The sequence below is a fragment of the Kitasatospora azatica KCTC 9699 genome, from assembly GCF_000744785.1.
Taxonomy (GTDB): domain Bacteria; phylum Actinomycetota; class Actinomycetes; order Streptomycetales; family Streptomycetaceae; genus Kitasatospora; species Kitasatospora azatica.
The window spans coordinates 1030228-1085471 of record NZ_JQMO01000002.1 but is presented as its reverse complement, the minus strand read 5'-3'; the positions used below and the strand labels follow the sequence as shown (position 1 = coordinate 1085471).

Annotated in this window: 56 protein-coding genes, 3 pseudogenes and 1 riboswitch (2 of these 60 only partly in view); of the genes and pseudogenes, 34 read left to right on the top strand and 25 right to left on the bottom strand. The window is 73.0% G+C overall.

From position 1 onward, the window contains the following. A protein-coding gene (locus BR98_RS05095) for an elongation factor G-like protein EF-G2 (protein ID WP_035840519.1) crosses the window boundary here: on the bottom strand, positions 1–1281 show its 5' portion. It extends 831 nt beyond the left edge of the window; only the first 1281 of its 2112 coding nucleotides appear in the window; its start codon is at positions 1279–1281; its stop codon lies beyond the left edge, outside the window. Positions 1282–1406: 125 nt separating this feature from the next. Next, positions 1407–2912 carry an MFS transporter gene (locus BR98_RS05090; RefSeq protein WP_083976002.1) on the bottom strand — a complete coding sequence of 502 codons (1506 nt, stop codon included), beginning with the start codon at positions 2910–2912 and terminating at the stop codon, positions 1407–1409. Positions 2913–3243: 331 nt separating this feature from the next. Between BR98_RS05090 and pqqC the strand changes: the two genes are divergently transcribed. The 5 genes from pqqC to BR98_RS05065 all read left to right on the top strand — a co-directional run bounded on the left by pqqC (position 3244) and on the right by BR98_RS05065 (position 9495). Further along, positions 3244–3948, top strand: a complete 705-nt coding sequence (pqqC, locus tag BR98_RS05085) for a pyrroloquinoline-quinone synthase PqqC (protein WP_035840516.1) — start codon at positions 3244–3246, stop codon at positions 3946–3948. Next, complete coding sequence (pqqD, locus tag BR98_RS05080; protein ID WP_051969322.1) at positions 3941–4270, top strand: pyrroloquinoline quinone biosynthesis peptide chaperone PqqD; 330 nt, start codon at positions 3941–3943, stop codon at positions 4268–4270. Before pqqC ends, pqqD begins: the two co-directional genes overlap by 8 nt. Further along, entirely contained in the window at positions 4267–5394 is a 1128-nt protein-coding gene (pqqE, locus tag BR98_RS05075) for a pyrroloquinoline quinone biosynthesis protein PqqE (RefSeq protein ID WP_035840513.1), read from the top strand. Before pqqD ends, pqqE begins: the two co-directional genes overlap by 4 nt. 15 nt (positions 5395–5409) lie before the next feature. Continuing rightward, a complete protein-coding gene (gene pqqB, locus BR98_RS05070) occupies positions 5410–6306 on the top strand; it encodes a pyrroloquinoline quinone biosynthesis protein PqqB (protein ID WP_035840510.1) in 897 nt (298 codons plus the stop codon). Between the two features lie 129 nt (positions 6307–6435). Next, positions 6436–9495 carry a choice-of-anchor D domain-containing protein gene (locus tag BR98_RS05065; protein WP_051969321.1) on the top strand — a complete coding sequence of 1020 codons (3060 nt, stop codon included), beginning with the start codon at positions 6436–6438 and terminating at the stop codon, positions 9493–9495. Between the two features lie 48 nt (positions 9496–9543). On the opposite strand, the gene BR98_RS05060 is transcribed toward BR98_RS05065, so the two are convergent. After that, the gene (locus BR98_RS05060; RefSeq protein ID WP_035840507.1) at positions 9544–10011 is read right to left on the bottom strand and encodes a hypothetical protein; all 468 of its coding nucleotides are present in this window, start codon (positions 10009–10011) and stop codon (positions 9544–9546) included. 142 nt (positions 10012–10153) lie between these two features. On the opposite strand from BR98_RS05060, the gene BR98_RS05055 reads away from it, so the two are divergent. Genes BR98_RS05055 through BR98_RS05045 form a run of 3 tightly spaced genes read left to right on the top strand, consistent with a single transcriptional unit; the run spans position 10154 to position 12820 of the window. After that, positions 10154–11368 (top strand): FAD-dependent oxidoreductase, encoded by a 1215-nt coding sequence (locus BR98_RS05055; RefSeq protein WP_083975998.1) that lies wholly within the window; start codon positions 10154–10156, stop codon positions 11366–11368. After that, on the top strand, positions 11365–11901 hold the full coding sequence (locus tag BR98_RS05050) for an HAD domain-containing protein (RefSeq protein ID WP_035840504.1): 537 nt from the start codon (positions 11365–11367) through the stop codon (positions 11899–11901). The genes BR98_RS05055 and BR98_RS05050 overlap by 4 nt, the downstream gene beginning before the upstream one ends. A gap of 13 nt (positions 11902–11914) precedes the next feature. Next, positions 11915–12820 carry a serine hydrolase gene (locus tag BR98_RS05045; protein WP_035840501.1) on the top strand — a complete coding sequence of 302 codons (906 nt, stop codon included), beginning with the start codon at positions 11915–11917 and terminating at the stop codon, positions 12818–12820. A 139-nt stretch (positions 12821–12959) separates the two neighbouring features. Here BR98_RS05045 and BR98_RS05040 read toward each other — a convergent pair whose 3' ends face one another. Beyond that, complete coding sequence (locus tag BR98_RS05040) at positions 12960–14123, bottom strand: 4-hydroxybenzoate 3-monooxygenase (protein ID WP_035843027.1); 1164 nt, start codon at positions 14121–14123, stop codon at positions 12960–12962. Between BR98_RS05040 and BR98_RS42475 the strand changes: the two are divergent. Both BR98_RS42475 and BR98_RS40890 read left to right on the top strand, forming a co-directional pair. Next, positions 14025–14297, top strand: a pseudogene (locus tag BR98_RS42475) (pentapeptide repeat-containing protein); the annotation flags it as partial. The gene BR98_RS05040 and the pseudogene BR98_RS42475 sit on opposite strands and share 99 nt — an antisense overlap. Positions 14298–14416: 119 nt before the next feature. Continuing rightward, the gene (locus tag BR98_RS40890) at positions 14417–14881 is read left to right on the top strand and encodes a hypothetical protein (protein ID WP_051969320.1); all 465 of its coding nucleotides are present in this window, start codon (positions 14417–14419) and stop codon (positions 14879–14881) included. Here BR98_RS40890 and BR98_RS05030 read toward each other — a convergent pair. The 6 genes from BR98_RS05030 to BR98_RS40095 form a co-directional block, all read right to left on the bottom strand. Beyond that, a complete protein-coding gene (locus BR98_RS05030; protein WP_232247246.1) occupies positions 14854–15576 on the bottom strand; it encodes a hypothetical protein in 723 nt (240 codons plus the stop codon). The genes BR98_RS40890 and BR98_RS05030 overlap by 28 nt on opposite strands. A gap of 21 nt (positions 15577–15597) precedes the next feature. Continuing rightward, positions 15598–16446: an isocitrate lyase/PEP mutase family protein gene (locus BR98_RS05025; protein ID WP_051969319.1), complete on the bottom strand. Its 849-nt coding sequence runs from the start codon at positions 16444–16446 to the stop codon at positions 15598–15600. A 43-nt stretch (positions 16447–16489) separates the two neighbouring features. Beyond that, a complete protein-coding gene (locus BR98_RS05020; RefSeq protein ID WP_035840499.1) occupies positions 16490–17374 on the bottom strand; it encodes a DMT family transporter in 885 nt (294 codons plus the stop codon). A gap of 88 nt (positions 17375–17462) precedes the next feature. Continuing rightward, on the bottom strand, positions 17463–18089 hold the full coding sequence (locus tag BR98_RS05015) for an NUDIX domain-containing protein (RefSeq protein ID WP_051969318.1): 627 nt from the start codon (positions 18087–18089) through the stop codon (positions 17463–17465). Positions 18090–18114: 25 nt separating this feature from the next. Continuing rightward, a complete protein-coding gene (locus BR98_RS05010; protein ID WP_035840497.1) occupies positions 18115–18546 on the bottom strand; it encodes a YchJ family protein in 432 nt (143 codons plus the stop codon). 48 nt (positions 18547–18594) lie between these two features. Beyond that, a complete protein-coding gene (locus tag BR98_RS40095) occupies positions 18595–18795 on the bottom strand; it encodes a LysM peptidoglycan-binding domain-containing protein (RefSeq protein ID WP_051969317.1) in 201 nt (66 codons plus the stop codon). Positions 18796–18927: 132 nt separating this feature from the next. Here BR98_RS40095 and BR98_RS40090 point away from each other — a divergent pair, with 132 nt between their 5' ends. Beyond that, positions 18928–19299, top strand: coding sequence for a hypothetical protein (locus BR98_RS40090; protein WP_051969316.1), 372 nt, complete (start codon positions 18928–18930; stop codon positions 19297–19299). Here BR98_RS40090 and BR98_RS40085 read toward each other — a convergent pair. Next, a pseudogene (locus BR98_RS40085) lies at positions 19248–19538 on the bottom strand (transglycosylase family protein); the annotation flags it as partial. The gene BR98_RS40090 and the pseudogene BR98_RS40085 sit on opposite strands and share 52 nt — an antisense overlap. A 2-nt stretch (positions 19539–19540) precedes the next feature. Further along, a riboswitch (cyclic di-AMP (ydaO/yuaA leader) is annotated at positions 19541–19709 on the bottom strand. Positions 19710–20058: 349 nt separating this feature from the next. Between BR98_RS40085 and BR98_RS04995 the strand changes: the two are divergent. After that, positions 20059–21702 (top strand): APC family permease, encoded by a 1644-nt coding sequence (locus BR98_RS04995; protein ID WP_051969315.1) that lies wholly within the window; start codon positions 20059–20061, stop codon positions 21700–21702. 115 nt (positions 21703–21817) lie between these two features. After that, positions 21818–24256: a SpoIIE family protein phosphatase gene (locus BR98_RS04990; protein ID WP_051969314.1), complete on the top strand. Its 2439-nt coding sequence runs from the start codon at positions 21818–21820 to the stop codon at positions 24254–24256. 182 nt (positions 24257–24438) lie between these two features. On the opposite strand, the gene BR98_RS04985 is transcribed toward BR98_RS04990, so the two are convergent. Genes BR98_RS04985 through BR98_RS04975 form a run of 3 tightly spaced genes read right to left on the bottom strand, consistent with a single transcriptional unit; the run spans position 24439 to position 26674 of the window. Further along, positions 24439–25671: a glycosyltransferase gene (locus BR98_RS04985; protein ID WP_035840491.1), complete on the bottom strand. Its 1233-nt coding sequence runs from the start codon at positions 25669–25671 to the stop codon at positions 24439–24441. 27 nt (positions 25672–25698) lie between these two features. After that, positions 25699–26199 carry a pyridoxamine 5'-phosphate oxidase family protein gene (locus BR98_RS04980; protein WP_035840489.1) on the bottom strand — a complete coding sequence of 167 codons (501 nt, stop codon included), beginning with the start codon at positions 26197–26199 and terminating at the stop codon, positions 25699–25701. Between the two features lie 4 nt (positions 26200–26203). Then, positions 26204–26674, bottom strand: a complete 471-nt coding sequence (locus BR98_RS04975; protein ID WP_035840487.1) for a VOC family protein — start codon at positions 26672–26674, stop codon at positions 26204–26206. Positions 26675–26895: 221 nt separating this feature from the next. On the opposite strand from BR98_RS04975, the gene BR98_RS04970 reads away from it, so the two are divergent. Both BR98_RS04970 and BR98_RS04965 read left to right on the top strand, forming a co-directional pair. Further along, positions 26896–27129, top strand: coding sequence for a hypothetical protein (locus BR98_RS04970; protein ID WP_083975992.1), 234 nt, complete (start codon positions 26896–26898; stop codon positions 27127–27129). Positions 27130–27139: 10 nt separating this feature from the next. Next, entirely contained in the window at positions 27140–28387 is a 1248-nt protein-coding gene (locus tag BR98_RS04965; RefSeq protein ID WP_051969312.1) for an SPFH domain-containing protein, read from the top strand. A gap of 30 nt (positions 28388–28417) precedes the next feature. On the opposite strand, the gene BR98_RS04960 is transcribed toward BR98_RS04965, so the two are convergent. After that, positions 28418–29137, bottom strand: a complete 720-nt coding sequence (locus BR98_RS04960; RefSeq protein ID WP_035842998.1) for a Mut7-C RNAse domain-containing protein — start codon at positions 29135–29137, stop codon at positions 28418–28420. Positions 29138–29261: 124 nt separating this feature from the next. Between BR98_RS04960 and BR98_RS04955 the strand changes: the two genes are divergently transcribed. Then, positions 29262–29924, top strand: coding sequence for an NAD(P)H-binding protein (locus BR98_RS04955; RefSeq protein ID WP_035842996.1), 663 nt, complete (start codon positions 29262–29264; stop codon positions 29922–29924). Between the two features lie 42 nt (positions 29925–29966). Here the strand turns inward: BR98_RS04955 and BR98_RS04950 are convergent, their stop codons facing one another. The 3 genes from BR98_RS04950 to BR98_RS04940 form a co-directional block, all read right to left on the bottom strand. After that, on the bottom strand, positions 29967–30398 hold the full coding sequence (locus BR98_RS04950) for a VOC family protein (protein WP_035840485.1): 432 nt from the start codon (positions 30396–30398) through the stop codon (positions 29967–29969). A 67-nt stretch (positions 30399–30465) separates the two neighbouring features. Beyond that, entirely contained in the window at positions 30466–30906 is a 441-nt protein-coding gene (locus BR98_RS04945; RefSeq protein ID WP_035840481.1) for a helix-turn-helix transcriptional regulator, read from the bottom strand. A gap of 35 nt (positions 30907–30941) precedes the next feature. After that, positions 30942–32312, bottom strand: coding sequence for a cation:dicarboxylate symporter family transporter (locus tag BR98_RS04940; RefSeq protein WP_407639418.1), 1371 nt, complete (start codon positions 32310–32312; stop codon positions 30942–30944). A gap of 141 nt (positions 32313–32453) precedes the next feature. Between BR98_RS04940 and BR98_RS04935 the strand changes: the two genes are divergently transcribed. The 3 genes from BR98_RS04935 to BR98_RS04925 all read left to right on the top strand — a co-directional run bounded on the left by BR98_RS04935 (position 32454) and on the right by BR98_RS04925 (position 37161). Continuing rightward, positions 32454–34091, top strand: a complete 1638-nt coding sequence (locus tag BR98_RS04935; protein ID WP_407639417.1) for a sensor histidine kinase — start codon at positions 32454–32456, stop codon at positions 34089–34091. Beyond that, positions 34088–34789, top strand: coding sequence for a response regulator (locus BR98_RS04930; RefSeq protein WP_035840471.1), 702 nt, complete (start codon positions 34088–34090; stop codon positions 34787–34789). Before BR98_RS04935 ends, BR98_RS04930 begins: the two co-directional genes overlap by 4 nt. Before the next feature lie 152 nt (positions 34790–34941). Next, a complete protein-coding gene (locus BR98_RS04925) occupies positions 34942–37161 on the top strand; it encodes an MMPL family transporter (RefSeq protein WP_051969311.1) in 2220 nt (739 codons plus the stop codon). A gap of 83 nt (positions 37162–37244) precedes the next feature. On the opposite strand, the gene BR98_RS04920 is transcribed toward BR98_RS04925, so the two are convergent. Continuing rightward, the gene (locus BR98_RS04920) at positions 37245–37658 is read right to left on the bottom strand and encodes an organic hydroperoxide resistance protein (RefSeq protein WP_035840469.1); all 414 of its coding nucleotides are present in this window, start codon (positions 37656–37658) and stop codon (positions 37245–37247) included. A gap of 149 nt (positions 37659–37807) precedes the next feature. Here BR98_RS04920 and BR98_RS04915 point away from each other — a divergent pair, with 149 nt between their 5' ends. The 3 genes from BR98_RS04915 to BR98_RS04905 all read left to right on the top strand — a co-directional run bounded on the left by BR98_RS04915 (position 37808) and on the right by BR98_RS04905 (position 40520). Next, entirely contained in the window at positions 37808–38329 is a 522-nt protein-coding gene (locus BR98_RS04915; protein ID WP_083975990.1) for a MarR family winged helix-turn-helix transcriptional regulator, read from the top strand. Between the two features lie 207 nt (positions 38330–38536). Further along, entirely contained in the window at positions 38537–38989 is a 453-nt protein-coding gene (locus tag BR98_RS04910) for an SRPBCC family protein (protein ID WP_035840466.1), read from the top strand. A gap of 394 nt (positions 38990–39383) precedes the next feature. Continuing rightward, on the top strand, positions 39384–40520 hold the full coding sequence (locus BR98_RS04905; protein WP_407639416.1) for an AI-2E family transporter: 1137 nt from the start codon (positions 39384–39386) through the stop codon (positions 40518–40520). Between the two features lie 10 nt (positions 40521–40530). On the opposite strand, the gene BR98_RS04900 is transcribed toward BR98_RS04905, so the two are convergent. Further along, a complete protein-coding gene (locus tag BR98_RS04900; protein ID WP_035840461.1) occupies positions 40531–41547 on the bottom strand; it encodes an alkaline phosphatase family protein in 1017 nt (338 codons plus the stop codon). 284 nt (positions 41548–41831) lie between these two features. Here BR98_RS04900 and BR98_RS04895 point away from each other — a divergent pair, with 284 nt between their 5' ends. Continuing rightward, entirely contained in the window at positions 41832–42038 is a 207-nt protein-coding gene (locus BR98_RS04895; RefSeq protein WP_157537403.1) for a hypothetical protein, read from the top strand. Here the strand turns inward: BR98_RS04895 and BR98_RS42470 are convergent. The 5 genes and pseudogenes from BR98_RS42470 to BR98_RS04875 all read right to left on the bottom strand — a co-directional run. Continuing rightward, a pseudogene (locus BR98_RS42470) lies at positions 42005–42448 on the bottom strand (ricin-type beta-trefoil lectin domain protein); the annotation flags it as partial. The gene BR98_RS04895 and the pseudogene BR98_RS42470 overlap by 34 nt on opposite strands. Positions 42449–42703: 255 nt before the next feature. Beyond that, positions 42704–43363, bottom strand: a complete 660-nt coding sequence (locus tag BR98_RS04885) for an ATP-binding cassette domain-containing protein (RefSeq protein ID WP_035840454.1) — start codon at positions 43361–43363, stop codon at positions 42704–42706. Next, positions 43360–44064 carry an ATP-binding cassette domain-containing protein gene (locus BR98_RS42260; protein ID WP_051969310.1) on the bottom strand — a complete coding sequence of 235 codons (705 nt, stop codon included), beginning with the start codon at positions 44062–44064 and terminating at the stop codon, positions 43360–43362. Before BR98_RS42260 ends, BR98_RS04885 begins: the two co-directional genes overlap by 4 nt. Next, positions 44061–45965, bottom strand: a complete 1905-nt coding sequence (locus tag BR98_RS38985; protein ID WP_051969309.1) for an ABC transporter permease subunit — start codon at positions 45963–45965, stop codon at positions 44061–44063. The genes BR98_RS42260 and BR98_RS38985 overlap by 4 nt, the downstream gene beginning before the upstream one ends. After that, positions 45965–46504, bottom strand: coding sequence for a hypothetical protein (locus BR98_RS04875; RefSeq protein WP_232247245.1), 540 nt, complete (start codon positions 46502–46504; stop codon positions 45965–45967). Before BR98_RS04875 ends, BR98_RS38985 begins: the two co-directional genes overlap by 1 nt. Before the next feature lie 231 nt (positions 46505–46735). Between BR98_RS04875 and BR98_RS04870 the strand changes: the two genes are divergently transcribed. The 11 genes from BR98_RS04870 to BR98_RS04820 all read left to right on the top strand — a co-directional run. Then, positions 46736–47317, top strand: coding sequence for a hypothetical protein (locus BR98_RS04870; protein WP_063774754.1), 582 nt, complete (start codon positions 46736–46738; stop codon positions 47315–47317). Then, positions 47308–48696, top strand: coding sequence for an ABC transporter substrate-binding protein (locus BR98_RS04865; protein WP_051969307.1), 1389 nt, complete (start codon positions 47308–47310; stop codon positions 48694–48696). Before BR98_RS04870 ends, BR98_RS04865 begins: the two co-directional genes overlap by 10 nt. A gap of 107 nt (positions 48697–48803) precedes the next feature. After that, the gene (locus BR98_RS04860; protein WP_035842981.1) at positions 48804–49583 is read left to right on the top strand and encodes a ferritin-like domain-containing protein; all 780 of its coding nucleotides are present in this window, start codon (positions 48804–48806) and stop codon (positions 49581–49583) included. Then, entirely contained in the window at positions 49567–50043 is a 477-nt protein-coding gene (locus BR98_RS04855; protein ID WP_035840450.1) for an HIT family protein, read from the top strand. Before BR98_RS04860 ends, BR98_RS04855 begins: the two co-directional genes overlap by 17 nt. Positions 50044–50138: 95 nt before the next feature. Beyond that, complete coding sequence (locus BR98_RS04850; protein WP_035840448.1) at positions 50139–50981, top strand: metallophosphoesterase family protein; 843 nt, start codon at positions 50139–50141, stop codon at positions 50979–50981. A 362-nt stretch (positions 50982–51343) separates the two neighbouring features. Continuing rightward, complete coding sequence (locus tag BR98_RS04845; protein ID WP_035840447.1) at positions 51344–51727, top strand: roadblock/LC7 domain-containing protein; 384 nt, start codon at positions 51344–51346, stop codon at positions 51725–51727. Beyond that, on the top strand, positions 51724–52695 hold the full coding sequence (locus BR98_RS04840) for a hypothetical protein (RefSeq protein ID WP_035840445.1): 972 nt from the start codon (positions 51724–51726) through the stop codon (positions 52693–52695). Before BR98_RS04845 ends, BR98_RS04840 begins: the two co-directional genes overlap by 4 nt. Before the next feature lie 34 nt (positions 52696–52729). Further along, the gene (locus tag BR98_RS04835; RefSeq protein ID WP_035840442.1) at positions 52730–53164 is read left to right on the top strand and encodes a roadblock/LC7 domain-containing protein; all 435 of its coding nucleotides are present in this window, start codon (positions 52730–52732) and stop codon (positions 53162–53164) included. Positions 53165–53216: 52 nt separating this feature from the next. Continuing rightward, on the top strand, positions 53217–53591 hold the full coding sequence (locus BR98_RS04830) for a hypothetical protein (RefSeq protein ID WP_035840439.1): 375 nt from the start codon (positions 53217–53219) through the stop codon (positions 53589–53591). A 169-nt stretch (positions 53592–53760) separates the two neighbouring features. Beyond that, positions 53761–54483: a flavodoxin family protein gene (locus BR98_RS04825; RefSeq protein ID WP_035840438.1), complete on the top strand. Its 723-nt coding sequence runs from the start codon at positions 53761–53763 to the stop codon at positions 54481–54483. Between the two features lie 230 nt (positions 54484–54713). Further along, positions 54714–55244, top strand: partial view of an extracellular catalytic domain type 1 short-chain-length polyhydroxyalkanoate depolymerase gene (locus BR98_RS04820; RefSeq protein ID WP_051969306.1) — the 5' end (the start) only. The gene runs 822 nt beyond the window's last position; the window shows 531 of its 1353 coding nt (coding positions 1–531); its start codon is at positions 54714–54716; its stop codon lies off the right edge, out of view.

Genomic DNA, 55244 nt, shown 5'->3' with positions numbered 1-55244 from the left:
GTCCTCGTCGCTGCGGCTGCGGGCCTCGACTGCGATCGGCAACAGCGGCTCGGGCAGGCTCCACGGTTCCAGCACCAGCGGGGCGGCCGGATCCGAGAGGGTGTCGCCGACCCGAGCCGTGGTCAGCTTGCCGACGCAGACCAGGTCGCCGGCCAAGGCCTCCCCGACCGGCCGCTGCTGCTTGCCGAACGGGCTGGTCAGGCCGGCGATCCGGTCCTCGGCGGCCTCGACGCCGTGCTCGGTACCCGCCTCGGGCCCCTCGACGTGGAGCAGCAGGTCGGGCTGCAGGGTGCCGGCGAAGACCCGCACCAGACTGAGCCGTCCGACGTACTGGTCGCCGGTGTTCTGGATCACCTGGGCGACCAGCGGTGCGTCGGGACCGGTGCCCTCGGGCCGACCGTCCAGCGGCTCCGGCGCCGGACGGTCGGTCGGGGCGGGGAAGCCGGAGACGATCAGGTCGAGCAGGTCGACCGCGCCGGTGCCGTCCTCGGTGAGGGGGAGCACCGGGTGGATCGAGTCGTGCAGCACGGCGCCGCGCAGCCCCCGGGTGAGCGCGTCCGGGTCGAGCGTCTCGCCGCCCAGGTAGCGCTCCATGAGCTCGTCGTCCTCGCCGGCGATGGCCTCGACCAGCCGCTCCCGAGCCGGCTCGGTCTCCGGCAGCGGCGTGGCCTCGCCGTGCGTCTCGCCGGTCAGCAGCTCGACGGTGCCGCGGACCCGGCCGTCGCTGCGGACCGGCAGGTCCAGCGGCTGCACGGAGTCCAGATGCCCGTTGCCGAATGCTTCCTGGCAGGCCGTCAGGATCTCCTCGAAGTCGGCCCTGGCCGCGTCCATATGGGTGACGGCGATGGCCCGGGGCAGGCCCGCCACCGCGCACTCCGACCAGAGCGCCCGCACCGGGCCGGTCACCGGATCGGTGGCGGAGACCACGAAGACCGCCGCGTCGGCGGCCCGCAGGGCGGCCCGTAGCTCACCGGTGAAGTCCGCGTGCCCGGGCGGATCGAGCAGATTGATCTTGACGCCCTGCCACTCGACCGGCACCAGGGAGAGCCGGACCGAGCGCTGCTGCTGGTGCTCGATCTCCTCGAAGTCGGAGACCGTGCTGCCCTCGGCGACCCGGCCGGCCCTGGTCAGCGCGCCGGCGGCCAGCGCCAGGGACTCGGTCAAGGTGGTCTTGCCGGAGCCGCTGACGCCGACCAGCACGACGTTGCGCAGGCTCTCCGGCCCCGGCACGGCGGGCGCCCGACCGGTGGCTCCGGCCCGGGACGTTGCTCGCTCGGACATCGCGGCGCTCCTCGGGGTGCGCGGGAAGGCTCGTGGTTCGAGCTTTCCACTGCGGCAGGCGGACGGCCAACGGGAGCGGGGGTGTGCGCTCCCTGCCGGGGCCGCGAGTGGGGCGTGCGCGGGGGTTACGGTCTGCCCGGGGTCGGGGTCGGGTTTGTGCTCGGGGTCGTGCTCGTGCTCGGGTTCTCGCTCGGGGTCGGGCTCTGTCGCTGCTGGACGGTGGCGAGGACGATCGACCCGGCCAGCGCCAGCCCGGTGGCGACCAGGACCGCCCACCAGGCATGGCGGAAGGCGCCCAGTGCCTGCTGGGCGCTGTGCGGGGTGCCGAGCAGGCTGACCACCACCGCCACTCCGACCACCGCGCCGATCTGACGGCCCATCGTGGTGACCGCCGAACCGGTGGCGAAGCGGGTGGGCGGCAGCGCGGCCGCCGCGGCGCCGATCAGGGTCGGCAGGGTGAGTCCGACCCCGGCACCGGTGAGCAGCATGCCCGGCAGCAGCTCACCGGCGTACCCGGGAGCGGTCCCGATCGCCGCTGCCCACCAGGCGATCCCGGCGCCGAAGCAGAGCAGGCCGAGGGCCGACAGCCGACCGTGGCCGAGCCGGCGCAGCAGTGGACCCGCGGTCAGGGCGATCGGCGGCACCAGCAGCGGGCCGGGTGCCACGGCAAGGCCGGTCCGCAGCGCCGAGTAGCCCCAGACCTGCTGGCACCAGAGCACCGAGGTCAGCAGCATGCCGGCGAAGGCCACGGTGAAGAGCAGCGCGGTGGCGTTGGCCGCCGCGAAGACCGGCACTCGCAACAGCGGCAGCTCGACCACCGGAGCCGGGTGCCGGGCCGACCGGAGCAGGAAACCGAGGGTGAGCACGGCGGCCGCCGCCAGGCAGCCGAGCACCCGGGGCGATCCCCAGCCCCAGGCGTCGGACTTGACCAGGCCGACGGCCAGCGCGGCGATCGCGGCCGTCAACAGCAGTGCGCCGGCCAGGTCGGGCCAAGGCTCGGCGCCCCGGCCGCGCAGCCGGGGCAGCACCCGCGCCCCGGCCACCAGGGCGGCCACCCCGACCGGCAGGTTGACCAGGAACACCCAGCGCCAGTCGGCCTCCACCAGCAGCCCGCCGAGCACCGGGCCGAGACCGGCCGCGATTCCGCCGATCGAGGCCCAGACGCGGACGGCCGCGGGCCGCCGCTGCGGCTCGGTGGCGTCCAGCAGCAGCGCGAGCGAGGTGGGCATCAGCAGGGCGGCGCCGACGGCCTGCAGCAGCCGGGCGCCGACCAGCCAGCCGACACCGGGCGCGAGCGCGCACAGCGCGGAGGAGAGCGTGAAGAGCGCGAGACCGGCGAGGAAGGCGGCCCGGTGGCCGATCCGGTCGGCCAGCCGGCCGGCCGGCACCAGCAACGCGGCGAAGACGATCGCGTAGCCGTTCAGCACCCAGGAGAGGCCGGCCAGGGTGCTGCCGTGGAAGCGCTGGTTCATCGAGGGCAGGGCGACGTTGACGATGAACAGGTCGAGGTTGGAGACGAAGACCGCGGCGGTCACCACCAGGAAGACCGCGCGGGGGTGGGGCAGGTGGGGTGCCTGGGTCTGGTGATCGGCATGGGCCGCTTGAGGGTTTGGATTCCCAACTATCTGCATGGGTCCGCACGCTAGCGGTAGTAGGTTTGAAAAGGCAACCCACTGCCCGGCTGTCGGGGCTCCGGTGGGCAGCAGCTTCACTCCTTTCGGTGATTGTGCGGCTACTCGAAGTGGCGGATGCTGGGAGCTGGCCGTATACGCAGCAGCCCGGAACGGGGTAGCGGATGACCGAGCAGAGCACTTCTCCCGGCACGAGCGCGCAGCCTGCCACGCCACCGGGCAGGCCGGTTCCGGAGGCCGAGGCGCGCCGCCAGTGGGTGGTACCCAGCGCCTGGCCCGTCGAGCTCGCGCACGAGGTCACGGCCTACGCGGGCCGACGGTAGCGCCCGCCATGACGGCCCTGGAGCCCCTGAGCACCGCCGACTTCGCCGCTGCGCTGTATGCGCACTCCGAGCGCTACTGGCACAACCATCCCTTCCATCTGAGGCTCCATCAGGGCGCCCTGGGCGATGCCGAACTGCGGTCCTGGGTGGCGAACCGCTGGTACTACCAGAAGTGGCTCCCGCAGAAGGACGCCGCCGTGGTGGCCAACTGTCCGGTGCCCGAGGTGCGTCGTCGCTGGATCCGCCGGATCACCGACCAGGACGGCGCGGCCTTCGGCCAGGGCGGGAACGCCGACTGGCTGGCCCTCGCCGAGGCCGCCGGCCTCAGCGTGGAGGAGGTGGAGGACGAGCGCCATGTGCTGCCCGGCGTCCGGTTCGCCACCGACGCCTACGTGCAGTTCGCCCGCACCCGCCCGTGGACCGAGGCGGTCGCCGCCTCACTCACCGAGCTCTTCTCACCCGAGCTGATGCGCGAGCGGCTGTCCGCCCTGCACACCCACTACCGCTGGGTCGATCCCGCCGGTCTTCGGTACTTCGAGCTGCGCCCCGAGGTGGCGGACGCCGACGCGGCGCACGCGATGGAGCTGGTCACCATGTACTGCACCACCCGCGAGCAGCAGGACGCCGCCATCGCGGCGCTCTCCTTCAAGTGCGATGTGCTCTGGTCGATGCTCGACGCGATCGAGCACGCGCACATCGGCGCTCGTGTCTGAGCAGCCGACCCGGCCCGCCGACCGCGCAGCCGAGGCAGTGCGCGGCTGGCGGTTGCGGCGCGGGGTGCGGCTCGCCCAGGACGCGGTGCGCGGCATGCCCACCCTGCTGCACCCCGAGGGCGTGGTGCTGCTCAACGAGACGGCCGCCGCCGTGCTGGCGCTCTGCGACGGCCGGCGCGACGCGGCCGGGATCGCCGCCGAACTGCGCAGCACCTACCGGGGGGTGGTGGCCGAGGAGGTGGACGCCCTGCTCGCCGACCTGGCCCGGCTCGGCCTGGTCGGGGCCGGCCCGGACCAGGCCGATCACGGAGGCGGGGGATGAGCCCGGCAGTCGAGCGACCACTCGGCCTGCTGGCAGAACTGACGTACCGTTGCCCACTCGCCTGCGGCTACTGCGCCAACCCGGTGGCGCTGGACGACTACGCCGACGAGCTGTCCACCGCCGAGTGGATCGCGCTCTTCGCCCAAGCGCAGGCGCTCGGCGTGCTGCAGGTCCACCTCTCCGGCGGCGAGCCGCTGGCCCGGCGGGATCTGGTCGAGCTGGTCACCGCCGTCCACCGACAGGGCCTCTACACCAGCCTGATCACCGGCGGTCAGGCGCTGACCGCGCATCGCACGGCCCAGCTGGTCGCAGCCGGCCTCGACCACGTGCAACTCAGCCTCCAGGACGCCGAGCCGTCCACCGCCGACCGAATCGCCGGCCGCGCCGTGCACCGGCGCAAGCTCGCCGCCGCCGCACTGGTCCGCGAGGCGGGCCTGGCCCTGTCTCTCAACGTCGTCCTGCACCGCGCCAACATCGACCGGGTACCCCAGCTGATCGACCTCGCGGTCGAACTCGGCGCGGACCGGCTGGAACTGGCGAACGCCCAGTACTACGGCTGGGCGCTGGTCAACCGCGCGGCCCTGCTGCCCACCCCGGAGCAGTTGCTCTCGGCGGAGCAGGCCGTGCGCGCCGGCCGGCACCGGCTTCCGGCACTCGTCTACGTGCCCGCCGACTACTACGAGGAGTGGCCCAAACCCTGCATGGCCGGTTGGGGCAGCCGACAGTTGACCGTGGCACCGAACGGCACCGTGCTGCCCTGCCCGGCGGCGGGCCGGCTCGCCGGCCCGGCCGCGCCGACCGTACGGGACAGCACCCTGGCCCAGATCTGGTTCGACGCACCGCTGTTCAACCGCTTCCGGGGCACGGACTGGATGGCGGAGCCCTGCCGCAGCTGCGAGCGCCGCGAGCAGGACCACGGCGGCTGCCGCTGCCAGGCCTTCGAGCTCACCGGGGACGCCGCGGTGGCCGACCCGGTCTGCCGGCTCTCGCCGCACCGGCCGCTGGTGGACGCGTTCCTGGCCACCCGGAGCCAGGACTCCGGCCGGTCGGTCATCGTGCCGCGCCCGCCCGGGCCGCGGCTGCCGGGGCCCGGGCCACGGAGTGGATCCCGGGACGGACGCTGAGGGTGGAGGAGTCGGATGCGGGTGCGGATTCTGGGCACGGCCGCAGGTGGCGGGCTGCCTCAGTGGAACTGCGGCTGTGCCCCCTGCGAGCAGGCCCGATCGGCTGGGCCGGCCGGGTGGCGCAGCCAGGAGGCGCTGGCGATCAGCGTCTCCGAGAACGCCTGGTACCTGGTCAACGCCTCACCCGAGCTGCGCGCCCAACTGCTGGCCGTACCGGAGTTGGTCCCACCGGCCGGCAGCCGTGACACGCCGCTGCGCGGGGTCCTGCTGACCGATGGTGAACTCGACCACACCGTCGGCCTGTTCGCGCTGCGGGAGGGCGCGGCACTCGACCTCCACGCGCCGGCCGCGGTGCTGGACGCGCTCACCCACGCGTTCCCGCTGCGCTCGCTGCTGGCTCCCTACGGCACGGCCCACTGGCGGCCGCTCGGCGGGGAGCAACTGCCGCTGGATCGAGGCCGGTTGGCCGTCACGGCCTTCCCGATCGGCGACAAGCGGCCGCGCTACGCCCGGGAGTCGGCGGCCCCTGGCCCCTGGGTGGTGGCGTACCGCTTCGAGGAGACCGCCACCGGCGCCACGCTGGTCTACGCACCGTCACTGGCCCAGTGGCCGGAGGGCTTCGACGACTGGCTGACAGGTGCGGACTGCGTCCTGCTGGACGGCACCTTCTGGACCGCCGACGAACTCGACCGGGCCACCGGTACGAGCGGCGCCGCGCGCGGCATGGGCCACCTGCCGGTCAGCGGGCCAGGCGGCACTCTGGACCGGCTGCGCCGGCATCCGGCGAAGCGGCGGCTGTACACCCACCTGAACAACACCAACCCGCTGACCGTGCCGGGCTCGCCCGCCGTCGCCGTGCTGGCCGAGGCGGGCGTTGAGGTCGCCTTCGACGGTCAGTCAATGGAACTCTGACGGCAGTTCACCTGATCGAGCGATTGCGGAGCGTCACGAAGATCCCGGACACTTGTGCTGTCAGGAAGTTCGTAGGCATCCATTCGTAGGCATCCATTCGTCCCCGCTCGGTGAGGGAGGCGCAGCAGCATGACGCAGACCAGCACGAACTCCGCCCAGGTCGTCGGTAGCACCGATGACACCACCGTGTCGATCGACGCCATGCGCACGGGCTGGACGGCCAATGAGCCGCAACTCACGCCCGCCCAGGTGAGTTCGGCCGACTTCGGCCAGCTCTTCGCCACCACGGTCGACGGGCAGGTCTACGCCCAGCCGCTGGTGATCGGCAGCACCGTGCTGGTCGCCACCGAGAACAACTTCGTCTACGGCATCCACGCGGTGACCGGTGCCGTCCTCTGGTCCCGCTCGCTCGGCCCCGCCTGGCCCGCCTCGGCCATCGGCTGCGGTGATCTGGTCCCCAATCTCGGCGTCACGGCCACGCCGGTGTACGACGCCTCGTCAGGCCTGGTCTACGTCACCGCCAAGGTCAACGACGGCCCCGACGAGAAGCACCCGCACTGGTACCTGCACGCGCTCGACCTCGCCACCGGCCTGGAGCACCCCGGATGGCCGGTCACCATCCAGGGCGCCCCGGCCAACGACCCGTCCAACCCGATCATCCCGTTCACCGCCCATCAGCGTCCCGGCCTGCTGCTGCTCGACGGCGAGGTCTTCGCGGGCTTCGGCTCGCACTGCGACGCCGGGCCCTATGTCGGCTACGTGGTCGGCGTCCGGACCGACACCCGAGCCATCCGCCTCTGGGCGACCCAGGACGCCGCCGGGGGCAAGATGGCGGGCGTCTGGATGGGCGGCGACGGTCCGGTCTCCGACGGCCCGGGCCGGATCTTCCTCTCCACCGGCAACGGCATCTCGCCGGCGCCCGGCCCGGGCAAGCAGCCGCCCGGCCACCTCGCCGAATCCGTGGTCCGGGTCGCCGCAGACGCCGGCCCCGATCTGGTCGCCAAGGACTTCTTCAGCCCGAGCAACGCGGACGACCTCGACAACAACGACCAGGACCTCGGCTCGGGCGGCCCGGTCGCACTGCCCTCGCCGCCCTTCGGGACGGCGGCCCACCCGAACCTGATGGTCCAGATCGGCAAGGACGGCCGGGTCTTCCTGCTCGACCGGGACGATCTCGGCGGCCGCAGCAGGCGCGGTGTGCCGGACGCCGCGCTCAGCGTCAGCGGCCCGTTCCGCGGGGTCTGGGGCCACCCCGCGGTCTGGGGTGGCGACGGCGGCTATGTCTACGTCGCCGAGAACGACGGTGTGCTGCGCGCCCTCAGCTACGGCGTCTCCGGTACCGGCCTGCCCGTGCTGACCAGCGCCGGCACCAGCAGCGGCAGCATCGGCCACTATCCCGGCTCGCCGGTGGTCAGCTCCACCGGTACCACCTCCGGCTCCGCCCTGGTCTGGGTCACCTGTCCCGGCGGCTCCAACGGCAGCAATGCCCAGCTGCGTGCCTACGACGCCGTTCCGGTCAACGGCGTGCTGAGGCTGCGCTGGTCCGCCCCGATCGGCACCGCCGTCAAGTTCCCGGTCGCGGCGGTGAGCAACGGACGGGTCTACGTCGGCACCCGGGACGGTCAGCTGCTCGCCTTCGGCCGCCCCGCCCAGGGCGCACTCATCGGCACCCCGGTCGACTTCGGCCAGACCGCCGTCGGTAACACCGGTACCGCCACCGTGACTGTCACGGCCACCCGGGCCGTGACGATCACCGCCGTGGCCACCACCGCGCCCTTCGCCATCGGCAGCCCGGCGCCCGCCCTGCCGGTCACCCTCAACACCGGCCAGACCTTCGACGTCCCGGTCACCTTCACGCCCACCGGCGCCGGCGGTGCCACCGCGACCCTCAGCTTCTCGGTCACCGTGGGCGGGGCAGCCGGCACCGTCGGGCTCGACCTGCACGGCACCGGTACCCAGCCGGGCTTCGGAGCCTCCCCGCCCACCCTGGCCTTCGGTGAACTCGCCACCGGCCAGAGCGAGACGCTGAGCGTCACCATCAGCAACACCGGGACCAGTGCCGAGACGGTCGCCACCACCACCGCCCCTGCCGCGCCCTTCTCGGCCAGCGGGCTGCCCGCAGCCGGTGCGCAGATCGACCCGGGAGCCTCGGTCACGGTCTCGGTGAGCTACACCCCGACGGTCGCCAGCCCGCCGGGCGGCGACTCCTCCCAACTGACCGTCACCGGGGCCGACGGGCTCTCGGTCACCGTTCCGCTCACCGGTTCGGCGGTGGTCGGCGCGCCGCACCTGACGATCAGCCCGACCAGCGTGGACTTCGGCGAAGTCCCGGTCGGCGGCTCGGCCACCAGGACCTTCGACCTCAGCAACACCGGCAACCTGGCGCTGACCATCACCAAGGCCGCACCACCCACGCCGCCCTTCGCGGTCCCCAATCCGGTCGCCGAGGGACAGCAGATCAACCCGGGTGACGTGATCCACCAGGCCATCACCCTTGCTCCCACGGCTACCGGCTCGGCCTCCGGGCAGTACCTGATCACCGGGAACGACGGCCAGGGCGCGCAGACGGTGCGCTTCACCGGCACCGCCGTGCAGGGCGGTACGGTCCCCGCCCCCAGCGCCGACGGCTGGACGCTCAACGGCAGCGCCGCCTTCTCCGGTACCGACCTGGTCCTCACCCCGGCGGCCAGTGATGAGACCGGCTCCGCGCTGTACCCGACCGCGGTGCCGACCGCCCAACTGCACGCCCGGTTCACCGCCTCCATCGGCGGCGGCAGCGGTGCGGACGGCCTGGCCTTCGTCCTGCTCGACGCCGGCCGCACCACCGAGCACGCCCTGGGCGTCGGCGGAGGTGGCCTGGGCTACGCAGGACTGCCCGGGGTCGCCGTCACCCTCGACACCTACCAGAACGGCAACGACCCCTCGGCCAACTTCGTCGGCGTCGCCACCCAGGGCACCGGCGACGCCCTGAGCTATGCGTCCACCGCCCAGAACATCCCCAACCTGCGCAACGGCCCCCACACCATCGAGGCCAGAGCCACCGGCGGCCACCTCCAGGTCTCGGTGGACGGCACACCGGTGATCGACACCGCGGTACAACTGCCAAGCCCCGCCCTGGTCGGCTTCACGGCGGCCACAGGCGGGCTCAATGACGCACACACGGTGAGCGGAGTGACAGTCACCTACTGAGATTGACGGACCGTCAGGAGACCTGGGACGGAAGCAGAGCCGGTCCGCTCAGCGGCGACGCTGAGTCAGCCGGGTCCTGGCGGTGCTGCGCACCCGTCGGGTGCGGCCGCTCTCGGCCAGGGCCCGCAAGGCTCGTGCTGAAGTCGAGCCCTCGCTGACCTTGCGTTGCAGCCAGTCCGTCGCGGTGATCAGCGCGTCGGGATCCCAGGGCTCGTCGACTGCGATGGCTCTGAACAGGGACCACTCGCTCAAGCGCCGGGTGAGGAAGGGATATGAGGCGACAGTGCCGCTCATACTCGCCGCCCAGGCTTGGAACCGCGGGTCTGACAGCAAGGCCGCTGCCCGCCGATCCAGGTGCTGCGCGACCGCCGACACAGCCATCACCTGATCGGGGTCGCCGAGAACGACGGTGACCAGCTCGACTTCCGCCGCCTCCGGGACCTGCGCGAACGCATCGAGGTACCGCGCGAAGCGTGCGTGCTCGGCCGGCTCCCCGCCCTCGCTGTCAGTGTTCATACTCGCTGTTCATGCTCGCTTCCGCTGCCGGGCCAAGGAAGAGGATGCCTGGCCGATGACTGTGATCAGTGCGTCTGAAAGCCCAGACGCCTCGGGCCATTCGGGCCCCTGGCGCTGCGCCCGCACAGAAGCGAGGAAGCCCATGAACACCAGCCACCACCCGATCGCCATAGTCGGCGCCGGCCTCGGCGGACTGACACTCGCCCGGGTCCTGCACGTCCACGGCATCCCCGCGATGGTCTACGAGGCCGATCCCTCGGAGAAGTCCCGCACGCAGGGCGGCCAGGTCGACATCCACGAGGACGACGGGCAGCGCGCACTCGCCGACGCCGGCCTCACCGACGAGTTCCGCGCGATCATCCACGGAGGCGCCGAAGCGGCGCGCGTGCTCGACCAGCACGGCAAGCTGCTGTTCGAGGCCCCCGACGACGGCACGGGGCAGCGCCCCGAAGTGCTCCGCGGAGATCTGCGCCGGATCCTGCTCGACTCCCTGCCCGACCAGACGGTCCAATGGGCGCACAAGGTCACCGGCGCCCGCGCTCTCAGCGCCGGCCGGCACGAGCTGACCTTCGCCGACGGCTCAACCGTGACCACCAGCCTCCTCGTCGGTGCCGACGGAGCCTGGTCGAAGATCCGCCCGCTGCTCTCCGACGCCGAGCCTGAGTACACCGGCACGACGTTCATCGACACCTACCTGTACGACGTCGATGAGCGGCACCCCGCGACGGCCGATGCGGTCGGTGCCGGGGCGATGTACGCGCTGACTCCCGGTAAGGGAATCATCGTGCACCGCGAGGCGGGGAACATCCTGCACGCCTACGTCGAGCTGAACCGCTCCGCCGAGTGGATCGCCGGCATCGACTTCACCGATGCCGCCGCCGCGACCGCTCGGGTCGCGGCCGAGTTCGACGGCTGGGCTCCGGAGCTCACCGCGCTGATCACCGACAGCGCGGTCGCTCCGGTCGCGCGCATGATCCACACACTCCCGGACGGACACCGATGGGACCGCGTGCCCGGAGTGACGCTCCTCGGCGATGCCGCACACCTCATGCCGCCGTCCGGCGACGGCGCGAACCTGGCGATGCTCGACGGCGCCGAACTCGCCAAGGCGATCGCCGCTCACCCCGACAACATCGAAGCGGCTCTCACTGCCTATGAGGAGGCGCTGTTCGCGCGTACCGAACCCATCTACGCCGAGGCGCACGAAATGCTGGGCATCTGCCTCGGCGACCACGCACCGTTCGGACTCATCGGCCTCTTCAACGGTGGCCCCCAGGGCCAGCACGCGCGCACGGGAGCTGTTCTGAGCATCCAGGGCCAGAGCCCCGGCCAGGGCCTGGGTAGCCTGCAGCTGTGACTGGTTCCGCGCAGCGGCCGCTGCTCTTTCTCGATGTCGATGGGCCGATCGTTCCGTTCGGGGCGGGGTCGCAGCGGGGGCCGGGAGCGGGGGAGGACGACTCGAATCCGTTGTTGGGGAGGGTGGATCCGAAGGTCGGGGCGCGGTTGAGGGCGTTGGGGTGCGAGTTGGTGTGGGCCACCACGTGGATGGCTGACGCGAACGAGTGCATCGCGCCGAGGCTCGGGCTGCCGGAGTTGGAGGTGGTGGGTTGGCCGGAGCCGTCGGGGCTGGATGAGGCGGATGAGCGGCGCGGACTGCACTGGAAGACTCGGGCGTTGGTGGCGCGGGCAGCCGGGCGCGCGTTCGTGTGGGTTGACGACGAGATCACCGGCGTCGATCGCGGGTGGGTGGCGGCGCATCATCGGGGGCCGGCCCTGCTCCATCGCGTCGACCCCCGTCGCGGCCTGACTGACGCCGACTTCGTCGCGCTCGCCGAGTGGTTGCGGGGGCTGGCGGGAGCCGACCGCCTTCCGGGGCGGGGAGGGAGCTGAGAGAATCCGTGGCATGACGGACAAGATCAGCGCGGTTTTCGAACAGGCCGGTTGCGAAGGCACGTTGTGCGTCCAGTCGCTCGATGGCGGCGCTGAGGTCGCGGTGCGGGCGGATCAGCAGGCGGTGTTGGCCTCGGTGTCCAAGGTGTTGATCGCGCTGGAGGCGGAGAGCTGCTTCGCCGATGGGCGGTTGGACCCGGGTGAGCGCGTGACGCTCGGCGCTGTCGGCCGGACGCCGGGGCCCACCGGGATCTCGCTCCTGCAGGACGATGTGGTGCTTTCGCTACGGGACATGGTGGTGCTGATGCTCACGATCAGCGACAACCACACCACTGACGAACTGCTGCGGCGGATCGGTGTCGATGCCGTCAACGCGATGGCGGCACGGCTCGGACTGACCAGTACCGTGCTGGAGTCGGACCTGCAGACCATGCTCGACTCCATCGGCCAGGACATCGGCCGCGCCGACTGGGCGGATGCGCTCGCCTGGTCGGCGGGGGCGTCGGCGGACGAGATGGCGCGGGCCGACGAGCGGCTGCTGAGCTCCCGGGCGCTCGACCCGGCGAAGGGTACCCGTGGCACGCCGCGCGACCTGGTCAGGCTGCTACGGCTGATCTGGACCGACCAGGCCGGCCCGGCTGCCGCCTGCGAACGCGTACGCGGCATCATGGCCAAGCAGTTGACGCGGCATCGGATCGCGGCGGGGTTCCGGCGGCCGGTGCAGGTGGCGGCCAAGAGCGGCAGTCTGATCGGGGTGGTGCGCAACGAGATCGGTGTGATCTCGTACCCGGACGGCCGGAAGTACGCTGCCGCCGTCTTCACCCGGTCCCGGCCCGGCGCGGACGAGTTCGCGATCAACGCCGCGATCGGCAGTGCCACCGCGCGGGCCGTCGCGGCGCTGCGCGAGGAAGGCGCCTGATCGCCGGGTCGCGGCGCCGGTCGGAAACGCCCGGTCCGGCGAGGTAGCGCCTGGTCTGGCGAGGTAGCGCCCGGCCCGCCGAGGTAGCGCCCGGTCCGGCGAGGTAGCGGTCGGCCGAGGAGGTGGCCACTTGGGGCCGTCAGATCCCCACGTACTGCTCGGCGAACTGGTCCTGGTGGCGGCGCGAGGTGCGCAGGTTCTCCAGGCGGGTGCGTTGCAGGGCGCGGAGGAAGGCCGCCTCGTCGTCCTTGCCGGCGGGGCCGTGCAGCAGGTTGATCATCCAGTGCGAGAACTCCTGGGCGCGCCAGATGCGGGGCAGGCAGTCGGCCGAGTACCGGGTGAGCGGGCCCTCGTCACCGTTCCGCAGCTGGGAGGCCAGCGCCTGGGCGAGCACCTCGGCCTCCATGATCGCGAGGTTGGCGCCCTTGGCGGCGGACGGGCTGATCAGGCTGGCGGCATCGCCGACCAGGAAGAGCCGGCCGTACTGGATCGGGTCGAGGACGTCGGAGGCCATGTTGAGGACCCGGCGCTCCAGGATCGGGCCCTGGTGCAGCGGGCCGTACTGGTCGGTGCGCATCCGCAGCTGCAGTTCGTCCCAGACTCGGTCGTCGGTCCAGTCCGCGGGGTCGGTGCCGTGCTCGACCTGGAGGTAGTAGCGGGTGACCTGCGGGGTGCGGGCCATGTGCCCGGCGAAGCCGTCCTGGTGGACGGCGTAGGTGACGGCCGCCAGGCTCTGCGGCGCGGCGGCCAGCAGCGCGAGCCAGGAGACACCGTGGTCCCGGCCGGTGCGACGGGCCGCGCCCTCGGGTATCGCGGTACGGGCCAGACCGTGCCGGCCGTCGCAGCCGGCGACGAAGCGGCCGTGCAGCAGCCGCCTCGCACCGTCCGGGCCCTGGGTGAGGACCTCGGGCCGGTCGCCGTCCAGTCCGCTGATCCCGATCGCGGCGGTCTCGAAGCGCAGCTCGCCGCCCCGGGCCAGGAACTCGGCGACCAGGTCGCGGACCAGGTCCTGTTGGGGGTAGACGGTGTGCACCTCGCGGCGGCCGAGGTCGCGGTAGCCGAGCTCGAACTCGCCCGAGTCGGTGCGGAAGGCGCAGGTGTCGTGCTGCTGCCCGTTGGCCAGCAGGCCGTCGGCGAGCCCGTTGGCGGTCAGGATCCGTACCGTGTTGGCGGCGAGGAAGCCGGCGCGGGCCCGCTGCTCGACGTGCGCGCGGCTCTGTCGCTCGACGATCAGGCAGTCCACGCCAGCCGCCAGCAGCAGGTTGCCGAGTACCAGCCCGGCCGGTCCGGCCCCGAGGATCAGGACGGTCGCGCTGTCCTGATCCGATCCAGCTTGAACCGGTCGACCCTGAGTCGATCCGGCTTGATCCTGGCGACCCTGAGCCGATCCACCCTGAGCCGATCCACCCTGAGCCGATCCACCCTGAGCCGATCCACCCTGAGCCGATCCACCCTGAGCCGATCCACCCTGAGCCGATCCACCCTGAGCCTGTCGACTTGTCGCTTGATCCACTGCCAGTTCCCCCGCTGCCTTCGTGCCTTGCCGAATGAATTCCTATCAGCTGGCGGACCGTCACGGATAGGTACGATCATCGGGTGCCTGATCTTCGAAAAGCGCTCGAGGCCCGCGAGGCGACGCTCCGGCGTTGGCTGCCGATCGCCTTCCGGGTGGCCGCGTTCCTGCTGCTGCCGTGGATCGTCGTACTGGCGATGTCGGTCAGGGGGTACCTCGGGGCCCGGAACCTCTCCAACTCCTGGGTCTGGCTGGACGTGATGGAGGTGGCGGCGCTGCTCCTGCTGGCCTCGCTGGTGCACCGTCGGCACCGCGCCACCAGCCCGGTCGCCTCCGCCACCGCCGTGCTGCTCGCCCTGGACGCCTACTTCGACCTGTACTCGGCGCACCGCGGCTCGTCCTACCTGCTCGCCCAGGTGCTGGCCTACGCGGCCGAGTTGCCGAGCGCCACCGTGCTGGCGGCGCTCTCCTGGTACTCGCTGCCCTGGGCGGCCGAGCAGGCCGTGCTGCGGGAGCGGCCCTACCCGACGAACTCCTCGGCGCCGTAGCGGACGGTAGCCGCGGTCCAGTCCACGCCCAGTGCGGCGAGCAGGTGCTGGGTCAGCGGGAGGTCGGCCACCGGGGCGATCAGGATCAGCCTGCCGTCCTGGGCGACCGAGCCGCCGCCGAGTTCGTCGCGGGCGACGGGGTCGGCGAGCAGCGCGTCGTGCAGGCGCTGCGAGGTGACGCCGGGGGCCTCGATCTCGACCGCATTGGCGTCGGGGGCGGTGGTGGGCAGGAAGCGGAAGGTCAGCACCGACTCCTGGTGGTACTGCTTGCGGATCAGATCGGCGATGTGGTGCAGCCCGTCGGCGCTGACCCGGTTGACGTCGAACTCGCGGGAGCGCTCGTAGGTGGCCTGCTTCAGGTCCGAGGACCAGAAGACGCCGTCCAGCAGGGTGGAGGAGCCGGGCGCGGCGCCGTTGGTCCGGATGATGCCGCGCACCTCGCGCTCGAAGGCACGCAGGTGGGTGCTGAGCCGGGGGTCGTCGGGGTCGGTGATGATCGCGGTGTTGCTGGTGGCGAAGATCTCCGCGGTGGGCTGCGCGGGGTGCGCCGGCTGCGCGGACTCTGAGGGCTGCGCGGGCGGGGCGACCGCAGGCGAGGCGACCGCGGCCGAGGCGACCGCGACCGAGGCGTTCGCTTCGGTGAGGGTGAGAGCGAGGGTGAGCGCGGCGGCCGCCGTCAGAAGACGAGTTGACATGTCGTCAACACTAGGGCAAGCCTAGACCGCCGGCGGGGACATCAGGGCGTTGGTGGTGGGATAGGGCAGGGCGTCGGCCAGTGCGGCGAAGGTGCCGGTGTGCTGGATGTCGCGGGCGGCGTGCACGGTGGCGGCCAGGGCGATCCGGGACAGGCCGGAGCCGAGGCTGATCCGGCGCACGCCCAGGTCGGTGAGCTGCGGGACGGTCAGCTGCTGGGCGGCCCCGGCGGCGAGGACGTTGACCGGAGCGGAGACCGCGGCGCAGACCGCCCGGATCGACTCGGCGTCCGGCAGGCCGGGTGCGAAGAGCACGTCGGCGCCGACCAGCTCGTAGGCCTGCAGCCGCCGGATCGTGTCGGCCAGGTCCTCGCGCCCGTAGAGGTAGTTCTCGGCGCGGGCGGTCACCGTGAACGGGACGTCCAGCCCGCGGGCCGCCTCGACCGCTGCCCGGACCCGCTCGACGGCCGCCTCGAACGAGTGGATCGGCGCCGCGGCGTCGCCCGTCGCGTCCTCGATCGAGCCGCCGGCCAGTCCGGCGGCGGCCGCCGCCCGGATCGTCTCGGCGACGTCCTCGGGGGCCGGGCCGAAGCCGCTCTCCAGGTCGGCCGAGACCGGCAGATGGGTGGCCGCCACGATCGAGCGCGCGTTGGCCAGCGTCTGCTCCCGGTCGACCAGGTTGGCCCCGTCGGCCCGGCCCAGCGCGAAGGCCAGTCCGGCGCTGGTGCTGGCCAGCGCGGGGAAGCCGAGCCCGGTCAGCAGCCGCGCCGTCCCGGCGTCCCAGGCGTTGGGGATGACGAAGGCGCCGGGCCCGGTGTGGAGGTCGCGGAAGGCGAGCGCGCGGCGGCGCTGGTCCTCGATGGTCAGCTGCACGGGGGCGTCCTTTGGGAAGTGGCGGAGGGTCAGTGGCGGAGGGTCAGCGACGGCGGGAGAGCGCGACGCCGGTCAGGCAGAGCCCACCGCCGACCAGGCTCAGCAGTGCCGGCACCTCGCCGAGTATCGCCCAGGACATCAACACCACCAGGGCAGGCACGGCGTAGGTGGTGGCGCCCATCCGTCCGGCGGTGGTGCGGGACAGGGCGTAGGCCCAGGCGCTGAAGGCGAGTGCGGTGGGGAACAGGCCCAGGTAGACCAGGTCCAGGGTGGCCGAGAGCGGGGCGTGCGCGAGCTGGGAGACCAACTGCCCGCTGAACGGCAGGCAGGCGACCGTCCCGAGCAGGCAGCCGAAGGCCGTCACCTGCAGCGCGCCGGCATGGCGCAGCGCGGGCTTCTGGGCCACCACGCCGGCCGCGTAGAGCAGCGCGGCAAGCAGGCAGAGCAGCACCCCGAGGAGCGAGGAGGAGCCGCCGGCGCGGGACAGTCCCACCACCACGGCGCCGGTGAACGAGACGGCGACCGCGATCATCAGCTGTCGCGGGAACCCCTCGCGGAGCAGGAGTCCGCCGAGCAGCGCGATCAGCACCGGGCCGAGGTTGACCACCATCGCGGCGGTGCCTGCGTCGACCTTCTGCTCGCCCCAGTTGAGCGCCACCATGTACAGCGCGAACCAGAGCAGGCCGGAGACGGCGATGCCGGGCCAGGCCGCTCGCGGCGGCAGCGGCTCGCGGCGCACCGCCCAGGTCGCCAGCAGGGCCACCGAGCCCACCGCCAACCGGCCCAGCGCGAGCGGTCCGGGGCCGAAGTGGGCGGCGGCCGTGCGGATTCCGACGAAGGCCGAGGCCCAGAGCAGGACCGCGATCGTCGCTGCGGCCACCGCCTTGCGGTCCAGGCGAGCGGTGTCGGCGGGGGCGGTGAGGTCCATGGGGGTCAAGCTAACGGGCCGTCCGGAATCGGGACAGCGATTATCGGGATGATCGGGTAGTAGCTCGGTAGCTCGGTGCGCCGGCGGTTCAGGTCTCATGGGCGGGTGCGGGAAGCGGCAGCTGCAGGTAGGCCGAGCGGCCGGTCCGGCGGGCCTCGACCGCCGCCTCCAGCAGGGCCAGCCGGCTCGGTCGCAGCTCCTGGCGCCAGTCGGCGAGCGAGCGGACCGAGTACTCCGAGTGCTCGGCGGGATCCAGCACCAGGCCGGCGAGTTGGGCGTGGGAGAGGGTGCCGCCGTCGAAGACCACACCGATCTTGAACGGCCAGTCGCCCGAGGCCGCGACGAAGAGCAGCGCGAGCAACGGCGGGACCGGGTGCTGAGGCAGCGTCAGGCCGGTCTCCTCCCACACCTCGCGCCGGGCGCAGTCCCACGGATCGCTGCCGAACTCCATGTTGCCGCCGGCGAACTGCCAGACCTCGGGGTCGTAGACGGACTTCAGCAGCAGCGGGTGGCCGTCCGGGTCGGTGAAGTGGACGGCGCCGAAGAGGATTCCGTGCGGCAGGGTGCGCAGGTAGTCGGCCAACGGCAGCTCGGCCAACGGCAGCTCGGCCAACGGCAGCTCGGCCAACGAAAGCTCGGCCAACGGGAGTTCGGTCGGTGGGGCGGCGGGCTGGAGTTCGGCCGGCAGGACGGCGGGCGGGTGGACGTCGGTCATCGGACTCCTCGGGGCGGTGCGGGGCTCAGTCCGCCTCGACCTCGCCGTCCAGGTACACCCAGGCACCCTCGTGGCGGACGAAACGGCTGTTCTCGCGCATCGTCCCCGAGCTGCGGCCCTCACGGTAGTAGGCGCGGAACTCGACGGTGCCCGAGGTGTGGAACGGGCCGCCGTCCGTGCCCCCGAGGATCTCCAGGCGCTCCCAGCGCAGCTCCGGCGCGAGATCCAGCGCGCTCGGCCGGGTGTCCGGGTGCCAGCTGCTCAGCAGGTAGCCGACGTCCTGGACGACGAAGGCCGAGTAGCGCGAGCGCATCAGCTGCTCGGCGGTGCTCGCCTGGGCGAGACCGCGGTGCAGTCGGCCGCAGCAGTCGTCGTAGCTCGCCGGCAGGCCGCACGGGCAGTCGCTCGTGCGGGTGGCGGCGGGCTTCTTGGCGGGGCGGGTGGTTCGTCGGGACATGGCCCTATTCTGACGGGCCGATTCCGACGGACGCCGGGGCGCCCCGGCTCAGGGGAGCTGGAGCTGCTGGCCGGGGAAGATCAGGTCGGGGTTGCCGCCGACCACGCCGAGGTTGTCCTGGTAGAGCTGGGTCCAGCCGTCGAGGTGGTGGCTGGTGGCGATGCCGTAGAGGGTGTCGCCGCTCTGCACGGTGTAGGGGCCGCCGACGGGGGCGGGCTGCGAGCCGGGCTGCGGTGCGGGCGCGGGCATCGGGGCGGGCTGGGGCTGAGCGGGCACGGAACCGGGCGCCGGTGTGCCGGGCTGCGGCTGCGCCGGAGTGGTCGGCGTAGCGCTGGGCGTGGTGGGGGCTGGCGCGGGGGGCTGGTCCGCCGGGGAGTGCTGGTGGCGGGCGTGCCGGGAGCGGAGGACGCGGGCGCCGGAGTGGCCGTGGTCGCCGGTGCGCTCGGCGTGCCGGCGGTCGGGGCGGTGGGCGTCGGCGGGGTGGCCGGCGGCGCGTCGGTGGGGGCGGTCGGCGTCGACGGCCCGGACGTCGGCTTGTCGGGCTTGTCGGACTTATCCGGCTTGCCGGGCGTGGTCGACGTCGGCGCGCTTGGCGCCGGTGTCGGCGTGGTGGTCGCCTGGGCCAGTCCGGACACCGACTCGCAGCCCGGCCAGGCGCTCGGCCCGCGGTCGGCGAGCAGCTTCTCCGCGATGGCTATCTGCTGGTCCCTGGTGGCGTGCGAGGGATCGGCGGCGTACTCGTCGCCGCCGTAGGCGACCCAGTCCCGCGCGGTCAGGTGCAGCCCGCCGTAGAAGCCGTTGCCGGTGTTGGCGACCCAGTTGCCCGCGGTCTCGCACTGGGCGACCGCGTCCCAGGTGGTGCTCGGCGTGGCGTGGGCGCCGGTCGCGGTCAGCAGCGGCAGGGCCAGGCCCGCGCCCGCCACGGTGGCGGCGGCCACGGCGCGGTCGGTCTGGGTCGGGCGGCGGTGGCGGCCGGAACCGGAAAACACCATGGAACGTCCCTCTCCGCACGCCTGCGAGGTGAGCTGTCGGGTTCGGACCGGGAGGTTGGCCCGGCCACCCGCGCGGATCGGATCCGGCGGGCGGCTTCACCCCAAGCCGTGGGAGACGGCACTGAACCTGGGTCCCCCGCCCCTGCCCAGAGGTGTCGTCGTGGTCCCGGAAAGCGCGGTGGGCAGGACTCGGCGTACCGCGTTCGGGTGCCCGCTGTGGCGGGTTGCAGGGAGACTAGACGGATCATCACCTCGATAACAACCCCGCATCGCACACGTCACGCCAGAATCACAGAAGCCTCGCTGGTCCTACGACTACGGACTGATTGGGACACGGTCGGGAGTCGGCCGGGAGTCGGCGGGGAGCCGACGGGGAGCCGACGGGGAGTCGACGGGGAGTCGGACTATTGCGCCGGACGGCTGATCACGGGTGACCGCCACCGGCGCGCGGCGTGCGCGGGCCGCGTGAGCTGAGGCAGCGTCGGACAAGCCCTGTTCGTTCATGAGAGAGGCCGCAGCCATGGCGTCACCCGCTGCCGGGACCCAACGCAGCTCCCCGAAGCACGCGCTGCGGCGGGAGGTCGGCCTGGTCGGTCTGCTGTTCGCCTCGGTCGGCGCGATCATCGGCTCCGGCTGGCTCTTCGGCGCCGAGAAGGCCGCCAAGGCGGCCGGCCCGGCGGCCCTGCTCTCCTGGGGCATCGGCACGGTCGCCATCGTGCTGCTCGCCCTGGTGCACGCCGAGCTGGGCGGCCTCTTCCCGGTGGCCGGCGGCACCGCCCGCTACCCGCACTACGCCTTCGGCGGCTTCGCGGGGATGTCCTTCGGCTGGTTCACCTGGCTGCAGGCCGCCACCATCGCGCCCATCGAGGTGCAGGCGATGATCGGCTATGCCCAGCACTGGACCTGGGCCGACGGGCTGCTCCACGCCAAGGACCAGACGCTGACCGCCTCCGGCTTCGTCGTCGCGGCCGCGCTGCTGGCGGTCTTCGTGGCGATCAACTTCTTCGGAGTCAGGTGGCTGGCGCGCACCAACAACGCGGCCACCTGGTGGAAGATCGCGGTCCCGGTGCTGACCATCCTGGTCTTCGGCATCAAGGAGTTCCACGGGTCCAACTTCAGCAGCCAGGGCTTCGCGCCGTTCGGCGCCCGCGGCGTGCTCGCGGCGATCAGCACCAGCGGGGTGATCTTCGCGCTGCTCGGCTTCGAGCAGGCCATCCAGTGGGCCGGGGAGAGCACCCACCCGCGCCGGGACATCCCGCGTGCGGTGCTCGGCTCGGTGCTGATCGGCAGCCTGATCTACATCCTGCTGCAGGTGGTGTTCATCGGCGCACTGCCGGCCAACACCTTCTCCGGCGGCTGGGACCAGCTGACGTACACCGGAATCAGCGGCCCCTTCGCCGGCCTCGCCACGCTGATCGGCCTGGGCTGGCTGGCCTCGGTGCTCTACATCGACGCGATCATCTCGCCTGCGGGCACCGGCCTGATCTACGTCACCTCCAGCTCGCGGATCACCTACGGGCTGAGCCGCAACGGCTACGCACCCGAGTCGATGCAGGCCACCGACCGGCGTGCGGTGCCCTGGCTCGGCCTGCTGATCGCCTGGGTGGCCGGGGTGCTCTGCTTCCTGCCGTTCCCCAGCTGGCAGAAGCTGGTCAGCTTCATCACCTCCGCCGTGGTGCTGATGTACGCGGGCGCGCCGCTCGCCTTCGGCGTCCTGCGCAAGCGCTTCCCGGCCATGGAGCGCTCCTACCACCTGCCGGCCGGTCAGATCATCTCGCCGATCGCCTTCGTGGTGGCCAACCTGGTGATCTACTGGGCCGGCTGGGACACCCTGTGGCGGCTCGGCGCCTCGATCCTGATCGGCTACCTGCTGCTCGGCTCCTACGCCGCCTACGCCAGGTCCAAGGGGCTGCCCCGGGCGCCCCGGATGGACTTCCGGGCCGGGCAGTGGCTGCCGGTCTACCTGGCCGGAATGGGCGTCCTCTCCTGGCAGGGCCAGTTCGGCGAGGGCGCGACCGGGAACCTGCCGCTCTGGTGGGACATCGCGGTGATCGCCGGCTTCTCGCTGGCCGTCTACTACTGGGCGCTGGCCGTCTCGCTGCCCGCCGCCGAGATCGAGCGCAACATCGCGGACGTCGAGCTGCTGGACGCGGGCGGTCACTGAGAGCGATCGGGCCGGTCGAAGGATCAGGTCGGCCGAACTTCGCCCCCTCCCGGAGCGCCGCACCGCCGACGGCGGCCGCCCGGTACAGGATGAGGACAGGGCATGACCGGGCGAGGTGGACGATTTGGACGACTCCCGCTTCCCGTTCCTCGACGGCGTGGCAGGGGTGCTGGTCGATGGCGGCGGCAGGATCCTGGACTGCACGGCCGCAGCCGAGCAGCTGCTCGCCCTCCCCGCGAGCACGCTGCGCGGTCGGCGGGTGCGCGAGCTGCTGATCGAGCCGACCGAGGGCGGCGTCGACGGCGAGGGTGAACCCGGTCTCGGTTGGGCCGGCCGGGCCACCGTGCGCACCGGCGGCGACAGCCCGCTCGACCTGGAGGTCAGAATCCTCACGCTTCGCGGCGCGGCCCCCGGCAACCGGCACGCCGCCCGCTTCGTGGTGCTCGGCGCACCAGCCGACACCGCCGACCGCTGGCGCCAGGACGAGGCCTTCACCCGGGAGCTCTTCCTGCAGGACCGGATCGGCCTGGCGGTCTTCGACGAGCAGCTGCGGATCGTCCGCACCAACACCCACCTGCTGCCCTACTCGGGCGTGCCGAGCTCGCTGCCGGGCGGCCGGCTCGGCGACTTCCTCCAGCCGCAGGACGCCGAGGCCCTGGAGTCCCACCTGCGCGAGGTGCTGCGGACCGGCCGCCCGCTGGTGCTGGCCGAGGAGCTGGCCCGCACCCTGGTCGACCCGCGCAGCGGCCGGATGATGGCGCTCTCCGCCTTCCGACTGCAGGCCGCCGACGGCACGGTGATCGGCGCGACGGTGCTGTTCACCGACATCACCGAGCAGTACCGGGCCCGCCGCCGGCTGGCCCTGCTGCACGAGGTCACCGCCGCCGCCGGCCACACCCTCTCGATCACCGAGAACGCCCAGCACCTGGCGGACGCGCTGGCCGACGGCTTCGCCGACGTGGCCGTGGTGGAGATCGCCGCCGCCGTCTTCACCGGTGCCGAGCCGGTTCCGGACGCCGACGGCCGCCTGCTGCTGCGCCGCACCGCCGTCGCCGGCCCGCCCGAGGCGGTGCCCGCCCCCGGGGACCCGGTGCTGGTCGGCCCGGCCGGCGACACCGGACCCGAGGACCCGGCCGAGGCTTGGACGATCACCGTCCCGCTGAACGCCCGCGGTCTGCTGCTCGGCCGGATCACCGCCCGCCGCGACCGCTGGAAGGACACCTACGAGGAGGAGGACCGGGCGCTGATGCGCGAGATCGGCGCCCGCGCCGCGCTCGGACTGGACAACGCCCGCCGCTACGCCCGCGAGCACCGGGCCGCGATCGGCCTGCAGCGCAGTCTGCTGCCGCCGGCCGTGCGCTCGGTCGCCGCCGTCTCCACTGCCAGCGTCTACCTGCCCACCGACACCGTCGGCGGGGTCGGCGGCGACTGGTTCGACGTCATCCCGCTCTCCTCGGCCCGGGTGGCGTTGGTGGTCGGCGATGTCACCGGCCACGGGCTGCACGCCTCCGCGACCATGGGACGGCTGCGCACCGCCGTACGCACCCTGGCCGACCTGGACCTGGAGCCAGACGAACTGCTGGTGCACCTGGACGACCTGGTGGCGCAGCTGCTGGTGGAGTCGGCGCTGGTCGCGGACATCGACCTGGACGCGGAGTTCGGCGCCGGCAGTGCCTCGGTCGCGGCCTCCGAGTACGCGTCGAAGGCGCGGCCGGCCCGACCGGGCCGTCCCGAGCCGAGCACCTTCGGCGGCACCTGCCTGTACGCCGTCTACGATCCGGTCGCCCGGGTCTGCACGGTGGCCAGCGCCGGACATCCACCGCCCGCCGTCGCCTACCCCGACGGCACCGCCGACTTCCTGCCGGTCGCACCCGGGCCGCCGCTCGGCGTCGGCGGCCTGCCGTTCGAGTCGGTCCGGGTCGAGCTGCCCGAGGGCAGCGTGCTCGCCCTGTACACCGACGGGCTGATCGAGCGCGGTGAGGGCGACATCGACGCGGGGATGGCCGAACTGCTGCGCCGGCTGGCCCTGGTGAGCGCCGGGCAGGGATCGCTGCGGGCGGCCGGGCAGCAGTTGGTGGCCGACCTGCCGCCGACCCGGCTGCAGGACGACGTGACGCTGCTGCTGGCCCGCACCAAGACGGTGCCGGCCGCCGACACCGCCGTCTGGTCGGTCGAACCGGACCCGGCCGCGGTGGCCAAGGTGCGCGAGGACGCCACCGCGCAGCTCGCCGCCTGGGGCTTGGCCGAGCTGGCCTTCACCACCGAACTGGTGCTGAGCGAGCTGGTCACCAACGCGATCCGGTACGCCGGTGGCCCGGTGACGGTGCGACTGATCCGGGCCGACGCGCTGACCTGCGAGGTGTCCGACGGCAGCAGCACCCAGCCGCGGATGCGCCGGGCGCGGTTGACCGATGAGGGCGGGCGCGGGCTCTACCTGGTGGCGCAGCTGACCAGTCGCTGGGGGAGCCGGTACACGGTGTCGGGGAAGACCATCTGGACCGAGCAGGAGCTGCCGCCGGAGCCGGGCGGCGCCGGACACGACAGTCCCCGGTAGGTCACGACCTCGGTTTCGTGCATCCTGGCCGTCGCGCGGGACTGCACTATCGAGTGGACCTGCCGGGGGCCTAGCCAGGCCCACGACAAGGGAGTCGCTCGGACGGCCGTGGACGTCTCCATCGGCGGTGCGGCTCTCTCCTGTGTCTGGTGTATGACCAGTGTAGACCCCAATCGGCGGATTTAGCCGATCTGTTCCACCGCGCGCAGCACGCCCGCCGCGCCGTCCTCGCAGGCGATCCGGTCGGCCACCGCGCGGGCCCGGTCCCGGTAGCCGGGCTCGCGCACCGCGTGGCGCAGGGCGGCTGCCAGGCGCTCGGCGGTCAGTGTGCGCAGCGGCACCGGACCGGGGGTGACGCCGAGTGCGGTCAGCCGGGCCGACCAGAACGGCGCGTCCAGCTGGGCCGGGACCGGCACCACCGGGATGCCGGCCCGCAGGCCCGCCGCGGTGGTGCCCGCGCCGGCGTGGTGGACCACGGCGGCCAGCTGCGGGAAGAGCCAGTCGTGCGGCAGCTCGTCCATCATCAGCACGTCGTCCGCTGCCCCGCCACCGGTGACCTGCAGACCGGTCCAGCCCGTCTGCACGATGGCCCGCACCCGGGCCGCCCGGAGCGCGGAGCCGACGGTGGCGCCGAGCCGCTCGGCGTCGGCGACCAGGCTGCCGAACCCCACCAGGACCGGGGGCGGGCCGGCCTGCAGGAAGTCGGTCAGCTGCGGCGGCGGCTGCCAGTCGAGGGTCGGCGCGGGCCACCAGTAGCCGGTCACGGTCAGGTCGGGGTGCCAGTCGGCCGGGCGCGGCAGCACGGTGGGGGAGAAGCCGTGCAGGGTGCGCAGCGCGGGTGACCGGCGGTGGCGCGGCAGGCCGAGCCGGCGGCGCAGCTGGTGGACGGCGGGGGCGAAGAGGCGGTCCAGCGCGGCCTGCGCGGCGTGCCCCGCGAGCCGGTTGCCGAGCCGCCCGAGCGAGCGCGGACCGGCCACCACGGGCGGGAACTCGCCGGAGGGCGCGAGGGGTTGGAGGAAGACGCCGAGACAGGGCAGGCCCAGCGCCTCGGCCACCGGTTGCCCCAGTGGCGCGGCGGTACTGGACAACAGCAGCAGGTCGGTGCCCTGTTCGGCGGCGCGCAGCAGCCCGTCGCCGAGCGCCGGCATGAACGCCCGTCCCAGGCGCAGCAGTTCGAACACCGCGCGGGGCCCGCTGCCGGCCTGCAGCAGCCGCTGCCCGCCGGCCGAGGCCAGCTCGGCCCGCGGGTCCACCGGCAGCGCCCGGAACCCGAGCCCGGCCGCCCGGACCAGCCCGCCGAACCCCTCGTGGGTCGCGATGGTCACCTGGTGGCCGGCCTGCTGCAGCCGGACGCCGAGTCCGGTGTACGGGGCCACGTCACCGCGCGAGCCGGCGGTGGCCAGGAGGATACGCACGCTCCGCAGTATCCCGGAGGGTGCGCGCTAATCGCCGAAGGTCCAGCGGGTGGGCGAGCCGGTGAAGTCCTCGTCGTTGAGGGCGAAGACGGAGTCGGGGGTGACCCGCAGGGTGGCGTTCACCGCGGGGTCGAGGAAGTCCAGTCCGTAGGCGGTGGCGTACTTCGCGTTCAGCGCCTCCAGGAAGACGCCGATCGTGACCGGGTCGGTGACCGCCTCGGCGTGCCCGTCGAGCACCACCGGCTGGTGCGGGTTGTCGGTGGTCACGGTGCAGGCGGGGGCGGCGGCGAGGTTGCGGTACTTGCGCGACTGGCGGCTGCTGCTGAACCAGAGCGCGTCGCGCAGCCAGACACCCCAGACCGGCATGGCGTGCGGACGTCCGTCGGGCCGCACGCTGCAGACCCAGTACTCGTGCGAGTCCGCCAGCCGGCGCTCGGCCCAGAACCAGGGCAGCAGCCCACTGCCCTGCTCGGCCGGCAGGATGCCGTAGCCCGGCATGTGCGGGCGGGTCGCTCGCTGCGGGGGCACGGCGTCAGCTGCCGCCCATCGCGGCCTTGGCCCGGGCCGCCATCTCCTGTGGCGACACGTCCTCCACATGGGTGGCCACGGACCACCGGTGGCCCCACGGATCCTCGAAGCTGCCCGACCGGTCACCGTAGAACTGGTCGGCCAGCGGCCGCAGTTCCTTCGCGCCGGCGGCCAGCGCGCGGGCGAAGACGGCGTCCACGTCCTCGACGTAGACGTTGAGCAGGACCGGCGAGCCGCCGACGGTCTTCGGGCCCACCGCGCCGACGGCCGGGAACTCGTCGGCCAGCATCAGCACCGAGTCGCCGAGCTGCAGTTCCGCGTGGCCGATCCGCCCGTCCGGGCCGGTCATCCGGTCGCCGCGCTGCCGGGCGCCGAGGACCGAGGTGTAGAACTCGATCGCCGCCGCCGCGCCGTCCACGAAGAGGTACGGCGAGACGCGCGGATAGCCGTCCGGGATGGGCTTGACCTCGGGCATCCGGGCCTCCTGGGTGGTTCGGGGTGGTTCGGGGGTGGCATCGGGGGCGGCTGGTGGTTCGGGGGTGCTCGCCGGCGTGCTGGCGCCAGGCTGGCACGCCACGGGGTGCCGGGTTCGGCGGCGCGCCGAAGCGCCCCCGCACAGGTCGGCTCCTTTCCCGCTCCCGGTCGTTAGATTGGACTGAGAGGTACGGCCATTGACGCCGCCGGGCCGGAGAGCGGGTGACCTTCATGGGTGTGCCGGGCGACGCGGACCAGAGCCCGGTCGGCACGATCGGCCGGGTGACCGTCTCGATCCCGGCCGACGGACCGGGCGAGGTGCTGGTACCCGTGCGCGGCGGCAGTGAGGCCTTCGCGGCCTGGGCCGACCAGCCGATCGCCCGGCACACCCTGGTGATGGTGGTGGAGCACACCTCGGCCCGCTCGGTCGTCGTCGTCCCGTTCCCCGAATCCTAGGAGCTCCGAGATGTTGTTCTGGTACGTCCCCGCGCCGAACGAGGCACTGCTGATCTCCGGATCGAAGCGTCAGGCCCAGGACACGCAGTTCCGGATCGTCACCGGGCACGGCAGCTTCGTGATGCCGATCAAGCAGAAGGCACGCATGCTGTCGCTGGCCCTGCGCGAGGCCGAGATCGCCGAGGACTGCGTCACCCAGCAGGGCATCCGGCTGACCGTGCGGGCGGTGACCGTCTTCAAGGTCGGCGACGACACGGTCTCCATCGCCAACGCGGCGCGCCGGTTCCTGACCGAACAGCGCCGGATGGAGGAGCTGGTCGGGCGGATCTTCGCCGGCCATCTGCGGTCCATCATCGGCGGTCTGACGGTGGAACAGATCATCCGCGAGCGGGACCGGGTGGCCCAGGAGGTGAAGGCCGGCAGCCACACCGAGATGGAGAAGCTGGGCATCGTGGTCGACGCGCTGCAGATCCAGGAGATCGAGGACGCCACCGGCTACATCACCAACCTCGCCGCCCCGCACGCCGCGGCCGTCGCCAGCCAGGCCCGGATCGCCCAGGCCCGTGCCGACCAGGAGGCCGCCGAACGGGAACAGGAGGCGGCCGCACTGAAGGCGCAGTACGAGCGGGACACCGCGATCAAACGGGCCGGCTTCGTCGCCGAGACCGAGCAGGCCAACGCCAAGGCCGCGCAGGCCGGACCGCTGGCCGAGGCGCGGGCCACCCAGGAGGTCATCGAGGAGCAGACCTCGCTGGCCCGCCGTCAGGCCGACCTGGCCGCCCAGCGGTTGGAGGCGGAGGTCCGCCGCCCCGCCGACGCGGAGGCCTACCGGCAGCGCACGCTGGCCGAGGCGCAGCGCGACCGGGCGAAGTTCGAGGCCGAGGGCGAGGCCTACCGGCGCACCACACTGGCCACCGCGGAGGCCCAGGCGGCGAAGGTGCGGGCGGAGGCCGCGGCCTACGCCGAGCGGACCACCGCCGAGGCGCAGGCCGCCGCCAACACCGTGCGGGCCGAGTCGCTGCGCGGCGGCGCGCAGGAGCTGATCGCCGCCAACCGGGTGGTGGAGAACCTGCCGGCCCTGGTCGAGGCGGCCGCGCAGGGCATCGCGGGCTCCAACCTGACGATCCTCAACGGCAGCGAGGGCGTCGCCCAGGTCGCCACCGGGATCGTCGGCCAGGGCCTGGCGATCCTGGACGCGCTCAGGCAGTCGACGGCGCGTCCGCCCCAGCCGCCGACGAGCGAGCCGACGACGGACTGAGCTCGGGCCGGACGGGCCCCACCACCGGCGCTACGCGTACTCGCGCAGCGCCTCCTCGACGATCTCGTCCAACCGGGCGTGGTGCGCGCCGCGCCAGTACACCTGGCCGCAGTCCGCGCACCGCGCGAAGGCGTCGTAGGAGCGCTCGGTGCCGTCCGCGAGCTGCTCCTGCACGCTCTCCTTGGCGGCCTCGCGCAGCTCGCCGTTGCAGGCGGTGCACCTGGTCCACGGCTTGAGCGCGGGCGCGAACCGGGACAGCACGTCCTTGAGCTGCTCGGCCGGGCGGTGGCTGTAGATGTAGGCGCCCGCCCACAGCTCGCGCCGCCGCAGCAGCCCGCGGTCGCGCGAGAGCATCACCCGCTGCTCGGCGGCCGAGCGGGTGGCCAGCGCGGCGTCGCCGATGTCGAGGTTCTCGTACGCGGCGTCCACGCCGAGCAGCCGCAGCCGGCGGGCCAGCGTGCCCAGGTGCACGTCCAGCAGGAACCGCGGCGGCCCGGGCAACCGCTGCGGCCTGGTCACCCCGCGCACCGCGACCTCCTCGCCCCGCGCGGGAATGTGCCCGGTGGCCACCGGCCGCCCGTCCACCAGCAGCTCCCCCACCTCGGTGAGCGGCATCCCGAGCGACTCCACCACGTGCCCGAGCGTGGACATCCCGTCCACCTTCACCGCCGAGCGCCCGGCCCGCTGCGCCGCCGCGACGAAGACATGCAGTTCAGGGGCGACGGTGAGCCAGATCTCCGGCTTTTCGATTCGGGTTGTCTCCACGCGGTCAGCATGCCAGTGCGGGGCGGGCGGGAGCCAACGGTTTCCGGTGCGCGGCGCGCCCGGTGCGGCGCGCGACGGGGGTGGGGGCGTGCGGATTAGCATCGCGGGCATGCGGACTGTCATTGCGGGTGGGCACGGTCAGATTGCGCTGCGGTTGGAGCGGTTGCTGGCGGCGCGGGGGGAGGAGGTCGCGGGGGTGATCCGGCGGCCGGAGCAGGCGGGGGACCTGGTGGCGGCGGGGGCCGAGCCGGTGGTCCTCGATCTGGAGTCGGCCTCGGTGGAGGAGGTGGCGCGGCGGCTGGCGGGGGCCGATGCGGCGGTCTTCGCGGCCGGGGCCGGGCCCGGCAGCGGGGTGGCGCGCAAGGAGACCGTGGACCGTGGGGCCTGTGCGCTGTTCGCGGACGCGGCCGAGGCGGCGGGGGTGCGGCGGTTCCTGGTGATCTCGTCGATGGGCGCGGACGCGCAGGCGCCGGACGGGGCGAACCCGCAGTTCGGGGCGTACCTGCGGGCCAAGGGCGCGGCGGACGAGGACGTCCGGGCCCGCAGCGGGCTGGACTGGACGGTCCTGCGGCCCGGGATGCTGACCGACGACCAGGGGACCGGGCTGGTGCGGCTGGCCGAGCGGACCGGTCGTGGGGCGGTGAGCCGGGACGACGTGGCGGCGGTGCTGGCCGCGCTGCTGGCCGAGCCCGGTACGGCAGGGCACACCCTGGAGCTGATCGGCGGTGCGGAGCCGGTGCTGGAGGCCGTGCGGGCGGCCGCCGGGGGCTGAGCCCGGGGCGGCCGCCCGCAGTGCTGTGCCGGCTGCGACGGCTCAGAGGCCGAGGTCCTCGCGCAGCTCGGTCAGCCGCAGGTGGTTGCCGGACGGGTCGCGGAAGCCGGCGTCCCGGCCGTAGGGGCGGTCCTCCGGCTTCTCGATGAACTCGACACCGCGCGCCGACAGCTCGGTGTAGGCGGCGTCGCAGTCGTCGGTGGTGAGGAAGACGGTGCCGGCGAAGCCCTTGCCGGTCAGGTCCAGCACCTGCTCGCGGGTCTGGTCGTCCATGACCGGGGCGCCGGGGACCGCCATCAGCGTGATCGAGACGTCGGGCTGGCCGACCGGGCCGACGGTGAGCCAGCGGAAGTCACCCATCTCGGGCAGCGTCACGTCCGCACGCACCTCGAAGCCGACCTTGTTGACGTAGAAGTCCAGCGCCACCTCCTGGTCGTGCACCCACAGCTGAGCGTTGGCAATCTTGATCGTCATCGTCCTTCTCCTGCTTGTCCCTTGGGCGCCTCCGGAGGTCCGTTCCCCCCGGCCGGAAGCCGTACCGTCAACCTATGGCGTCGCTCTCCGTCCCGTCTTCTCGAAACGTGCGGTGTTGCGGACGCCCGTAGGCGCGCAGCACGCAGGCCGGGACCAGCGCGTAGGAGGCGGCGGGCGGGTAGGCGGCCCGGTAGGCGGCGGGGGAGCGGCCGAACATCCGGGTGAAGCTGGTGGTGAAGGAGCCGAGGCTGTTCAGGCCGACCGACAGGCAGATCTCGGTGATCGGCCGGTCGGTGGTGCGCAGCAGGGTGGCCGCCCGCTCCAGCCGCCGGGTGAGCAGGTAGACGTGCGGGGACTCGCCGAAGGCGCGGCGGAAGGCCCGGCTGAAGTGCGCCGGTGAGAGGCCGGCCGCTGCCGCGAGGTCCGCTACGCCGAGGGGTTCGGCGTAGCGGGCGTCGGCGAGGTCTTTGGCACGCATCAGATGGCGGGCGGGCGGGAGTTCGGCCATGCCTCCCAGGCTAGGACGGGCTGCTGACAGTCGGGCTAGGACGGGCTGCCGACAGCCGGGCCGGTGGCCTGGGCCGGGATGCTCGGGGTCGGGGCGGCGTCCGCGAGCAGGGACTCGTCGAAGGGCAGCTGCCCGGCCAGCACCAGGCGGCTGCGGTCGTGGTCCAGCTCCTTGGTCCAGTGGCCGATCAGCACGGTGGCCACCGCGTTGCCGGCGAAGTTGGTGAGCGCGCGGGCCTCGGACATGAAGCGGTCGATCCCGACGATCAGGCCGACCCCGTCCACCAGCTCGGGGCGGTGCGACTGCAGGCCGCCGGCCAGGGTGGCGAGCCCGGCACCGGTGACGCCGGCCGCGCCCTTGCTGGCGATCACCATGAACACCAGCAGCGAGAGCTGCTGCCCGAGCGAGAGCGGCTTGTCCATCGCCTGCGAGATGAAGATCGAGGCCATGGTCAGGTAGATCGCGGTGCCGTCCAGGTTGAAGCTGTAGCCGGTGGGCACGGTGATGCCGACCACGGGGCGGCTGACGCCGAGGTGCTCCATCTTGGCGATCAGGCGCGGCAGCGCGCTCTCCGAGGAGGAGGTGGAGAGGATCAGCAGGAACTCGCGGCCCAGGTAGCGCAGCAGGGCGAACACGTTGATCCCGGTCACCAGGCGCAGCAGCAGGCCGAGCACCAGCAGCACGAAGACCGCGCAGGTGAGGTAGAAGCCGAGCATGATCACCGCGAGGCTCTTCAGCGCGGCCACGCCGGTGGCGCCGACCAGGGCCGCCATCGCGCCGAAGGCGCCGATCGGGGCCACCCACATGATCATCGACATGATCCGGAAGACCAGCTTCTGCAGGTGCTCGACGCCGCGCAGCACCGGGGCGCCGGCCGGGCCCATGGCCTGCAGGGCGAAGCCGGTGAGCAGCGCGACCAGCAGGGTCTGCAGCACCTGACCCTGGGTCAGCGCGGAGACCAGGGTGGTCGGGATGATCCCGAGCAGGAAGTCGGTGGTGTGGGTGGCGCCGCCGGCCGCCGCCTGGGCGTGGCCGGCCTTGGCCAGCGCCTGGGTCAGGTGCAGGCCGGAGCCGGGCTCCAGCAGGTTGCCGACCACCAGGCCCAGGCCCAGCGCGACGGTGGACATCAGCAGGAAGTAGCCCAGGGCCAGGCCGCCGACCTTGCCGACCTTGGCGGCCTTGCTGACCGAGCCGACGCCCAGCACGATGGTGCAGAAGATCACCGGGCTGATCATCATCTTGATCAGGTTGACGAACCCGGTCCCGACCGGCTTCAGCTGGACCGCGAAGCCCGGAGCGGCGAAGCCCAGCACGATGCCGGCCACGACGGCCGCCAGTACCGCGAGGTAGAGGTACTGGGTGCGGTCGGCTGCTCTCCTGGGCGCGGTGGCGGGCATGGGTGGCATGGTCGGCTCCTTTGCCGGGCGGGACAGCCGCCTGGGTGGGGCGGCCTGGGTGGGGAGCTCTGACTATCGGCCGACCGGGTGATGGCCGTCACGTTTACGTTCATAGAGTTCATCGCCCGAGGCTGAGGCACACTGTCCGACATGCCGATGCGCCCACTGCCGCCACTGCCACTGCCGCGCCGCCTGCTGCGCAGTCTGGCCGGGCAGCTCTTCGTGGTGCAGGTGGTGATCGTCGCCGCCGTGGTGGCCGGCGGGGCGGTGCTGGCCTACCTGGCCACCGCCCAGCGGGCCGACGACACCGCCCGGCGCCAGGTGGTCGCCGTGGCCAGGATGGTGGCGGACTCCCCGACGGTCCGTCAGGCCGCGCTCGGCCCCAACCCCTCGGCGGTGCTGCAACCGTACGCGGAGCGGATCCGGGCGGACGCCGGCGTCGACTTCATCACCGTGATGGACACCCACGGTATCCGCTGGGCGCACCCGGACGCCTCGCGGATCGGCCAGCCGTTCCTGGGCACCATCGAGCCCGCGCTGCACGGGCACACCTTCACCGAGACCTACACCGGCACCCTCGGCCCCTCGGTCCGGGCGGTCACCCCGGTCCTGGACGACCAGGGCACGGTGATCGCGCTGGTCAGCTCGGGCATCACGGTCCAGTCGATCAGCCAGGGCCTGCAAGGGCCGCTGCTGGCGCTGGTCGCGGTGGCGCTCGCCGCGCTGGCCCTGGGCGCGGTCGGCACCTACCTGGCCAACGCGCGGCTGCGCCGGCACACCCACGGGATGGGCGCCGCCGAACTGAGCCACCTGTACGACTACCACCAGGCCACCCTGCACTCGGTCCGCGAGGGGCTGATCCTGCTCGACCCGGCCGGGCGGCTGGTGCTCTGCAACGACGCGGCGCGCGAGCTGCTGAGCGTCCGCGAGGACCGGGCCGGACGCCCGTTCGCCGAGCTCGGCCTGCCGGAGTCGCTGACCCGGGCGGTGCTCTCCACCGAGCCGGTGCACGACGAGATCCACCTCACCGACGACCGGGTGCTGGTGGTCAACACCTCCGCCATCGGAGCCGGTCTCGGCTCCGTGGTGACGCTCCGCGACCACACCGAACTGCAAGCGCTCAGCGGCGAGTTGGACAGTGCGCGGGGCTTCGGCGAGGCGCTCGCCGCGCAGGCGCACGAGGCCGCGAACCGGCTGCACGCCGTCGTCTCGCTGGTGGAACTCGGGCGCCACCGCGAGGCCGTGGAGTTCGCCACCACCGAACTCGCGCTGGCCCAGCGGCTCACCGACCGGGTGGTCGCGGCGGTCGGCGAGCCGGTGCTGGCCGCACTGCTGCTGGGCAAGGCCGCAGAAGCCGCCGAGAGCGGGGTGGAGTTCACCCTCACCGAGGACAGCCGGATCGACGACGGGGTCCTGCCGGCCGCGCTGTCGGCCCGCGACCTGGTGACCATCCTCGGCAACCTGATCGACAACGCGTTGGACGCGGCACTCGCCAACGCCGCGCACAGCGCCGGCCCGCCCGAGGTGGTGGTCACCGCGCGGATCGACGGCGAAGAACTGCTGCTGCGGGTCGCCGACACCGGCGCCGGGATCGCCCCCGACGCGGTCGGCGAGGTGTTCCGGCGCGGCTGGTCCACCAAGGAACGGGCCGGCCACGGCCTCGGGCTGGCCCTGGTCGCGCAGGCCGCCCGGCGCGGCGGCGGCACGGTCGAGGTGGGCCGGGAGCGCGGCGCGGTGCTCACCGTGCGGTTGCCGCTGCGGCGGCCCGTCCTGGAGGTGCGGCGATGATCGAGGTCCTGGTGGTGGAGGACGACCCGGTGGCGGCCGACGCGCACACCCTCTACGTCAACCGCGCTCCCGGCTTCCGCGCGGCCGGCACCGTCCACTCGGCCGGTGCGGCGCTGCGCTTCCTGGACCGCGCGCGAGCCGACGGCACGCCCGTCGACCTGGTGCTGCTCGACCTGCACCTGCCCGACGGCCACGGCCTGCAGCTCTGCGGTCGGCTGCGGTCCGCCGGCCACGGCACCGACATCATGGCGGTCACCTCCGCCCGCGAACTGGCGACGGTCCGTCAGGCGGTCTCGGCGGGTGTGGTGCAGTACCTGCTCAAGCCGTTCAGCGCGGCCACCCTCTACGAACGCCTGGAACGCTACGCCCGCTACCGCGAGACCCTGGACCGCTCCGGCGAGGCCACCGGCCAGGCCGAGGTCGACCAGGCCTTCGCCGTGCTGCGCACCGCCGAACGCTCCGTGCTGCCCAAGGGCCTGAGCGTCCCCACCCTGGACGCCATCGCCCGCGTACTGCGCGCCGCCGACGGCAGCCTCTCGGCGGCAGCAGCGGGCGCCGCCGCCGGAGTCTCCCGGATCACCGCGCGGCGCTACCTCGAGCACCTGGTGGACGCCGGACTGGCGGTCCGCGAGCCGCGCTACGGGCAGGTGGGGCGGCCGGAACTGTGCTACCGGGCGCGGGGGACGACGGGCAGCTGACCCGACCACCCGGCAGGGCGTAGCCGAAGAGCAGCGGCAGGTTCCCGCACCCGGGTGCTGTGAGACTCGGCACAGTGCGTTGACAGAGGTGACGTCACCTCATAGATGTTGCGCGCCATGACTTCTCACTACCGCCGTTTCGGAGGCTTCCGATGTCCCAGGTGCTGCTCGGCGAGCGCGGCACGCCCACGGATCCGCCGGCCGACCACCGGCCGGGGCCGCTGGGCCGAATAGCCGGCTGGAGCTTCCGCCACCGCGGCCGCACCGTGCTGGTCTGGCTGCTGGCGCTCGGCCTCGCGGCCGCGCTCGGCGCCGCCTTCGGCGGGAAGTACAGCGCCGACTACACCGCGCCCGGCTCGGACTCCCGGATCGCCCAGGACCTGTTGGCCCGTGACTTCCCCGGCCAGTCCGGCGAGATGGTCACCGTGGTGCTGCACTCCGACAGCGGCGTGACCGGAGCGGCCGCGCAGTCCCAGGCCGAGGCGCTGCTGCAGCGGATGGCCCAGGTGGCGCACGTCAGCGCGGTGGAGGGCCCGGCGCAGACCGGCCTGGTCTCGGCCGACCAGCGGACCGCCGTCGGCCGGCTGCACCTCGACGTCGCCAACGCCTCCGAGATGCCCAAGGCCGACACCCACCGGCTGCTCGACCTGGCCGGCCAGGCCCACGACGGACTCACCGTCCACCTCGGCGGCATGGCGGTGCAGCAGGCCGAGCAAGGCGCGATCGGCTCCGAGGGCATCGGGATGGCCGCTGCCGCCGTGATCCTGCTGCTCACCTTCGGCTCCGTGGTGGCCGCCGGCCTGCCGCTGCTGACCGCGCTCGCCGGTCTGGCGGTGAGCGGCCTGCTGCTGCCGGTCCTCGCCACGGTCATGCCGGTGCCGGACTGGTCCACCTCGCTGGCCGCGATGATGGGCATCGGCGTCGGGATCGACTACGTGCTGCTGCTGGTCACCCGGTTCCGCGAGTGGCGGGCCGAGGGGCTGGACCTCGAGGCGGCCACCGTCGCCACCCTGGACACCGCCGGGCGATCCGTGCTGGTCGCCGGCCTCACCGTGGTGATCAGCATGCTCGGACTGTTCGCCATGGGGCTCTCCTTCATGCGCGGCGCGGCCTTCGCGGCGATCTCCTCGGTGCTGGTGGTGCTGATCGCCGCCGGCACCCTCTTCCCGGCCCTGCTCGGCTACCTGGGACGACACATCGACCGGCTGCGGCTGCCGCTGCCCCGCCGGGGTACCGCGCGGGCCGCCAACGAGGTCAGCCCCGGCTGGCTGCGCTGGAGCCGGCTGGTCGAGCGTTACCGGGTGCTCGCCACGCTGGCCGGGGCGCTGGTGCTGCTCGCGCTGGCCGCGCCCTTCCTGGGCGTGCGGTTCGGGCTGCCGGACGCGGGCAACGACCCGGCGGGCCGGTCGAACCGGATGGCCTACGACACCGTCGCCACCGGCTTCGGTCCCGGCGCCAACGGGCCGCTGCTGCTGGTCGCCGAGCTGCCTGACGGACCGTCGGACGCGGCGCTGTCCGCACTGGCCGCGAAGGTGCGGGCCACGCCCGGCGTCGCGACGGTGGCGCCCGAGCGGCGCAGCCCGTCCGGGACTTCGGTGGTGCTCTCGGTGGTCCCGGCCAGCGGGCCGCAGGCCGCCGCCACCGAGCAGCTGGTCCGCGACCTGCGCGAGCAGGTGATCCCCGCCTCCGGGCTGCGGGTGCACGTGGGCGGGGTCACCGCCTCCTCCATCGACAGCACGGCCAACATCGTGCGCCGGCTGCCGCTGCTGGTCGGCGGCGTGGTCGCGGTCTCGATGCTGCTGCTCCTGGTCGCCTTCCGCAGCCTGGCCGTCGCGCTCAAGGCGGCCGTGATGAACCTGCTCTCGGTCGCGGCCTCCTACGGCGTGGTCGCGCTCGCGCTGCGCGGTGGGGCGTTCGGCAAGCTGATCGGGATCGACAACCCGACCCCGCTGCCGGCCTTCGTGCCGGTGCTGACCTTCGCGGTGCTGTTCGGCCTCTCGATGGACTACGAGGTCTTCCTGGTCAGCCGGATGCGCGAGGCCTGGTTGGCGTCGCGGGACCACGGCGGGGCGATCGTCTCCGGCCTGGCCAGCACCGCCCGGGTGATCACCGCGGCGGCGGCCATCATGGTCGCGGTCTTCGCGGCCTTCGTGCCGGCGCCGGAGATCGCCATCAAGATCATCGGGGTCGGCATGGGCTCGGCCATCCTGATCGACGCGACCCTGGTGCGGCTGCTGCTGGTGCCGGCCGTGATGCAGCTGCTGGGCGCCCGCAACTGGTGGCTGCCGGCCTGGCTGGACCGCCGGCTCCCGCAGCTGCACGTGGAGGGGCACCCGGAGCACTACGCGCGGGTGGCCGTCGGCTCGGTGTGACGACGACGCCGCGCCGCCGCCACTCGTGAGGTGACTCCCTCACGGTTGGCGGCGGCGCGGCCTGCCCGGCTTGCCCGGGCTACTTACTCGACGACGAGGGTGACCGGGATGTTGCCGCGGGTGGCCTTGGAGTACGGGCAGTACGCGTGCGCCTGCTCGACCAGCTGGTGGCCCGCCTCGCCCTGGAGGCTGTCCGGCAGCTCGACCCGCAGGGTGACGGTGAGGCCGAAGCCGCCGTCGGTGTCCTTGCCGATGCCGACCTCGGCGGTGACCGAGGCGTCCTTGGTGTCGATCTTCGCGGCCCGGCCGACCGCGCCGAGCGCGCTGGCGAAGCAGGCCGCGTAGCCGGCGGCGAAGAGCTGCTCGGGGTTGGTGCCCTCGCCGTTGCCGCCGAGCGCGGCCGGGAAGGCGAGCTGCAGGTCGAGCCGGCCGTCCGAACTCACCGTGCGGCCCTCTCGGCCGTTGGCAGTGGCGACAGCGGTGTAGAGCGCATCCATCGGAAATGTCCTTCGTCCGTCGATCACCAGGCGGTTGCCCGGTCGGCCGGCTGGGTTCGACCGCTCACTCATCATGACACGTGATTCAGTTGTGCGCAATTGAATGGCTGACTATCCAGTGGTGGGTGATCGAGTTGTATCCTTGGTGCATGGCACCTGTGAACCCGAGCCGCCCGCAGCCGACCGCGACCGGTGCGGACCGCGGCACCGCCGACCTGGACCTGCTCCAGCTCGACCTCCAGGTCTGCTTCGCCGTGCACGCCGCCGCCCGCTCCTTCGACCGGGTCTACCGCCGCCTGCTGCAGGACCTCGGCCTGACCTACCCGCAGTACCTGGTGATGCTCACCCTCTGGGAGCACGGCGAGCAGCCGGTCAAGCGGCTGGGCGAACTGCTGAGGCTCGACTCCGGGACGCTCTCCCCGCTGCTGAAGCGGCTGGACGCGGCCGGCCTGGTGCTGCGCGAGCGCAGCGCCCAGGACGAGCGCTCGGTGATCGTCCGGCTCACCCCCGAGGGCGTGGCCCTGCGGGCGGCAGCCGAGCAGGTGCCCCGCCAGATCGCGGCGGCGTCCGGGCTGACCGCGGCGAAGGGCCGCGAACTGCGGACCTCGCTGGAGCAGTTGACCGCGACCCTGGATCTGTTCGGCGCGGCCGAGCCGGATGCCGAGGGCTGAGCGCCCGGCGCTGGTGCTGACCGGGCGTCAGTAGTCGGGGGTGGCGCCGCCGCCCGCCGCGCCCTGGTTCGTCAAGGGATCCGGCGAGGGTGGGCCGAATCACATCGACGGGTTGTCACAGTCCGCCGCTGCCGAGTGTCTCGATGGGCAGCAAAGGGAGCCGGACCGTGCGGTCGCGGCTCACCCACTGGACAGAGGAGACCAGCCATGGAAACCATGACCGTCGAGCGCACCATCGACGCCCCGATCGAGGAGGTGTTCGCCTGGCTCACCACGACCACCAACTACACGCGCTCGCCCCTGGTGCTGCGCTGCCGCCTGGCCCGGCGCGGCGAGGGCGCACCCTACGGCGTCGGTGCGGTGCGCCGGCACCTCTGGCTGATCGGCTGGCTCAAGGAGCGGATCACCCGCTACGACCCGCCGTACGTCACCGAGTACGTGGTCGAACGCAGTCTGCCGCCGTCCAGGCACGAACTCGGCCGGATGGCGTTCACCGAGGTCGACGGCGGCACCCGGGTGTGCTGGATCACCCGCGCCGAGATGCGGATGCCGTTGGTCGGAGCCTTCCTCACCCGGCTCCTGGTGCGGCCGATGATCATCCGCTCCTTCGACAGCATCCTCGACGCCGCCGAAGCCGCACTGGCCCGTCGAAGCCGGTAGCCTGCGCGCGCTCCGCCACTGGCGGGCTTTGTCCACGCGACGGCCGACTGAGGAAAGCCGGCGCCAGTCAGGGTACTTGACTGTTCGACAGGTCTAGTCCATTGCTGCCATCGTATCAACTGCCAAGCGTCGGCCGCGGCGGACGTCGTCGCGATCCTGTTCGGCGCGGGAACCGGCAGCGCGACCTACGGTGTCCCCGAGATGGTCGGGACCAACCAGACCGGTCCGGGCGACTTCGGCTACTGGGTGACCCGCACTCAGTCCTACCTGGCGGCGCCCACCCCGCTGCCGTAGCGTCACCCGGCCGGTCCGCCCGGCCAGCGCGGCAGAGTGCCGGGCGGGCCGGGCGGCGGCAGACTGAGGGGATGGACACCCTCAGCACCCCGATGGCCGCGTGAACCGCAGACGAGCCGCCCGGCCCTCGGTGCGGCGACCGGTCCAGCGGCCGCAGCTGCGGCCGGTGGCGGCGGGGTTGCAGCGGACCGCGGGGTACGCGTGGCGGCTGCTGGTGCTGGCCCTGGCGCTCTACGTGGTGCTGGTGATGCTCGGGCGGCTGGTGCTGCCGGTGGTGGCGGTCTTCGTCGCGCTGGTGGTCACCTCGGTACTGCGGCCGGTGGCGGATCTGCTGGCCCGCCGGCTGCCCCGGGTGCCGGCGGTCGCGGTGACCGTGCTCGGCGCGGTGCTGCTGGTGGCGGGGGTGCTGGCGCTGATCGGCGAATCGGTGGCCAGCGAGTGGGACAGCCTGGTGAACGAGTTCCGCGGCGGTGTCGGGCGGATCGAGCGCTGGCTGGAGGGCGCGCCGTTCCACGTCCGTCCGGCTTCGGCGGCCCAGCTGCAGAACAAGCTCAGTTCCTACCTGTCCAGCCACCGGGCCAGCCTGATCAACACGGCGGTGAACCAGGCCGGCAAGGTGGTGGAGATCGCCACCGGTGCTTTCCTGTCGCTGTTCTGCTCGATCTTCTTCATCCACTCGGGTGACCGGATGTGGTCCTGGGTGCAGCGCCAGCTGCCAGCCGGCTCGCGCGGCACGGTCGGTCGGGCCGGGCAGGCCGCCTGGCGGACCTTCGCCGGCTACACCCGGGGGATCGGCATCGTGGCCGCCAGCAACGCCGTGCTGGTGGGGATCGCGCTGCTGGTGCTGCGGGTCCCGCTGGTGCTGCCGTTGGTGGCGCTGGAGTTCTTCGCCACCCTGATCCCGCTGATCGGCTCGCCGATCGCGATGGTGATCGCGGCGGTGGTGGCGCTGGCGGCGCGCGGTCCGGTGACGGCGGTGATCGTGCTCGGCCTGATCGTGGTGATCGGGCAGATCGAGGGGCACGTGCTGCACCCCTTGGTGATGAGCTGGGCGGTGCGGATCCACCCGGTGGTGGTGGCGCTGTCGGTGATCGCGGGCGGCATCCTGGCCGGGGTGATCGGGGCGGTGGTGGCGGTGCCGCTGGTCTCGGTGGTCTGGGCGGTGGTCTGCGAGCTGCGGGAACCGCGAACGGGACGCCCGGCCGAAGCCGGACGCCCCGTGGGCCCCGTGGGCTAGCCGGGAGCGGTTACTGCCAGGCGTCGTTGACCGTGGCCGCGTAGCGGTCGTTGTTGGTCAGCGGGTTCAGGCCGAGTGCGCCGTCGACGGTGCGCAGCAGGCCGTACTGGTCGGTGCGCTGGTTCGACTGGTAGCCGGGCTTGACGCTGTTCTGCGAGCCGAGCAGCAGGGTCGGCACCTGGTTGGGGTAGCTCGGGCCGTAGGCCTTGGTGGCCCCCTCGTCCCAGGTGAGGATCAGCAGCGAGCGCTGGGTGGTCCAGGCCGGGGAGTTGAGGATGGTCGGCAGGGTCTGCTTGAGCCAGTTGTCACCGGCGGTGACCCCGCAGGCCTCCATGTCGTTGCAGTCGTCCGCGGCGAACCAGGCGAAGTTCGGGGTGGTCGCGGTGGACTGCAGGTCGGTCGCCATCTGGGTGAGCGGCTGCATGTGGGCCTGGCAGTAGGCGGCGTTGCTCTTCATGTTCTGGAAGTAGTAGAACGGCGCGTCGTCCGGGGCGTAGTAGCCGTGGCCGGCGGTGTCGCAGTTGCCGTTGGCGCCGTCCAGGTACTCCTTCCAGGTCTTGCCCGCCTGCTCCACCGAGTTGCCCAGGTGCGGGGCGTTGATGGTGGTGGTCGAGACGCTGTTGTCGGTCAGGCCGTACAGGCCGCCGCCGGCCAGCGCCACGTAGTTCGGGTCGCTCGGGTGGGTGGTGGCGTACGACTTGGTCAGCGAGGAGGCTCGGGGGAGCAGGCTGTTGATGTACGGGGCCTGCGAGGTGTTGCCGATGATGCCCGAGTAGTCCTCGTTCTCCATGTAGACCAGGAAGACGTGGTCGTAGCCGGGGACCAGGTTGGCCGGCGCGGTCAGCACCGGGGTCGGCAGCGCGGTGGTGAGGGTGAGCGAGAGGTTGTCGGCGTAGCCGTCGGTGGTGTTGCCGGCGGTCCAGGTGAAGGCCAGGTCCACCTTGATCGAGCGGGTGCCGGCCGGCAGCTTGCCGGTCGCGGTGCGCTGCAGCAGTTCGGTGGTCAGGCCGCGGTCGGTGCTGGTCACCGGGGCGATCTGGACGCTGGACAGGGTGGCGCCGGTGGCGCTCAGGAAGGGTGTTCAGGCCCACCCGGTCGTTCTGCGCGGCGTAGCCGCCCAGCCAGCCGGAGAGGTTGTAGCCGACCGCGCCGGTGTCGATCGAGCTCGCCGCCGAGGAGACGTCAACGCTCTGCGAGAGACCGGAGTTGCCGGTGCCGCCGCCGGCGAAGAACGCGGTGCCGCGGTTGGTCGGGCCTGGGGTGCTGGAGCTGGGGTAGCCGCCGGCGGCGCCGTAGCAGACCATGTTCGGCATGCCGCTGGTGATCGTCCAGCCGGGGACCGTCATGCCGTCCAGGCCGTTGGGGGAGCAGATCGCGACGGACTCGGCGTCCGGGTCGACCAGCAGGTTGCCGCTGGTGGTGGAGCCGGCGGACGGGACGGTCCACTGCTGGTTGGCCTGGTTGCTGCCGCAGGTCCACAGGTCGATCCGGGTGCCGTCGGTGGAGCTGCCGCCGTAGACGTCCAGGCACAGGCCGGAGACCGGGTTGACCAGGGTGGTGCCGCGCACCGCCCACTGCTGGCGGGCCTGGCCGTTGCAGGTGTACAGGTCGGCGTAGGTGCCCGCGGTGGTGCCGCCGGCGGTGGCGTCCAGGCACTTGCCGAGGGTGCGGACGGTGCCGTCGCCCGGCAGGTTCCAGCTCTGGTTGGCGCCGCCGGAGCAGGTCCACAGGATGATCTGGTTGCCGTCGGCGGTACCGGAGCCGGAGTCGTCCAGGCACTTGCCGGCCAGGCCGGTGATCGGACCGGTGACGCCGGTGGCCTGCGCGGCCGGGGCCACGGCGAAGGCGCTGAGCAGGGCGATCAGACAGCTGAGGACCGCTGTCAGGGCGGCGGCGCGGGCGCGCCCGGGGGAGCTGTGCAGGGGCATGGTGGAGCCTCTCGACACATCGGGTTGGGGGAGGGGCCGGACGAGGGTGGTGCGAGCTGGGCCGGTGACATGATGGGGAGAAAAGTTGTATGGACAACAGCCCGGAAGCAGCCAAAGTATGACGATCAGGCAGACCGTCGGGGTGAAGATGTCTGAACAACCTGACCGCTGAGTCGGCCGTGCGGTCAGGCGTGGGGCAGACGTGCGGTCAGGCGCGCGATCAGTCGTGGGGCAGACGTGCGGTCAGGCGCGCGGTCAGTCGTGGGCGGCCGATCGCAGTTCGCCCGACTCGCCCAGCCAGGCCAGCCGGCCGCGCTCCAGCACATGCACCAGCGCCCCGTCACCCGCCCACCGCGGCAGCGTGCGGGCGGTGGTCACCACGGCCCGGCCGTCCAGGACCTGACAGATGATCAGCTCGTGCAGTCGGGCCGCCACCGCCGGGGCCAGGCCCCGCTCCGGTTCGTCGAGCAGCAGCACGGCCGGCTCGGCGAGCAGCGCCCGGGCCAGCGCCACCAGCTGCTGCTGGCCCCCGGAGAGCGCGGTGGAGCGGCGCCGCAGCAGCGGCCCGAGCTCCGGGAACCAGTCCAGGGCACGGTCCGGTCGGCCGGACAGCGCCAGCGTCTCGGCCACCGTCAGGGTCGGGAAGACGGCGGGCCGGGCCGGGACCAGGACCAGGCCGAGCGCGGCCCGGCGGTGCGCGGGCAGCCCGGTGACGTCCCGTCCGGCGAACCGGACCGAGCCGGCGGCCGGACGGACCAGGCCGGCCAGCGCGGCCAGTGCGGTGGAACGGCCGGCGCCGTTGCGGCCGACCAGGAGGGTCAACCGGCCGGCCGGGCAGCGCACGTCCACCCCGTGCAGCAGGTCCACCAGCCCGACCCGGACCCGGACGGCGCGCAGCTCGGCGGCGAGGCTCACCACAGGCTCCGGACGCGCGGATCGGCGAGCACCTGGTCGATCGGGCCGTGCACCAGGACCCGGCCGGTGTCGAGCACATAGGCGTACGCGGCGAGCCGGCCGACCAGGGCGAGATCGTGCTCCACCAGCAGGACGCCCGCACCCTCCCGCGCCACGGCGGCCAGCACCTGCGCCACCCAGGCCACCTGCCCGGCGTCCAGGCCGACCGACACCTCGTCGACCAGCAGCACACGCGGGCCGCCGACCAGGGCCCGGGCCAGTTCGACCAGCCGCAGCACCCCGAGCGGCAGACCGCCGGCCGGGTACTCGGCGAGCCCGGCCAGGCCGAGCAGCCGCAGCAGTCCGGCCACCTGCCGCTGCGCGGCCGGTCCGGTGGCGCCGTGCTGCTCGGCGCCGACCAGGACGTTCTGCGCCACCGTGAGGTCGGGGAAGACGGCGACCTGCTGGAAGGTCCGGGCCAGGCCGAGCCGGGACCGCCGGTGGCAGGGCGCCCGGGTGATGTCACGGTCGCCGAGCAGCACCTGACCGCCGTCGGGCCGGGCGATCCCGCTCAGGCAGTCCAGCAGCACGCTCTTGCCCGCACCGTTCGGGCCGATCAGCGCGGTGACCTGGCCGGGACGGACGGACAGGTCCACCCGGTCCACCACGGCGGGGCCGCCGAGCCGGCGGACCACCTGACGGGCGGTCAACGCGGCGATCATGGCTGGAACTCCTGCCTCAGCCGCCCCGCCAGCCCGCCCGGCAGCCGGCCGACCCCGGCGGCCAGCACGCCGACCACCACCGCCGACATCCCCGGCACGGTCGCCGCATCCAGCCCGACCAGCACGAAGGCCGCCAGCACCGCGCCGATCGCGCTGTCCACCCCGGCGACCACCACGGCCGCGAACCAGACCAGGCCCTGCACCGGATCGAAGAGAGCCGCGTCGAAGGCGCTGCCGCCGAGCGCGAGCAGCACCCCGCCGGCCCCGGCCAGGCCCGCGCCGAGTCCGTAGACCAGCAGCTTCACCCCGGGCACCGCCACCCCGGCGGCCCAGGCGCCGGACTCGTGACCGCGCACCGCGGCCAGCGCCCGGCCGAGCCGCCCGCGCCGGACCGCCGCCACCAGCAGTGCGCCGGCGCCGAGCACCGCCAACTCGGCCGCGTAGCAAGCGTGGTCGCCGCGCAGGAAGCTCGGGCGGGTCACCATCAGGCCGGCCGTCGCATACGGCTGCTGGAAGACGAAGCGGCTCAGGCCCACGGTCAGGGCGAAGCTCACCAGGGCCAGCACCAGCCCGCGCCGGTGCACCACCGGCCAGCCCGCCAGCAGGCCGACGGCGGTCAGGCCGAGGGCGGCCACCACCAGCGCGGCACCGGTCGGCACCCGCCCCGAGGCCAACTGCGCGGTGACCAGCGCGCCCAGGCCGGCGAAGGCGCCCTGGGCGAGCGAGACCACGCCGCCGACCCCGGTGACCAGCACCACCGAGAGCAGCACCAGCGCCAGCCCGGGGACGGTGAGCACCGCACGCACCCCGCCGCCGCGCAGCGCCAGCGGGGTGACCAGCACCAGCGCGCAGGCGTACCCGGTCCAACTGCCGCCGTGCAGCGCGGAGTAGAGGGCGGAACGGGCGGAACGGGACGGCTGGGCGGACCGGGTGCCGCTGCCGGGAGCTGCGGCTCGGCGCCGGCTCGGCGCCGTCGGCAGCGCGCCACCGCCGACCAGTCCCTGTTCGGCCTCGCCCCATGGGGCCAGGGCGGCCACCAGCAGGGCCACCACGAAGAGGTTGGCCTGCGCGGCGTCCGCCACCGGGGCGAGGGTGCCGCCCGGGCGCAGCCAGGTCAGTTCGGCCTGACCGATGCCCAGGGCCAGCCCGGCGGCCACCGCGATCGGCAGGCTGCGCAGCCGGGCGGCGACGGCCACGGCCAGCGTCTCCACCACCAGCAGCGGCAGCCCGTACGGGTCCAGCAGCACCAGCGGCGCCAGTAGCACCCCGACCAGCCCGGCCGTGAACGAGCCGAACGCCCAGCCGGCGGCGGCCACCAGCTGCGCGTCCACTCCGGCGAGTTCGGCCAGTTCCGGGTCGGCGGCCACCGCCCGGGCCCGGCTGCCGAAGCCGGTCCACCGCCCGATCGCCCCGACCGCGCCCGCCACCAGCAGCACCACGCCGAGCTGCACCACCGCGTCGAGTCGCAGCGGATGCCCGCCGGGCAGCGCGAAGCTGCGCACCGGGACCAGCGTGGGCACGTCGGCCAGCGGCGCGGTGCCCCAGAGCGCCGCCACCGTGCCGATCAGCAGCACCAGCACGCCGACGCAGGCGACCACCACCTCGCCGACCCCGGCCCCGCGCCGGCGCAGCGGGCCGAAGACGGCCAGTTGGAGCAGGACGCCGAGCCCCGGGGCCACCACCAGCAGGCAGAGCAGCGCGCTCGGCGCCGTCGGCCAGCCGCGCACCACCACGAGTTCGCGCAGCAGGTAGGCGATGAAGACGGCGATCCCGCCCTGCGCCAGGTTGAGCACCCCGGTCAGCCGGTAGCCGACCACCAGGCCGATCCCGCTGAGCGCGGCCGCGCTGCCCACGGCCACCCCGGCCAACGCGAAGTCGAGCGCCAGCCCGGCGGTGGACATCAGCCGGTACCGGGCTCGGGCAGGACGTCCGGTTCGCAGACCGGGCAGGGCGCGAGTCCGCGGGCCCGGATCGCGGTGCCGTCGAGGCGGACGGCCCGCGGCTTGCCCGCGACCAGTGGACAGTCCGGGCGGTGGCAGAGCGTGCCGCCGGGAACGGCGACCAGCCCGCCGCCGTCCTGCGCCTCGCTGTCCCCCGCAGCCTGCGGCGGCGTCCACTCGGGGACCGGCTGCTCCTCGGTCGCGGTCGGCGGCGGGCCCGGCAGCGGCAGCCGGACGGCCACCCAGACCAGGCCGGCCACCAGCAGCGCGGCGCCCGGCACGGTGGCCGAGGCCAGGTAGGGGAGCTGACGTGCGGTGAAGCGCTCGCCGGAGACGGCGTACCAGCCGAGCACGCAGAGCGCGACGCCGAGCAGCGCCAGCAGCCAGCCGAAGGCCGGGGCGGCCAGCGGTGCGAGCAGCCGCGCCACGCCCGGCCGTCCGGAGCCCGCCACGCCCGCGTTCGCGGAGCCCGCCATGTCGCCCCGTGCGGAGCCCGCCATGCCGCCGCCTTCCGCCCAGCCGTGTGGTCTGCCGACGCCGGGCGGCGCGCGGTTGCGAGTGGCCCGGGGATCGGCCTTCATAGTGTTACCTGCGTCACTTCGGGCCGCACCGCGATCGCGGCCATTTCCACCCAATTCCACCCAACTGAGCGGCCGTCACCACGAGGGGGCGGTGGGCCGCCGCGGCACCAGGCGGTGAAGGGCATGAACACCGAGCCGAAGGCTTGGCCGATGCGTAGTACGAGAACGGACCGTCCGCACGGGTGGGCCCGCGCGGTCCGAACAGCCGCGACGGTGCTGGGCGTCGCGCTGCTGGTGGCGTCCTGCTCCAGCAGCAAGAGCAGTACGAGCTCCACCCCCTCGCCCTCGGCCGCGAGCTCGGCGGCCTCCTCCGCCTACGCGTCCCCCTCCGCCTCCGCTTCGGCATCGGCGTCCGCTTCGGCCTCCGCGCCGGCCGATGTGGCGGCGGCGACCACCCAGGTGACCCAGAACTGGGAGAGCTTCTTCTCGCCGAGCACCTCGATCAGCGCGAAGGCGGCCCTGCTGCAGAACGGTGAGCAGCTTCAGCCGCTGCTCCAGGGCTTCGCCTCCGACCCCCGGGTGGGCCAGGTCAGCGCCAAGGTGACCAAGGTCGAGTTCACCTCGGCGACCACCGCGACCGTCACCTACGACCTCTCGCTGCAGGGCCAGACGGTCCAGCCCGGCGCCTCCGGCCAGGCGGTTCTGGAGAACGGCACCTGGAAGGTGTCGCGCGCCACGCTGTGCGCCCTGGTGGCGCAGAGCGGTGCGAGCGCAGCCCCGGGATGCGCCTGAGACCGACCGGCGTCGCGACGCCGCGCCCCAATCGCCGCTCGGTCCATCCTGGGCTCAGCAGGGCGGCTGCCGGGTCGGCGGCCGCCCTGCTGCTGCTCGCCGGCTGTGGCACCCGGCTGCCGGAGCGTGACTTCACCGGCCCGGTCCCGACCGCCGTCGGCAATCCGGCGAGCGACACCGGGGTGACGGCCGGTCAGATCAAGATCGGCCTGGTGACCTCGCTGACCAGCCCGCTGGGAACCGAGGTGTTCGCCGGCCCCCGCTACGGCGCGCTGGCCTTCTTCCAGGCGCTGAACGCCCGCGGCGGCCTGCACGGACGGACCGTGCAGGTGGTGACCTGCGACGACGCCGGCAGCGGCTTCGGCAACCAGGACTGCGTGCACCGGCTGATCGACCAGGACCAGGTCTTCGCCTTCGTCTCCGGCAGCGTGCTGGACTACGCCGGCGCCGGCTACGTCAGCAGCCGGGCGGTTCCGGACGTCGGCGGCCAGCCGATCGGCACCGCCTACGACCGCTGGCCGCACCTGTACGGCATCTACGGCAGCAGCTCCCCGCGCGACGGCCGCAGTGTCGGCTGGGACGGCACCCTCTTCCTCAGCACCGAGGTCTACCGGTACTTCAAGGAGCACCTGGGCACCAGCCGGGCCGCCGTGGTCGCCTACAACCAGGCCGAGTCGCTGAACTACGCGCACCAGATCGAAGAGGGCCTGGCCGCCGAGGGCTACCACGTGCTGACCCGGACGGTGGACCTCGCGCTGCCGGCCTTCCAGACGGTGGCCACCGCGCTCGCGGCCGACCACACCGAGCTGCTCTTCGACGCGATGGACACCCGGGGCAACACCGGCCTGTGCCAGGCGCTCGACGCGGCGGGCGTGCGGCTCACCGCCAAGGTGACCAATGTGCAGAACTGGAGCCAGACCGTCGGCCGGGACTACCAGTCGGCCCCCGGCTGCCGCGACGCGCTCTGGGCGACCTCGTCCAGCCGCAACTACGCCGACACCCAGTACCCGGCGGTCAAGGAGTTCCGCGACGCGATGGCCCGCTCCTACCCCGACCGCCAGCCGCTGCTGTCGGCCTGGGAGCTGGAGGGCTGGGCCGGCGCCCAGTGGCTCACCGACGCGATGGACTCCTGCGGCAGCGCGCTGACCCGGGCCTGCGTGGAGCGCTTCATGAACCGCGCCGAGCCGTACGACGCGCACGGTCTGCTGATCCCCACCTCCTTCACCCCGAAGCCGCGGCCCAGCGGGCTGACCCGGGCCTGCCTGAACGTCGCCCGCTGGCAGGAGACCACCCCGTCCGGCGGCCCGGGCTGGGTCACCCAGACCCCGGACATGGACACCAACTGCTTCGACGTGCCGCAGCTGCCCTACCAGCCCTGATCGGCGCAGTCCGTGCACCGGACGGCGCAACCGCTGTTGCCGTCGCCCGGCGGGCTGCTTTGACTGGCGGGAGGTGTTCCGCTTCCCGCACAAGGGGGATGGTGTCCGTGCTCTCGGCTCGCAGCCTGTTCCAGCAGATCCACCAGGACGACCGGGCCTTCGGCCTGTTCTGCTCGATCGCCGCCAAGGGGGAGGACCAGGGCGGCTGGGAGAACGGCCGGATCGCCGCGCTGGTCGAGGACCAGGAACTGGCCCCGAAGATCGCCCGGCACGGCGCCGACGAGGAGAAGCACGGCCGGATCTTCAACGCCCTGCTGCGCAAGCGCGGACTGACCCCCGTCCCGGTCCCGGACGACACCGACTACACCATGCTGCTGGAGCGCCAGGGCATCGGGCTGGCGCACGCCCGGCTGCGTCGCGACGAGCCGCTGAGCGAGGCCGACGTGATCACCTACCTGGCGCACAGCCGGGTCACCGAGCAGCGGGCCTCCGAGCAGATGCAGCTGCTGCGCAGGGTGTTCGGCAGCCACCCGGAGCTGGGCCGGGCGGTGCGGATGATCTCCGACGACGAGGACAACCACCTCGCCTACTGCCACGAGGAGTTGCTGCGGCTGGCGGCCGCCGGGCACGGCCGCCGGATCTGGGACACCCTGCAGGAGACGGCGCACGCCGAGATCCGCACCTACCGCGATGTCAGCCTCGCCGTGATGGCGCGGATGGGCGAGATCCTGCGCTGGCCGCGAGCCAAGTCGCTGCTGCTGGCGGCCGGCATCCACGGGGTGTACCGGTACGAGCAACTGGGCGGCTGGCGGCGGATGACCACGCTGACCATGCCGGAGCGGCGCAACGCGTTGGGCGGCCCGGCCACGCATGCCGACCTCGACTGACCCGGCCGCGGACTGCCCGTTCTGCGCACTGCTGGCCGCCCCCGCCGCCGAGGTGCACGAGGTGTTCCGCGACGGGGTGGCGTTCGCCTTCCTCGACCACCGCCCGCTCTTCCCCGGCCACCTGCTGGTGCTGCCGGTCCGGCACACGGCTACCTTGACCGACCTGGCGCCCGCGCTGACCGGCCCGTTCTTCCGGCGCGTCCAACTGCTGACCGGCGCGGTGCAGCGGGCGACGGCGGCCAAGGGCTCCTTCGTGGCGATGAACAACCGGGTCAGTCAGTCCGTCCCGCACCTGCACGTGCACGTCGTACCGCGCAACCCCAAGGACGGGCTGCGCGGTTTCTTCTGGCCGCGCAGCCGCTACCCGGACGAGGAGGCGGCCCGGCACACCGCGCAGCTGCTGCGCGAGGCGGTCGCGGCGCAGCTCACCGAAGCTGACGGAGCGTCATATCTGGACTGACCGGGTGGCCGGATGAGCGGCGGGCGGATCGTGGAGACTGGCGAGGTGATCGTTGTCCTCGCCCACCCCGCGCACCTGTTAAGGACAGTCTCCGGATGACCGGCATCCTGTACGCCATCAGCGACCTGCACATCGGCTACCGCGAGAACCGCGAGATCGTCGAGCGGCTCACCCCCTCCTCCCCGCAGGACTGGCTGATCGTCGCCGGTGACATCGCCGAGCGGTTCGCCGACGTCGAATGGACCCTGCGCACCCTGAGCTCCCGTTTCGAGAAGGTGATCTGGGCGCCGGGCAACCACGAGTTGTGGACCCCGAAGAACGACCCGGTGCAGCTGCGCGGCGACCAGCGCTACCGCGCGCTGGTCGAACTCTGCCGCAGCATGGGCGTACTGACGCCCGAGGACCCGTACGCCGTCTGGCGCGGCCCGGGCGGTCCGGTCACCATCGCCCCGCTCTTCCTGCTCTACGACTACACCTTCCGCCCACCCGGCACCCGCGACAAGGCCGAGGCACTGGAGGTCGCCTACGAGGCCGGCGTGGTCGGCACCGACGAGGTCCTGCTGCACCCCGACCCGTACCCGAACCGGGAGAGCTGGTGCGCGGCCCGGCTGGTCGAGACCGAGCGCCGACTCGCCGAGCGCGACCCGCAGTTGCCCACGGTCCTGGTCAACCACTTCCCGATGACCCGCGAGCCCACCCGGATCCTGCACTACCCCGAGTTCGCCCTCTGGTGCGGGACCGAGGCCACCGCCGACTGGCACCTGCGCTACAACGCCGCCGTCGTCGTCTACGGCCACCTGCACATCCCGCGCACCCTCTGGCAGGACGGCGTGCGCTTCGAGGAGGTCTCGGTCGGCTACCCGCGCGAGTGGGGCCGGCGCGGCGGACCGCGCGGACTGCGCCGGGTCTTCCCCGAGGCGGTCACGGGGGCCGGATGATCGAGCCGACCCACTGACCATGACGGCATATCAGATCTTGTCCCGACGATGTCGTGACGGGGCGTCAGTCTCGGCCAACTGCCCGCCTTCGGTGGCCAGTTTTGGTGGGCTTGGGCCGCTGGCAGCACGGGGTTCCGGCTGCTGACAGGGCTGCCGACAGGATGGCGTGAATCGATCGCTCTGAGCACTGGTATGCCAATGGCATTGTCATAAGGCATGCCTGGCTCAGTAGCCTTCCGGCCCAGAAGCACGACGCGCAGTAGCGCCCCGACTACGGGAGTGGCTACCGGCGCGTCCTCGTGCCTGGGCTGCCCATGCCCGCGCCCATGCCCACGCCCTGTCCCTGTCGTGAAGGAGCCCGAGTGCCGGGGATCGACGACTGCCTGTCCGAGGCGATGCGGATCGCCGGTGCACGAGGCGTGAGCCTCCTCGACTGGGGGAGCGGGCTGGAGTTGGGCACGGTCGGGGCGAGTCCGGTCGACGACCACGAGGCCACCGCCGCCGAGGCGACCGACCTGGTCCGGCTGGCCGCCGAGAGCAGCAGCTTCGCCGAGCCGGGCGAGCACCGGGTCCCGGTTCACGACATCATCCTCACCTCGGAAGCGAGTTACCACCTGTTCTGCCTGGTTGGCACCGTCTTCGACAGTCGCCTGCTATTGCACCTGTGGCTGGACCGCACCGAGGCCAACCTGGCCGCCGCCCGGTACCGATTGCAGGCGCTGGCGGAGGAGTTGGTGCTCGGATGAGCGCCCATGCCGCTCCGGTGGTGATCACCGAGGAGCTGGCGGCCGCCCGCGCCACCGGTGCGCTTCACACCGCGACCGGCACCGTCTACCTGGAGAGCGGCGCCGTGGTCCACGCGGTGAGCCCGCAAACCCCCGATCTCGGCGAGCTGTTGACCCGCTGCGGGCGGATCGCCCCCGCTGTCTGGCGGCACACCGTGGACCAGTTCGGCGCCCGGCACCAGGTCGGCCGGATGCTGGTCGAACAGGGCAGCCTGACCCGTGGCGAGCTGGAGCTGTGCCACCTCGCCACGCTCTACGACGCGGCCTACTTCGCGCTCGGCGCGGCCCGGCACGCCACCTGCTTCGAACCGGGCGTGCGCCACTGGCTCGGCCCGGTACGGGCGGTCAGCCCGCCCGCGGTCCGCCGCGAGACGGCCCGGCGGCGCGCGCTGCTCGACCGGATCTGGCCGTGGCCGCAGGTGGACACGGCTCCGGTGGTCGGCGCGGTGGGTGTGGGTGTGGGTGTGGGTGTGGGCGTAGGCGGTGCGTTCGGTGCGGGCAGTGCGTTCGGTGCCGGGGGCCCGCTCGGCGCCGGCGGCCCGGGTGCCGCCGCCCGCTCGAGCAGCCGGCGGCGGCGCGAGCTCCTGGAGCTGGTGGACGGGCGCCGGACCCCGGCCGAGCTGGCGTGGCTGCTCGGCCGCTCCACCTTCGCCACGGTGGTCGAGATCCGCCGGCTGGCCGCGGCGGGGCTGATCGTCACGCCGTCGCTGTCGTCGCCGCCGCTGTCGCTGTCGCCGGCCGCCGTCGGCGGACCCGATCCCGAGCACCACCGGCCCGCGCCGATCCGCCGAGTCCCCGGAGCGACCCTGCGCCGCGGGCGGGCGGCGGCCGCCGCCCCGCTGCCGACAACGACACCCCTGCCGTCCGTCCACGACCCCGAGACCGCGCTGCTCATCCGCGTCCGATCCGCACTGGAGGCTCGACTGTGAATCCCTGGCCGCCCGCAGCCCAGCACCCACCGTCATGAGGCGGGTGCTTCGGCCGCGCGCCGACCGGCGCCAGCTGGACGCACTGCACGGCGCCCTGCTGGCCGAGCTGCGCACCTTGAAACGCCGCGTCCCGCACCTGGCCGGCGGCCTGGTGGCCAGCGCGGACGGGCTGCTGCTCGCCCACGACACCCACGACGCCGAACCCGACAGCCTGGCCGCACTCACCGCCGCCACCCTCGGCGTGGCCCGGCAACTCGCCGAGGCGACCGGCCAGGGCGACTTCCGCGAGTCGCTGGTCCGCGGCGAGCACGGCTACGTCGCCACCTACGCGGCCGGCACCATCTGCGTGCTCACCCTGCTCGCGCACCCCGACGTGAGCGTCGGCCGTCTCCACCTGGAGGCCCGCCGCGCCGCCGAGCGGGTGGGCGACCTGGTACGGGTCGGCCTCGGTCCGCCCAGCGTGACCTGACTCCTCGTTTCCTTCCCGTCACACCCTTTCCACATCACTCGATGGAGATCCAATGGCAGACGTTGAGAACACCCTTCGCCAGACCATGACCGTCGTGGACGGCGCGATCGGCGCCGCCCTGGTCGACTACACCAGCGGCATGGCGCTCGGCACCGTGGACGGCGGTGGCGGCCTTGACCTGACCGTGGCCGCTGCCGGGAACACCGACGTGGTCCGCGCGAAGATGCGCACCATGGAGATGCTCGGTCTCAACGACGGCATCGAGGACATCCTGATCACCCTCAGCAGCCAGTACCACCTGATCCGTCCGCTGACCAGCCGCACCAGCAAGGGCCTGTTCCTCTACCTCGCCCTGGACAAGCGCCGGGCCAACCTCGCGATGGCCCGCCACCAGCTGTCCAAGATCGAGGCCGAGCTCGAGGTCTGACCCACCGCGTCCGACGCACCGCGTTCGACCCACCGCGTCTGACCCACCGTGCGGGGTGCCGTTCACCCGACCGGCGCCCCGTACGGGTCAGGCACCTGGCGCAGTCCCGCAGGCGCCCGGCCCGCCGCCCTGCTGAGCTGGACTCGAGCCGACCCCGAGGAGCGCCAGCATGCCCGCCACCCCCACCCCCGCCGACTACCACGACCTGCGCGCCCTGGTCATCAACTGCACGCTCAAGCGCTCACCCGAACGCAGCCACACCCAGGGCCTGATCGACCTCAGCACCGGCATCATGCAGCGTCAGGGCGTAGCCGTGGACGTCCTGCGCGCCGTCGACCTCGACCTCGCCACCGGCGTCTGGCCCGACATGACCGAGCACGGCTGGGAGACCGACGACTGGCCGGTGGTCTACAGCCAGGTGATGGCCGCCGACATCCTGGTCCTGGCGGGGCCGGTCTGGCTGGGGGACAACTCGTCAGTGATGAAGAAGGTGATCGAGAGGTTGTACGCCTGCTCCTCGCTTCTCAACTCCGAGGGCCAGTACGCCTACTACGGCCGGGTGGGCGGGTGTCTGATCACCGGCAACGAGGACGGCGCGAAGCACTGCGCGATGAACGTGCTGTACAGCCTGCAGCACCTGGGGTACGTGATCCCGCCGCAGGCCGACGCCGGTTGGGTGGGCGAGGCGGGGCCTGGGCCGTCCTACCTCGACGCCGGTTCCGGCGGCCCCGAGAACGACTTCACCAACCGCAACACCACCTTCATGACCTGGAACCTGCTCCACCTGGCCCGGATGCTCAAGGACGCCGGCGGCATTCCGGCGTATGGCAACCAGCGCTCCGAGTGGGACGCCGGCTGCCGCTTCGACTTCGAGAACCCCGAACACCGTTGAACGCAGGGCAGCTTGAGCGGAGGTGGTCCGGGATGAAACTTTCACCGGGTACGGCGGGACCGGCGGCCTGGCCGTAGACGAAGCCGCAGGTGGGTGTAGCGGTGCGGAACCCGTCGGACGCGCTGCGGCGATGTTGTTGACGGCTGCGGTTGATCGACACGAGGATCAGTATGTTTCGGTGTAATCACCGGAACATTTCGGCACGCTGCAATCCCGGACGGAGAGATCCCGTGTTTCGATCCCGCTCCCTCATAGCCCGCCTCCTGGGTCTGGTCGCCGCGCTCGGCCTCGCGGCCGGCCTGAGCCTGCAGGCCGCCCCCCAGGCCGCCGCCGCCTCGCTGACCCAAATCAGCAACTTCGGCACCAACCCGACCGGCCTGCAGATGAACCTGTACGTGCCGAACAACGTCAAGCCCAACCCGCCGATCCTGCTCGCCCTGCACGGCTGCCAGGGCTCCGGGCCCTACCTGTACCAGAGCCAGGACTTCGCGTCGCTGGCCGACCAGTACGGGTTCCTCGTCATCTACCCCTCGACCCCCGGCGCAGCCTGCTGGGACGTCTCCTCCGACCAGGCGCTGACCCGCAACGGCGGCAGTGACCCGGTCGGGCTGATGTCGATGATCACCTACACCGAGCAGCACTACGGCGGCAACCCCAACGCCGTGTTCGTGACCGGGCAGTCGTCCGGCGGCATGATGACCAACGTGATGCTCGCCGACTACCCCGACGTGTTCAAGGCGGGCGCCGCGTTCATGGGAGTG

Bases quoted from the DNA above. Each gene is read 5' to 3' on its own strand.
- BR98_RS05090 (WP_083976002.1), bottom strand. From the start codon at position 2,912: ATGCAGATAGTTGGGAATCCAAACCCTCAAGCGGCCCATGCCGATCAC.
- pqqC (WP_035840516.1), top strand. From the start codon at position 3,244: ATGACGGCCCTGGAGCCCCTGAGCACCGCCGACTTCGCCGCTGCGCTG.
- pqqE (WP_035840513.1), top strand. From the start codon at position 4,267: ATGAGCCCGGCAGTCGAGCGACCACTCGGCCTGCTGGCAGAACTGACG.
- pqqB (WP_035840510.1), top strand. From the start codon at position 5,410: ATGCGGGTGCGGATTCTGGGCACGGCCGCAGGTGGCGGGCTGCCTCAG.
- BR98_RS05065 (WP_051969321.1), top strand. From the start codon at position 6,436: ATGACGCAGACCAGCACGAACTCCGCCCAGGTCGTCGGTAGCACCGAT.
- BR98_RS05060 (WP_035840507.1), bottom strand. From the start codon at position 10,011: ATGAACACTGACAGCGAGGGCGGGGAGCCGGCCGAGCACGCACGCTTC.
- BR98_RS05055 (WP_083975998.1), top strand. From the start codon at position 10,154: ATGAACACCAGCCACCACCCGATCGCCATAGTCGGCGCCGGCCTCGGC.
- BR98_RS05045 (WP_035840501.1), top strand. From the start codon at position 11,915: ATGACGGACAAGATCAGCGCGGTTTTCGAACAGGCCGGTTGCGAAGGC.
- BR98_RS05030 (WP_232247246.1), bottom strand. From the start codon at position 15,576: ATGTCAACTCGTCTTCTGACGGCGGCCGCCGCGCTCACCCTCGCTCTC.
- BR98_RS05020 (WP_035840499.1), bottom strand. From the start codon at position 17,374: ATGGACCTCACCGCCCCCGCCGACACCGCTCGCCTGGACCGCAAGGCG.
- BR98_RS05015 (WP_051969318.1), bottom strand. From the start codon at position 18,089: ATGACCGACGTCCACCCGCCCGCCGTCCTGCCGGCCGAACTCCAGCCC.
- BR98_RS05010 (WP_035840497.1), bottom strand. From the start codon at position 18,546: ATGTCCCGACGAACCACCCGCCCCGCCAAGAAGCCCGCCGCCACCCGC.
- BR98_RS40095 (WP_051969317.1), bottom strand. From the start codon at position 18,795: ATGCCCGCGCCCGCACCGCAGCCCGGCTCGCAGCCCGCCCCCGTCGGC.
- BR98_RS04995 (WP_051969315.1), top strand. From the start codon at position 20,059: ATGGCGTCACCCGCTGCCGGGACCCAACGCAGCTCCCCGAAGCACGCG.
- BR98_RS04975 (WP_035840487.1), bottom strand. From the start codon at position 26,674: ATGCCCGAGGTCAAGCCCATCCCGGACGGCTATCCGCGCGTCTCGCCG.
- BR98_RS04965 (WP_051969312.1), top strand. From the start codon at position 27,140: ATGTTGTTCTGGTACGTCCCCGCGCCGAACGAGGCACTGCTGATCTCC.
- BR98_RS04955 (WP_035842996.1), top strand. From the start codon at position 29,262: ATGCGGACTGTCATTGCGGGTGGGCACGGTCAGATTGCGCTGCGGTTG.
- BR98_RS04950 (WP_035840485.1), bottom strand. From the start codon at position 30,398: ATGACGATCAAGATTGCCAACGCTCAGCTGTGGGTGCACGACCAGGAG.
- BR98_RS04945 (WP_035840481.1), bottom strand. From the start codon at position 30,906: ATGGCCGAACTCCCGCCCGCCCGCCATCTGATGCGTGCCAAAGACCTC.
- BR98_RS04940 (WP_407639418.1), bottom strand. From the start codon at position 32,312: ATGCCACCCATGCCCGCCACCGCGCCCAGGAGAGCAGCCGACCGCACC.
- BR98_RS04935 (WP_407639417.1), top strand. From the start codon at position 32,454: ATGCCGATGCGCCCACTGCCGCCACTGCCACTGCCGCGCCGCCTGCTG.
- BR98_RS04930 (WP_035840471.1), top strand. From the start codon at position 34,088: ATGATCGAGGTCCTGGTGGTGGAGGACGACCCGGTGGCGGCCGACGCG.
- BR98_RS04925 (WP_051969311.1), top strand. From the start codon at position 34,942: ATGTCCCAGGTGCTGCTCGGCGAGCGCGGCACGCCCACGGATCCGCCG.
- BR98_RS04920 (WP_035840469.1), bottom strand. From the start codon at position 37,658: ATGGATGCGCTCTACACCGCTGTCGCCACTGCCAACGGCCGAGAGGGC.
- BR98_RS04915 (WP_083975990.1), top strand. From the start codon at position 37,808: ATGGCACCTGTGAACCCGAGCCGCCCGCAGCCGACCGCGACCGGTGCG.
- BR98_RS04910 (WP_035840466.1), top strand. From the start codon at position 38,537: ATGGAAACCATGACCGTCGAGCGCACCATCGACGCCCCGATCGAGGAG.
- BR98_RS04895 (WP_157537403.1), top strand. From the start codon at position 41,832: ATGCCGCTGGTGATCGTCCAGCCGGGGACCGTCATGCCGTCCAGGCCG.
- BR98_RS42260 (WP_051969310.1), bottom strand. From the start codon at position 44,064: ATGATCGCCGCGTTGACCGCCCGTCAGGTGGTCCGCCGGCTCGGCGGC.
- BR98_RS38985 (WP_051969309.1), bottom strand. From the start codon at position 45,965: ATGTCCACCGCCGGGCTGGCGCTCGACTTCGCGTTGGCCGGGGTGGCC.
- BR98_RS04875 (WP_232247245.1), bottom strand. From the start codon at position 46,504: ATGGCGGGCTCCGCACGGGGCGACATGGCGGGCTCCGCGAACGCGGGC.
- BR98_RS04870 (WP_063774754.1), top strand. From the start codon at position 46,736: ATGCGTAGTACGAGAACGGACCGTCCGCACGGGTGGGCCCGCGCGGTC.
- BR98_RS04865 (WP_051969307.1), top strand. From the start codon at position 47,308: ATGCGCCTGAGACCGACCGGCGTCGCGACGCCGCGCCCCAATCGCCGC.
- BR98_RS04855 (WP_035840450.1), top strand. From the start codon at position 49,567: ATGCCGACCTCGACTGACCCGGCCGCGGACTGCCCGTTCTGCGCACTG.
- BR98_RS04850 (WP_035840448.1), top strand. From the start codon at position 50,139: ATGACCGGCATCCTGTACGCCATCAGCGACCTGCACATCGGCTACCGC.
- BR98_RS04840 (WP_035840445.1), top strand. From the start codon at position 51,724: ATGAGCGCCCATGCCGCTCCGGTGGTGATCACCGAGGAGCTGGCGGCC.
- BR98_RS04835 (WP_035840442.1), top strand. From the start codon at position 52,730: ATGAGGCGGGTGCTTCGGCCGCGCGCCGACCGGCGCCAGCTGGACGCA.
- BR98_RS04830 (WP_035840439.1), top strand. From the start codon at position 53,217: ATGGCAGACGTTGAGAACACCCTTCGCCAGACCATGACCGTCGTGGAC.
- BR98_RS04825 (WP_035840438.1), top strand. From the start codon at position 53,761: ATGCCCGCCACCCCCACCCCCGCCGACTACCACGACCTGCGCGCCCTG.